Annotated in this window: 54 protein-coding genes, 4 tRNA genes and 1 other annotated feature (1 of these 59 running past the window's edge); of the genes, 22 read left to right on the top strand and 36 right to left on the bottom strand. The window is 61.2% G+C overall.

The features are described 5' to 3' along the window. Positions 1-596: the 5' portion of a Tim44 domain-containing protein gene (locus CK910_RS23475; protein WP_042867014.1), read on the bottom strand. 259 nt of this gene lie to the left of the window's left edge; only the first 596 of its 855 coding nucleotides appear in the window; it begins with the start codon at positions 594-596; the stop codon falls past the left edge of the window. A gap of 442 nt (positions 597-1,038) precedes the next feature. Here CK910_RS23475 and dnaB point away from each other — a divergent pair, with 442 nt between their 5' ends. Next, positions 1,039-2,433 (top strand): replicative DNA helicase, encoded by a 1,395-nt coding sequence (gene dnaB / locus CK910_RS23465; RefSeq protein ID WP_042034999.1) that lies wholly within the window; start codon positions 1,039-1,041, stop codon positions 2,431-2,433. 173 nt (positions 2,434-2,606) lie between these two features. Beyond that, positions 2,607-3,680 (top strand): alanine racemase, encoded by a 1,074-nt coding sequence (gene alr, locus CK910_RS23460; protein ID WP_042867015.1) that lies wholly within the window; start codon positions 2,607-2,609, stop codon positions 3,678-3,680. Between the two features lie 178 nt (positions 3,681-3,858). Here alr and CK910_RS23450 read toward each other — a convergent pair whose 3' ends face one another. The 3 genes from CK910_RS23450 to CK910_RS23440 form a co-directional block, all read right to left on the bottom strand. Continuing rightward, on the bottom strand, positions 3,859-4,107 hold the full coding sequence (locus tag CK910_RS23450; RefSeq protein ID WP_021140912.1) for a YfhL family 4Fe-4S dicluster ferredoxin: 249 nt from the start codon (positions 4,105-4,107) through the stop codon (positions 3,859-3,861). A gap of 1 nt (position 4,108) precedes the next feature. Continuing rightward, a complete protein-coding gene (trhP, locus tag CK910_RS23445) occupies positions 4,109-5,470 on the bottom strand; it encodes a prephenate-dependent tRNA uridine(34) hydroxylase TrhP (protein WP_005311829.1) in 1,362 nt (453 codons plus the stop codon). A 238-nt stretch (positions 5,471-5,708) separates the two neighbouring features. Beyond that, positions 5,709-6,446 (bottom strand): EAL domain-containing protein, encoded by a 738-nt coding sequence (locus CK910_RS23440; protein WP_043554692.1) that lies wholly within the window; start codon positions 6,444-6,446, stop codon positions 5,709-5,711. Between the two features lie 238 nt (positions 6,447-6,684). On the opposite strand from CK910_RS23440, the gene CK910_RS23435 reads away from it, so the two are divergent. Then, entirely contained in the window at positions 6,685-7,176 is a 492-nt protein-coding gene (locus CK910_RS23435) for a hypothetical protein (protein WP_253852781.1), read from the top strand. Positions 7,177-7,388: 212 nt separating this feature from the next. On the opposite strand, the gene CK910_RS23430 is transcribed toward CK910_RS23435, so the two are convergent. The 4 genes from CK910_RS23430 to CK910_RS23415 all read right to left on the bottom strand — a co-directional run bounded on the left by CK910_RS23430 (position 7,389) and on the right by CK910_RS23415 (position 8,140). Beyond that, positions 7,389-7,664, bottom strand: coding sequence for a hypothetical protein (locus CK910_RS23430; protein ID WP_098984924.1), 276 nt, complete (start codon positions 7,662-7,664; stop codon positions 7,389-7,391). Between the two features lie 138 nt (positions 7,665-7,802). Continuing rightward, positions 7,803-7,887 (bottom strand) — tRNA-Tyr (locus CK910_RS23425). A gap of 44 nt (positions 7,888-7,931) precedes the next feature. Further along, positions 7,932-8,016 (bottom strand) — tRNA-Tyr (locus CK910_RS23420). Positions 8,017-8,055: 39 nt separating this feature from the next. Next, positions 8,056-8,140: transfer RNA gene (locus CK910_RS23415), tRNA-Tyr, on the bottom strand. A gap of 347 nt (positions 8,141-8,487) precedes the next feature. Here CK910_RS23415 and CK910_RS23410 point away from each other — a divergent pair. Further along, the gene (locus CK910_RS23410; RefSeq protein ID WP_098984923.1) at positions 8,488-9,720 is read left to right on the top strand and encodes a cysteine desulfurase-like protein; all 1,233 of its coding nucleotides are present in this window, start codon (positions 8,488-8,490) and stop codon (positions 9,718-9,720) included. A 53-nt stretch (positions 9,721-9,773) separates the two neighbouring features. On the opposite strand, the gene CK910_RS23405 is transcribed toward CK910_RS23410, so the two are convergent. The 11 genes from CK910_RS23405 to CK910_RS23355 form a co-directional block, all read right to left on the bottom strand. After that, positions 9,774-10,835 carry a protein-glutamate methylesterase/protein-glutamine glutaminase gene (locus CK910_RS23405; protein WP_098984922.1) on the bottom strand — a complete coding sequence of 354 codons (1,062 nt, stop codon included), beginning with the start codon at positions 10,833-10,835 and terminating at the stop codon, positions 9,774-9,776. Positions 10,836-10,847: 12 nt separating this feature from the next. Beyond that, a complete protein-coding gene (cheD, locus tag CK910_RS23400) occupies positions 10,848-11,318 on the bottom strand; it encodes a chemoreceptor glutamine deamidase CheD (RefSeq protein WP_043135062.1) in 471 nt (156 codons plus the stop codon). Between the two features lie 10 nt (positions 11,319-11,328). Next, positions 11,329-12,132, bottom strand: a complete 804-nt coding sequence (locus CK910_RS23395; protein WP_098984921.1) for a CheR family methyltransferase — start codon at positions 12,130-12,132, stop codon at positions 11,329-11,331. 61 nt (positions 12,133-12,193) lie between these two features. Beyond that, positions 12,194-14,365, bottom strand: a complete 2,172-nt coding sequence (locus CK910_RS23390) for a methyl-accepting chemotaxis protein (protein ID WP_098984920.1) — start codon at positions 14,363-14,365, stop codon at positions 12,194-12,196. Between the two features lie 72 nt (positions 14,366-14,437). Beyond that, a complete protein-coding gene (locus CK910_RS23385; RefSeq protein ID WP_042034988.1) occupies positions 14,438-15,010 on the bottom strand; it encodes a chemotaxis protein CheW in 573 nt (190 codons plus the stop codon). A gap of 12 nt (positions 15,011-15,022) precedes the next feature. Next, the gene (locus CK910_RS23380) at positions 15,023-16,945 is read right to left on the bottom strand and encodes a methyl-accepting chemotaxis protein (RefSeq protein ID WP_098984919.1); all 1,923 of its coding nucleotides are present in this window, start codon (positions 16,943-16,945) and stop codon (positions 15,023-15,025) included. 15 nt (positions 16,946-16,960) lie between these two features. Further along, positions 16,961-19,189 carry a chemotaxis protein CheA gene (locus tag CK910_RS23375; RefSeq protein ID WP_098984918.1) on the bottom strand — a complete coding sequence of 743 codons (2,229 nt, stop codon included), beginning with the start codon at positions 19,187-19,189 and terminating at the stop codon, positions 16,961-16,963. A 26-nt stretch (positions 19,190-19,215) separates the two neighbouring features. Beyond that, positions 19,216-19,542, bottom strand: coding sequence for an STAS domain-containing protein (locus CK910_RS23370; RefSeq protein ID WP_098984917.1), 327 nt, complete (start codon positions 19,540-19,542; stop codon positions 19,216-19,218). 14 nt (positions 19,543-19,556) lie between these two features. Then, positions 19,557-19,925, bottom strand: coding sequence for a response regulator (locus tag CK910_RS23365; protein ID WP_042867032.1), 369 nt, complete (start codon positions 19,923-19,925; stop codon positions 19,557-19,559). A 9-nt stretch (positions 19,926-19,934) separates the two neighbouring features. After that, positions 19,935-21,152 carry a methyl-accepting chemotaxis protein gene (locus tag CK910_RS23360; protein WP_098984916.1) on the bottom strand — a complete coding sequence of 406 codons (1,218 nt, stop codon included), beginning with the start codon at positions 21,150-21,152 and terminating at the stop codon, positions 19,935-19,937. 306 nt (positions 21,153-21,458) lie between these two features. After that, positions 21,459-22,547 carry a ketoacyl-ACP synthase III gene (locus tag CK910_RS23355; protein WP_043135054.1) on the bottom strand — a complete coding sequence of 363 codons (1,089 nt, stop codon included), beginning with the start codon at positions 22,545-22,547 and terminating at the stop codon, positions 21,459-21,461. 204 nt (positions 22,548-22,751) lie between these two features. Here CK910_RS23355 and CK910_RS23350 point away from each other — a divergent pair, with 204 nt between their 5' ends. The 5 genes from CK910_RS23350 (at position 22,752) to CK910_RS23330 (ending at position 27,242) form a co-directional block, all read left to right on the top strand. Further along, a complete protein-coding gene (locus CK910_RS23350; protein ID WP_098984915.1) occupies positions 22,752-23,693 on the top strand; it encodes a LysR family transcriptional regulator in 942 nt (313 codons plus the stop codon). A 129-nt stretch (positions 23,694-23,822) separates the two neighbouring features. Then, positions 23,823-24,431 carry a LysE family translocator gene (locus CK910_RS23345; RefSeq protein ID WP_098984914.1) on the top strand — a complete coding sequence of 203 codons (609 nt, stop codon included), beginning with the start codon at positions 23,823-23,825 and terminating at the stop codon, positions 24,429-24,431. 190 nt (positions 24,432-24,621) lie between these two features. After that, the gene (locus CK910_RS23340; RefSeq protein WP_098984913.1) at positions 24,622-26,478 is read left to right on the top strand and encodes a peptidase U32 family protein; all 1,857 of its coding nucleotides are present in this window, start codon (positions 24,622-24,624) and stop codon (positions 26,476-26,478) included. 149 nt (positions 26,479-26,627) lie between these two features. Beyond that, positions 26,628-26,957, top strand: coding sequence for a DHCW motif cupin fold protein (locus CK910_RS23335; RefSeq protein WP_098984912.1), 330 nt, complete (start codon positions 26,628-26,630; stop codon positions 26,955-26,957). Between the two features lie 39 nt (positions 26,958-26,996). Further along, positions 26,997-27,242, top strand: coding sequence for a DUF1272 domain-containing protein (locus CK910_RS23330; RefSeq protein WP_098984911.1), 246 nt, complete (start codon positions 26,997-26,999; stop codon positions 27,240-27,242). A 250-nt stretch (positions 27,243-27,492) separates the two neighbouring features. Here the strand turns inward: CK910_RS23330 and CK910_RS23325 are convergent, their stop codons facing one another. Then, positions 27,493-27,867: a cupin domain-containing protein gene (locus CK910_RS23325; protein WP_098985213.1), complete on the bottom strand. Its 375-nt coding sequence runs from the start codon at positions 27,865-27,867 to the stop codon at positions 27,493-27,495. On the opposite strand from CK910_RS23325, the gene CK910_RS24000 reads away from it, so the two are divergent. Beyond that, positions 27,866-28,120, top strand: a complete 255-nt coding sequence (locus CK910_RS24000; RefSeq protein WP_146047111.1) for a hypothetical protein — start codon at positions 27,866-27,868, stop codon at positions 28,118-28,120. The two genes, CK910_RS23325 and CK910_RS24000, sit on opposite strands and share 2 nt — an antisense overlap. A 127-nt stretch (positions 28,121-28,247) precedes the next feature. Here the strand turns inward: CK910_RS24000 and CK910_RS23320 are convergent, their stop codons facing one another. Further along, a complete protein-coding gene (locus CK910_RS23320) occupies positions 28,248-28,724 on the bottom strand; it encodes a methylated-DNA--[protein]-cysteine S-methyltransferase (RefSeq protein WP_098984910.1) in 477 nt (158 codons plus the stop codon). After that, on the bottom strand, positions 28,711-30,291 hold the full coding sequence (locus CK910_RS23315; protein ID WP_098984909.1) for an AlkA N-terminal domain-containing protein: 1,581 nt from the start codon (positions 30,289-30,291) through the stop codon (positions 28,711-28,713). The genes CK910_RS23320 and CK910_RS23315 overlap by 14 nt, the downstream gene beginning before the upstream one ends. Before the next feature lie 190 nt (positions 30,292-30,481). Here CK910_RS23315 and CK910_RS23310 point away from each other — a divergent pair, with 190 nt between their 5' ends. Continuing rightward, positions 30,482-30,883 carry a VOC family protein gene (locus CK910_RS23310; protein ID WP_098984908.1) on the top strand — a complete coding sequence of 134 codons (402 nt, stop codon included), beginning with the start codon at positions 30,482-30,484 and terminating at the stop codon, positions 30,881-30,883. A gap of 76 nt (positions 30,884-30,959) precedes the next feature. Here the strand turns inward: CK910_RS23310 and CK910_RS23305 are convergent, their stop codons facing one another. The 4 genes from CK910_RS23305 to CK910_RS23290 form a co-directional block, all read right to left on the bottom strand. After that, entirely contained in the window at positions 30,960-32,438 is a 1,479-nt protein-coding gene (locus CK910_RS23305) for a carboxypeptidase M32 (RefSeq protein ID WP_098984907.1), read from the bottom strand. Between the two features lie 131 nt (positions 32,439-32,569). Continuing rightward, the gene (gene smrA, locus CK910_RS23300) at positions 32,570-33,151 is read right to left on the bottom strand and encodes a DNA endonuclease SmrA (RefSeq protein WP_098984906.1); all 582 of its coding nucleotides are present in this window, start codon (positions 33,149-33,151) and stop codon (positions 32,570-32,572) included. 141 nt (positions 33,152-33,292) lie between these two features. Further along, a complete protein-coding gene (locus CK910_RS23295; RefSeq protein WP_098984905.1) occupies positions 33,293-33,478 on the bottom strand; it encodes a DUF3149 domain-containing protein in 186 nt (61 codons plus the stop codon). A 133-nt stretch (positions 33,479-33,611) separates the two neighbouring features. Further along, on the bottom strand, positions 33,612-34,502 hold the full coding sequence (locus tag CK910_RS23290; RefSeq protein ID WP_098984904.1) for a TraB/GumN family protein: 891 nt from the start codon (positions 34,500-34,502) through the stop codon (positions 33,612-33,614). Between the two features lie 87 nt (positions 34,503-34,589). Between CK910_RS23290 and CK910_RS23285 the strand changes: the two genes are divergently transcribed. After that, positions 34,590-34,922 carry a DUF1904 family protein gene (locus CK910_RS23285; RefSeq protein WP_043135038.1) on the top strand — a complete coding sequence of 111 codons (333 nt, stop codon included), beginning with the start codon at positions 34,590-34,592 and terminating at the stop codon, positions 34,920-34,922. Positions 34,923-35,011: 89 nt separating this feature from the next. Here CK910_RS23285 and CK910_RS23280 read toward each other — a convergent pair whose 3' ends face one another. From CK910_RS23280 to CK910_RS23250, 7 genes are all read right to left on the bottom strand, one after another. Further along, positions 35,012-35,842, bottom strand: a complete 831-nt coding sequence (locus CK910_RS23280) for an SDR family oxidoreductase (RefSeq protein WP_098984903.1) — start codon at positions 35,840-35,842, stop codon at positions 35,012-35,014. Positions 35,843-35,956: 114 nt separating this feature from the next. Continuing rightward, complete coding sequence (locus tag CK910_RS23275) at positions 35,957-37,402, bottom strand: OprD family outer membrane porin (protein ID WP_043554719.1); 1,446 nt, start codon at positions 37,400-37,402, stop codon at positions 35,957-35,959. Between the two features lie 508 nt (positions 37,403-37,910). Next, positions 37,911-39,848, bottom strand: coding sequence for a methyl-accepting chemotaxis protein (locus tag CK910_RS23270; protein ID WP_098984902.1), 1,938 nt, complete (start codon positions 39,846-39,848; stop codon positions 37,911-37,913). 95 nt (positions 39,849-39,943) lie between these two features. After that, the gene (locus tag CK910_RS23265; protein WP_098984901.1) at positions 39,944-40,846 is read right to left on the bottom strand and encodes a DMT family transporter; all 903 of its coding nucleotides are present in this window, start codon (positions 40,844-40,846) and stop codon (positions 39,944-39,946) included. A gap of 129 nt (positions 40,847-40,975) precedes the next feature. Then, positions 40,976-41,806 carry a rhamnulose-1-phosphate aldolase gene (gene rhaD / locus CK910_RS23260; RefSeq protein WP_205619597.1) on the bottom strand — a complete coding sequence of 277 codons (831 nt, stop codon included), beginning with the start codon at positions 41,804-41,806 and terminating at the stop codon, positions 40,976-40,978. 203 nt (positions 41,807-42,009) lie between these two features. Next, positions 42,010-43,161, bottom strand: coding sequence for an iron-containing alcohol dehydrogenase (locus CK910_RS23255; RefSeq protein WP_098984898.1), 1,152 nt, complete (start codon positions 43,159-43,161; stop codon positions 42,010-42,012). A gap of 108 nt (positions 43,162-43,269) precedes the next feature. Further along, positions 43,270-44,100, bottom strand: a complete 831-nt coding sequence (locus CK910_RS23250; RefSeq protein WP_216640170.1) for a helix-turn-helix domain-containing protein — start codon at positions 44,098-44,100, stop codon at positions 43,270-43,272. Between the two features lie 295 nt (positions 44,101-44,395). Here CK910_RS23250 and rhaB point away from each other — a divergent pair, with 295 nt between their 5' ends. The 4 genes from rhaB (at position 44,396) to rhaM (ending at position 48,624) form a co-directional block, all read left to right on the top strand. Next, complete coding sequence (gene rhaB / locus CK910_RS23245; protein WP_098984894.1) at positions 44,396-45,880, top strand: rhamnulokinase; 1,485 nt, start codon at positions 44,396-44,398, stop codon at positions 45,878-45,880. Beyond that, the gene (locus CK910_RS23240; RefSeq protein ID WP_098984893.1) at positions 45,877-47,136 is read left to right on the top strand and encodes an L-rhamnose isomerase; all 1,260 of its coding nucleotides are present in this window, start codon (positions 45,877-45,879) and stop codon (positions 47,134-47,136) included. The genes rhaB and CK910_RS23240 overlap by 4 nt, the downstream gene beginning before the upstream one ends. 133 nt (positions 47,137-47,269) lie before the next feature. Next, complete coding sequence (gene rhaT / locus CK910_RS23235) at positions 47,270-48,298, top strand: L-rhamnose/proton symporter RhaT (protein WP_043135025.1); 1,029 nt, start codon at positions 47,270-47,272, stop codon at positions 48,296-48,298. Between the two features lie 11 nt (positions 48,299-48,309). Further along, positions 48,310-48,624 (top strand): L-rhamnose mutarotase, encoded by a 315-nt coding sequence (rhaM, locus tag CK910_RS23230; protein ID WP_098984891.1) that lies wholly within the window; start codon positions 48,310-48,312, stop codon positions 48,622-48,624. A gap of 73 nt (positions 48,625-48,697) precedes the next feature. On the opposite strand, the gene CK910_RS23225 is transcribed toward rhaM, so the two are convergent. Both CK910_RS23225 and CK910_RS23220 read right to left on the bottom strand, forming a co-directional pair. Next, positions 48,698-48,774 (bottom strand) — tRNA-Arg (locus CK910_RS23225). A 50-nt stretch (positions 48,775-48,824) separates the two neighbouring features. After that, on the bottom strand, positions 48,825-49,979 hold the full coding sequence (locus tag CK910_RS23220; RefSeq protein WP_098984889.1) for a flagellar assembly protein FlgT: 1,155 nt from the start codon (positions 49,977-49,979) through the stop codon (positions 48,825-48,827). 192 nt (positions 49,980-50,171) lie between these two features. Between CK910_RS23220 and CK910_RS23215 the strand changes: the two genes are divergently transcribed. Continuing rightward, the gene (locus tag CK910_RS23215; RefSeq protein ID WP_043139910.1) at positions 50,172-50,792 is read left to right on the top strand and encodes a FlgO family outer membrane protein; all 621 of its coding nucleotides are present in this window, start codon (positions 50,172-50,174) and stop codon (positions 50,790-50,792) included. A gap of 15 nt (positions 50,793-50,807) precedes the next feature. Further along, positions 50,808-51,239, top strand: a complete 432-nt coding sequence (locus tag CK910_RS23210; protein ID WP_043139908.1) for an LPP20 family lipoprotein — start codon at positions 50,808-50,810, stop codon at positions 51,237-51,239. A 60-nt stretch (positions 51,240-51,299) separates the two neighbouring features. Here CK910_RS23210 and pheA read toward each other — a convergent pair whose 3' ends face one another. Further along, a complete protein-coding gene (pheA, locus tag CK910_RS23205; RefSeq protein ID WP_043139906.1) occupies positions 51,300-52,472 on the bottom strand; it encodes a prephenate dehydratase in 1,173 nt (390 codons plus the stop codon). A gap of 38 nt (positions 52,473-52,510) precedes the next feature. Continuing rightward, positions 52,511-52,633, bottom strand: a sequence feature (Phe leader region). A 169-nt stretch (positions 52,634-52,802) separates the two neighbouring features. Between pheA and CK910_RS23200 the strand changes: the two genes are divergently transcribed. From CK910_RS23200 to CK910_RS23185, 4 genes are all read left to right on the top strand, one after another. Continuing rightward, positions 52,803-53,399, top strand: coding sequence for an HAD family hydrolase (locus CK910_RS23200; RefSeq protein ID WP_098984885.1), 597 nt, complete (start codon positions 52,803-52,805; stop codon positions 53,397-53,399). 31 nt (positions 53,400-53,430) lie between these two features. Beyond that, the gene (locus tag CK910_RS23195) at positions 53,431-53,709 is read left to right on the top strand and encodes a DUF6482 family protein (protein WP_043134374.1); all 279 of its coding nucleotides are present in this window, start codon (positions 53,431-53,433) and stop codon (positions 53,707-53,709) included. 45 nt (positions 53,710-53,754) lie between these two features. After that, positions 53,755-54,627 carry a hypothetical protein gene (locus CK910_RS23190; protein WP_043554728.1) on the top strand — a complete coding sequence of 291 codons (873 nt, stop codon included), beginning with the start codon at positions 53,755-53,757 and terminating at the stop codon, positions 54,625-54,627. A 100-nt stretch (positions 54,628-54,727) separates the two neighbouring features. Continuing rightward, positions 54,728-55,276, top strand: a complete 549-nt coding sequence (locus CK910_RS23185; RefSeq protein ID WP_098984883.1) for a DUF3157 family protein — start codon at positions 54,728-54,730, stop codon at positions 55,274-55,276. The last annotated feature ends 101 nt before the right edge of the window (positions 55,277-55,377 follow it).

Below are 55,377 nucleotides of genomic sequence, written 5' to 3'. Positions count from 1 at the left end.
CTCACGTACTCGCGTACCTTTTCCAGATCGTTTTTATTCCAGGATTCTTGCAGGGTGCGGTAGTGATCACGGGCACCTGACAGGAAACCGTTCATGTCAAAACCTGGCGGCAGACGGAAGGGCACGTCGCTGTCGGCAAAGCCGGTCGCTTGCGGCGCACTGTTGCTCTGCTCGAACTGCTGGGGGGCGGCCGATGGCGGCTGATAGCCGGCGTAGGCTGCCTGTGGCTGGGGCGAGGCCGCCTTGCTCCTGCGCATGGCGCGGAACAGGAAGACGGCGCCCAGCGCCAGAGCGGCGATCAGCAGCATGTCCATGCCTTGCAGGCCTTCGAAGGCACCGCTACCCAGCAGGTAGGCGAACAGGCCACCGGCCAGCAGGCCGCCGAGCAGACCGCCCATCATGCCACCCTTCTTCGGTGCGGCCTGAGCCCCGACCGCCGGGTTCTTGGTGTCGACGGGCTTGGCCGCCGGTTGGGCCGGAGCCGTCTTGTAGCTCTTGCCAAAGGATTTACCGCCGCCAAACTTCTTGGCCTCGGCAATGGGTGCCCCCAGGCCAATGGCCAGGATCACGGCAAACAGGGTCAGCATCTTTTTCATTTTGACTCTTTTCACTCTCATCAGTGGGTGGGGCATGCTCTGCTTTGGCAAGCTCAGCGAGGCGCATGGCAGGCTGCCTGTCCCTCGTTGTATTGCAGCTTGCGACTATGATTAACATGGTTGGCATGAATTATTCATGAACAGATTGTCCCGATCGGGGGCATCAGAGGAGCAGCGCAATGAAAAGTCGACGACCGAGCCGCAAGGAGCGCAAGCTGCGCAACAAGACGAGAGCCAAGCCCCATGACCAGACCCTGGTCTGGCCCTTCCTCATGGTATGAGGCCGGGGTGATCCCCCGGCACAGTTCATCGGCAAGCGGTGCCTGCCACCATCAGGAGGAGGGTTGCACCAGCCAGAAGTGAATAGCGTGCATTAGCACTCGCGATGGCGGGGTTTCTTTTGTAAAATTCCCGTCCCCTTCCCGCTGCGGTTTTTATGTGTATGGCAGAGCAAGTGACGGCGAAAAAAGACGCCAAGACACAACAGCTGAAAGTCCCTCCCCACTCTTTTGAGGCCGAACAGTCCGTACTGGGCGGCCTGATGCTGGATAACGACGCCTGGGATCGGGTCGCCGAACGAGTGATCGACAAGGATTTCTACAGCCGTCCTCACCGGCTGATCTTCCAGGCCATGACCCGCCTCTCCAATGTGGGCAACCCCATAGATCTCATCACCCTGCAAGAGGAGCTGGAACGCTCGGAGCAGCTGGAAGAGTCCGGTGGCTTCGCCTATCTGGTGGAGATCGCCAAGAACACCCCGAGTGCCGCCAACATCAATGCCTACGCCGAAATCGTGCGTGAGCGGGCGGTGGTGCGGGAGATGATCTCGGTCGCCAACGAGATAGTCGAAGCAGGCTACGAGCCGCAGGGACGCACCTCGGGCGATCTGCTCGATCTGGCCGAGAGCAAGGTGTTCCAGATCGCCGAGCAGCGCACCAGCGCCAACGAGGGGCCCCAGCCCCTCAAGCTGATCCTCGAGCAGACGGTCGACAAGATTGAAGAGCTGTTCAAGACCCCCCACAACGGGGTGACCGGGGTCTCCAGCGGTTACGGGGATCTGGACAAGATGACCGCCGGTCTGCAGCGCTCGGATCTGATTATCGTGGCGGCCCGCCCCTCCATGGGCAAGACCACCTTTGCCATGAACTTGTGCGAGCACGCGGCGCTCACCGCCGAGAAACCGGTACTCATCTTCTCGCTGGAGATGCCCTCCGAGCAGATCATCATGCGTATGCTCGCCTCGGTCGGGCGCATCGACCAGACCAAGGTGCGGACCGGTCAGCTCGACGACGAAGATTGGGCGCGCCTCTCCTCCACCATGGGGCTGCTGCTCGAGAAGGGCAAGATGTACATAGATGACGCCTCCGGCCTCACCCCGACCGACGTGCGCTCCCGCGCGCGCCGCATCGCCCGTGAGCACGGCGGCCTCTCAATGATCATGATCGACTACCTGCAGCTGATGCGGGTGCCCGCGCTTTCAGACAACCGGACCCTGGAGATAGGTGAAATCTCCCGCTCCCTCAAGGCGCTGGCAAAAGAGTTGCAGTGCCCCGTGGTCGCGCTGTCCCAGCTCAACCGTAGCCTGGAACAGCGTGCGGACAAGCGCCCGGTCAACTCGGATCTGCGGGAATCCGGCTCCATAGAGCAGGACGCGGATTTGATCATGTTTATCTACCGTGATGAGGTGTATCACGATGACAGCCCTGACAAGGGGATTGCCGAGATCATCATAGGCAAGCAGCGTAACGGCCCCATAGGCCGGGTGCGCCTCACCTTCCAGGGCCAGTTCTCCCGGTTCGACAACTATGCCGGTCCGGCGTTTGATGACGATTACTAAGTAGGGGTCGGTCTGCGCACCCATATCGGTGCCTGGGTCCCCCCAGATCCAAGACACAGTTTTCCCGGTTCGACAATTATGCCGGTCCGGCCTTAGACGATGACAATTAAGGGCTGACACCACACGGTGCCTGGCGCATTCACGCGCCATCATGCCCTCGTAAGGGAAAACAGATGAAAGCGGCTATTGCCCAAATCAATACAGCGGCCCTGCGCCACAACCTCGCCGTGGTAAAACGGCATGCCCCCGATTGCAAGATCATTGCCGTGGTCAAGGCCAATGCCTATGGCCATGGCCTGCTGCCGGTCGCCCGCACCCTGGTGGATGCGGATGCCTACGCAGTGGCCCGTATCGAAGAGGCGCTGATGTTGCGCTCCTGCGCCGTGGTCAAACCGATCGTGCTGCTGGAGGGTTTCTTCTCCAGCGCTGATCTGCCGGTGCTGGCGGCCAATAATTTGCAAACTGCGGTGCACACCTGGGAGCAGCTCGAAGCGCTGGAGCAGGCCGAACTGCCGGCTCCCGTGGTGGCCTGGCTCAAGCTCGACACCGGCATGCACCGGCTCGGGGTGCGCAGCGACGAGATGCCCGCCTTTATCGCGCGTCTGGCCAGGTGCAAGAACGTGGTGCAGCCGTTCAACATCATGACCCACTTCAGCCGCTCCGATGAGCTCGAACAATCGACCACCCGCGAGCAGATCGACTTGTTCAGTCGCCTCACGGCGCCACTCCTGGGCGAGCGGGCCATGGCGAACTCGGCGGGGATCCTGGCCTGGCCCGATTCCCACTGCGACTGGGTGCGCCCCGGCGTCATCCTGTACGGCGTATCCCCCTTCCCCAATACGGTGGCGGCGGATTACGACCTGCAACCCGTGATGACCCTCAAGACCCAGCTGATCGCGGTGCGGGATCACAAGGCGGGTGAACCTGTGGGCTATGGCGCCAACTGGGTGTCGGACCGGGATACCCGGCTCGGCGTCATCGCCATAGGTTACGGTGATGGCTACCCGCGCATGGCGCCCAACGGCACCTCAGTGCTGGTCAATGGCCGCATAGTGCCGCTGGTGGGCCGCGTCTCCATGGACATGACCACTGTGGATCTGGGGCCGGGCGCCACCGACAAGGCCGGCGACGAAGCCGTGCTCTGGGGTGAGGGGCTGCCGGTGGAGCGGGTCGCCGACGAGATTGGCACCATCCCCTACGAGCTCATCACCAAGCTTACCTCCCGGGTCTTTATGGAATACGTCTAGCCACGGCCAGCACCAAACGCCAAAAAGCCCCGCATGCGGGGCTTTTTCTATGACGTTGTTGCGGCCTGCCGACCGTTTATGGTCGGTGCATCCTGACAAACTTCTCCAGCAACTGATCTTCGGTTTCCACGTGGGCGGGATCCCGGATGATGCAGTCTATGAGCCGCAGACGCTGATGCTACTGCCTGTGCATCCGCACAAACTTCTCCAGCAGCTGCTCCTCGGTCTCCACATGGGCGGGATCCCAGATGATGCAATCGATGGGGCAGACGCTGATGCAGGTCGGCTTCTCATAGTGACCGACGCACTCGGTGCAGCGACTGGGATCTATCTCGTAGATCTCCTCACCCAGGCTGATGGCCTGGTTCGGACACTCGGGATCACACATGTCGCAGTTGATGCACTTGTCGGTGATGAGCAGGGACATATCAGGCCGCCGAGTGCGGCTGACGGGTGTCCTGGCGATCGCCGAGGTTGCGCAGCAGTATGCCGTAGTTGATGTCGATCTCTTTGGGAACAGGCACATAGACCACGTGGCCGTTGCCCGGCGCCGTGTCGATGAGCTCGCCCTTGCGGTTCTGCATCTGCTCCAGATTGAAGCTGACGTTGCCCTGCGGCGTCATCAGCTCCAGGCTGTTGCCCACCAGGAACTTGTTTTTCACTTCCACTTCCACCATGTCGCCCTGGCGACCGGTGATCTCGCCGACGAACTGTTGGGTGTCGGAGACCGAGTAGCCGTAGTCGTAGTTCTGGTACTCGCTGTGGTTGTGACGGCGCAGGAAGCCCTCGGTGTAGCCACGGTGGGCCAGATTTTCGAGGGTGCCCATCAGGGTCGGATCGAACGGACGACCGGCGACTGCGTCGTCAATGGCCTTGCGATAGACCTGGGCGGTGCGGGCGCAGTAGTAGAAGGACTTGGTGCGGCCTTCAATTTTCAGCGAATGCACCCCCATCTTGGTCAGGCGCTCCACGTGCTCGACGGCACGCAGATCCTTGGAATTCATGATGTAGGTGCCGTGCTCGTCCTCGAACGCCGTCATGTATTCACCGGGACGGTTGGACTCTTCCAGCAGCACCAGCGCATCGCTTGGCTTGCCGAGCCCCAGGGTGTTGTCCGGGCGCACTGCGATGGGCTCCTGGCGGTGGACTATCTGGCCCACGTCATCTTCCTTGCCCTCGTGCACCTTGTACTCCCAGCGGCAGGAGTTGGTGCAGGTACCCTGGTTGGGGTCGCGCTTGTTGATGTAACCGGACAGCAGGCAGCGGCCTGAGTAGGCCATGCAGAGGGCGCCGTGGACGAACACTTCCAGCTCCATCTCCGGCACCTGCATGCGGATCTCTTCGATCTCGTCAAGTGACAGCTCGCGGGAGAGGATGGCGCGGGTCAGGCCCATCTGATGCCAGAACTTCACCGTCGCCCAGTTGACCGCGTTGGCCTGCACCGAGAGGTGAATGGGCATATCCGGGAAGGCTTCGCGCATCATCATGATGAGACCCGGGTCTGACATGATCAGCGCATCCGGCTTCATCTCCACCACGGGGCGCATGTCGCGGATGAAGGTCTTGAGCTTGGAGTTGTGGGGCTGGATGTTGGCTACCACATAGAACTGCTTGCCCAGCGCGTGGGCCTCGTTGATGCCGAGCTGCAGATTTTCGTGATCGAATTCGTTGTTGCGTACCCGCAGGCTGTAACGCGGCTGGCCCGCATAGACGGCGTCGGCGCCATAGGCATAGGCGTAACGCATATTCTTGAGGGTCCCGGCGGGGGAGAGCAATTCTGGTCTGAACATGTTGGACTCTTAGTATCTGATTGCAAATCAGGACGGCGCCACCTGATGGCGCCGGATTGGTTGAGCCGTGGTGCGAGACGGCGCTCGCGCCACAACTACCCGATGGCGTACATCATTATGCAGGATCACAGGGGATGCACCTGATATACGGGGTGCGAGATTGTACTCGCCCCCACGCCATCATGCAATTTGGCAGGCAATGGTTGCCGGCGCGAGCCGCGATGAATGTCCGGTCCGATCAGGCCCAGCGGGAGAGGGGGGAGGGCATGGCGTAGGCGTAGCCCTGCTGGTAGTCGCAGCCGAGCCGGTTGGCTATCTCGATATGTTGCAGTGTCTCGACCCCTTCACACACCACCTTCATGCCGAGCCGCTGCAGGTATTCCACCAGACCGGTCAGCATCTTGAAGGCATGGGGTGTACGCGCCGCCTGCAGCAGCAGGGAGCGATCCAGCTTGATGATCTCGTAGGGCAGTGCCATCACCCGCTGGAAGTTGCACTCCTGGGTGCCGAAGTCATCACAGGCGATGTGGGCGCCATGAGCGCGCAGTACCTCGATCAGCGCCCTGTGCTTGCTGTGCAGCGGGGCGTGCTCCAGCACCTCGAACCAGATCTCCATGCCCACCTTGTGAGCCTGGATCAGCACCAGCAGCAAGAGGTTCTGATAGGTCGGGCTGCACAGCGTCGGGTTGAGATTGATGGAGAGCAGATAGGGGCCAGCCTTCGCCAGGGTCGGCAGATCGCGCATGATGGCCCTGAGCATGACGATGTCCAGATGCAGGGATTCATCCTGGCTGAGGGAGAGAAAGTCGATGCCCTGATAACTCTGCTGCGCCGGCTCCCAGCGCCGGGCCAGTACCTCATAGCCTTTGACCTGACGGTCGCGGCCTATGATCGGCTGGTAAAAGGGCACGGCCACCTCGGCCACCGCCACGGTTGCCATGTCACTCATCGGATACTCTTCTTTGAACGCAAACATGGCACTCACCTGATAGACGGATATGGCTGCGCATCATACAGGAGGGACAGGGGGATGCTCTGTAGGAATCCTCTGATAATTCGGCTGAATTTGCCAAGTCAATATAGGACTATTCTGATTAACTTCCCCCCTGGTGCTAAATAGACTGGCTCCAATGATATGCAGCCAGTTTGTCTGTTGTTAATCAATCATCGTAACAAGACAAACATCTGCATGTAAAAACCAGTCTGGAATCGTCATGAATAAAATATATTTTATCCTGTCGCTGATATTCAGCGGCAACGCGCTGGCATCGGCCGAAATCAGCATAGGCACACTTTATGACTATATGTCTGGTCAGCAGAGCACTTATTTGAAGCGTATTCGTAATCAGGGTGATGCGACCGCCTTCGTCAAGGTTGCCATTCATGAGATCAGCTACGACGCGGCGGGCCAGCCGCAGGAGTCGGCCGAGCTGACCGAGAGACGCCGGGCGCTTGATTGCCAACCCGTCCCGCATGATTATTCCGGCCAACGGGGTGCAGGCGACCCGGCTGCTGTTTATGGGAGAGGGGGACAAGGAGCGCTATTTCAGGGTCCGCTTTATTCCGGTATTGCCAAAGCAGGAGGATGGGTTCGATCTGGATGCCAATACGGTACAGGAGAGTCAGTCGCAAGTCTCGGCCGGGGTAAATATATTGACCGACTTTGGCGCCATTATTTTTGTGATGCCAAAAGAGAGCCGGTTTGATACCCGTTTGATAAAGACAGACACCATGACGACTGTCGTGAATAAAGGTAATGAAACGATAATGTTTGACTGTTTATTTTTATATTTACTCCATATCAAGGTATCCACTGCAGTTCATGATGTTTATAAATGAAAACTTGATATTGAATGACATAATATGACCCTTAACCTTCTATGTTTCGGATCCATCTGATTATTATTCTGGCTGGTGTTTAGCGGAAGAGAGCATCAAGTGGTGACAACCTGGGTTGCCGGTGAGGTTCTGGCTGCACGGCTTGCGCCAGCCAGGCCCAGTCGAGCAGGGGTTTATCCGCCTTGAAGCGCTGGTAAGCCAGTCCCTGATCGACGGTCAGGAACAGAGTCGTCGGCAGGCCGATGCGATTGGTGTAGCGCACCATGACCTCGCCTCGATAGCTGGCCAGCCGCTGCCGCAACTGTGGTAGCGTCAAGCCGTTTGCCTGTCCCGTCTCATCCCAAATCTCAAACATGGCGATCCATGACTCCGAACTGTGTGAGCACTACTGTTTCCAAAAAGAGTAGCTGATGCAATTGTCAGATCTGACAGTGTCAAATGGAGTCATTTTTACAAAGCAAAAACCCGGCACTGGGCCGGGTCTTTTAAATGATGGTGGAGGGAGAAGGATTCGAACCTTCGAAGGCAGAGCCGTCAGATTTACAGTCTGATCCCTTTGGCCGCTCGGGAACCCCTCCACAGGGGCAAAGCATAGGTTATTCAGCCATTGCAATCGGGAAAATGGTGGAGGGAGAAGGATTCGAACCTTCGAAGGCAGAGCCGTCAGATTTACAGTCTGATCCCTTTGGCCGCTCGGGAACCCCTCCACGGGGTATTTCCTGATTGTCACTACTTTTGCACTTGAATGGTGGAGGGAGAAGGATTCGAACCTTCGAAGGCAGAGCCGTCAGATTTACAGTCTGATCCCTTTGGCCGCTCGGGAACCCCTCCCCAAGTGCGAGGCGCATACTATCAGATCCGGCAGCTTTGTGAACCCCTTCTGGTGATATCTGGCGACAAAAAAGTGCGAGTCGGTCATTTTTTGATATCTTTCGCTCATTTTTCATCCTTATCAACGACTTCTATGTCGATTCCCGGCATGAATACGACGAGAGACCCGTGCCGGCAGGCACTGATGGGGCGGGCGGGGCCGTGTGTGACTCCTTAGCATTTTCTACTGAAAATATGGCCTCATCTTGTAACTGTGATGGTTGACCGGTTCACGGATGGACATTGCTGCTGCACCATTTTACTCTCACCATGTTATTCAACTGTTAACATGGACTGTGGACTCTTCTATGCAGGCTCTCGATATCGCCGTGTTGCGCGGCCAGTTTCCCGCCCTCAATCAACTGGTTGATGGCAAGACCCCCATCTTCTTCGACGGCCCGGGCGGCGCTCAGGTGCCTCGCCCCGTGCTCACGGCCATGACCGACTATCTCGGCCACTTCAACGCCAACCTGGGTGGTCCCTTCTTCTCGGCCCGCGCCACGGAGCAGCAGGCGCAGCGAGCAAGGCAGGCCGTGGCGACCCTGCTGGGGGCGGATCGGGCTGAAGAGATCGTCTTTGGTGCCAACTTCACCACTCTGACGTTTGCGGTCAGCCGTGCCCTGTCTCGGGAGTGGCAGGCGGGGGACGAGATCATCGTCAGCGCGCTGGATCACTACTCCAACGTGTCGAGCTGGCAGCAGGCGGCGGCCGATCGCGGCGTTGTGGTGCATCAGGTGCGGGTGGATGTGGCGAGCGGCGGGCTCGACTATGCGCATCTGCTGACGCTGCTGGGCCCCAAGACCCGGCTGGTGGCGGTCACAGCGGCATCCAATACCACGGGCACCCTGGTTGATATTCCCCGCATCGCCGATGCCGTGCACGGAGTCGGGGCTCTGCTGTATGTGGATGCGGTCCACTTTGCGCCCCACGAGCGCATCGACGTGCAGGCCTGGGATTGTGATTTCCTCGGCTGCTCCGCCTACAAGTTCTTCGGCCCGCACCTCGGCATCCTGTATGGCAAGCACCGTCATCTGGAGCGCTTCACACCCTACAAAGTCGAACCGGCCAAGAATGTGGCGCCCTACAAGTGGGAGACTGGCACCCAGAACTGGGAAGCCCTGGCCGGGGTGGAGGCGACGGTCGAATATCTGGCTTCGCTGTCCGGGCTGGACGCCGCCGAACATGATCTTGAGGCGCGTCTCGATCTGGCATTTGCTCGCAGCCGGGCCCATGAGCAGCAGCTCGGCGCCCATCTGCTGGCCAGGCTGGCCGAACGGCCCTGGTTCACCCTGCACGGCATCAACGACAGCCTGGGGCGTTCCCCGACCTTTGCCATCACCTCGAGCCGCCATACGCCGACCGAGATGGCCGAGTATCTCGGCCAGCATCAGGTATGCAGCTGGGCCGGCCACTTCTATGCGCTGGCGCTGGTGGAACAGTTGGGGGTGAGTGAGGGAGTGTTGCGGGTGGGCTGCATGCACTACAACACGCAGGCCGAGATCGATCGGCTGTTCGCGCTGCTCGATGACATGCCGTATTAAAACAGCAAAGCCCGGTGATGCCGGGCCGTGTCGCCTCATATGGCTGCTGCCTGCTAGCGACCCACTATGGCGTGGTGAATATCCTGCAGTGGCAGTATGTGGCGGGCGGCCCCGAGCTTGATGGCCTCCTTGGGCATGCCGAACACCACGCAGGAGGCCTCATCCTGGGCGAAGGTGTTGGCGCCTGCCTCCAGCATCTCTCTTAGCCCGCGCGCACCATCATCTCCCATCCCCGTCATTATGATGCCGGTGGCATTGCCGCCGGCAAACTTGGCCACTGAGCGAAACAGCACGTCCACCGAGGGGCGATGACGGTTGATGAGGGGGCCGTCCATCACATCGACGTGATAGTAGGCGCCGCTGCGCTTGAGCAGCATGTGCTTGCCCCCCGGCGCTATGAGCGCCAGGCCCGGAATGACCCTGTCATTGCTCTTCGCCTCCCTGACTTCGATCTGGCATATATTGTTGAGCCGCTCGGCGAAGGAAGCGGTGAACTTCTCCGGCATGTGTTGCACTATGACGATGCCGGGACAGACGCGAGGCAGGGTCGTCAGCACGGCTTCCAGCGCCTGGGTGCCGCCGGTGGAGGTGCCGATCGCCACGATCCGCTCCGTGGTCTGGGCCATGGCATGCTGGCTGGCTGCGGGCATGATGGCGTCGGCGTTGAGTTTGGCGGCGACTGTGGCCACAGGCGCCTTGCCCAGTTGTTTGACATTGGCCTGGGCAGCGGCGCGCACCGCCATGGCCAGCGCTTGCGCCGACTCCTGCAGAAAGCTTTTGAGGCCGACAGTGGGCTTGGTGATGATGTCCACTGCGCCGGCGGCCATGGCCTGCAGCGTGGTTTCCGCCCCCTTCTCGGTGAGGGAAGAGCAGATCACCACTGGGGTGGGGTGTTCGGCCATGATCTTGGTGAGGAAGGTGATGCCATCCATGCGCGGCATCTCTACATCCAGCACTATCACGTCGGGCCACTCTTTTTTCAGCTTCTCCAGTGCAAACAGCGGGTCAGACGCGGTGGCAATCACCTTGATATCAGGCTCCTGTTCCAGAATGGCCTGCAATACCTGCCTGACCACGGCGGAGTCATCCACCAGCATGACCTTGATCTTTTTCATAGCCCAGTTCCCTTAACGATGCGGCAGCCGGTGATGGCGTACCCAGACATTGCCGTTGGCCAGTTCAAAAATCAGGCTTCTGTGTCCTGCATGTCCGAGATGATGAGCCTTGATCGACAACCCCAGGTGCTGCGTCAGTTGCCAGGCCGCCTTGATGTTTTTAATGGCCACATTCATGGTGTTGAGTGTCTGCTGTTCGATAAACATGTTGCCGCCGCCGAACAACTTGACCTCGTATTCGTGAATGGGGGCGGGGTACTTGCTTATTTCATTGATAAACAACTGGATTGCCTCATCCGCATAGCGGCCATCCAGCCCGTCATCGTTGTGGCCACGGCTGGGCAGCATGTAGTGGCACATGCCACCCCGTTTCTGCTCAGGGTGCCACATGGTAATGGCCACGCAGGAGCCCAGGTGGGTGCGGATGATGGTATCGTCCTGACCAAAAAAGAACTCTCCTGGTTGCAGCACTATCTCTTTCATCTTGAAACCCTCAGGGTTTCAGGTAGATGGAGGGCGACACCAGTTGCAAACCGTGGGGCAGACCGTTCAGGCTCTCCGCATGGCTGACGATGAGGTAGCCTCCCTTCTTCAAGCGTGGCACCAGGCGCTGCAGCACCTGCCCCTTGGTTTCCCGATTGAAATAGATCATCACATTGCGGATCAGAATGATGTCGAACATGCCGATGTCGGGCAGTTCCTGATTCAGGTTGATGTGATGAAATTGCACCTTGTCCCTGAGTTTGCGATCGATGATGAAGGTCCCCTCCTGAAAGCCGACGCCCTTCAGGCAGTACTTCATCAGGAAGGAGAGCGGAATATTATGGGCCCGCTCGATGGGGTATTGCCCCGACCTGGCCTGCTCCAGCACCCGGGTCGAGATATCCGAGGCAATAACCTCCCAATTGCCCTGGCTCAGCGTGTCGGCCAGCGTCATGGCCAGACTGTAAGGCTCTTCGCCGGACGAGCTGGCCGCGCTCCAGATGCGCACCGCCCGCTCTTTTGGCAGCCGTGCCAGCACCTTCTCGCTGAGAAATTCGAAGTGCTTTGGCTCCCGGAAAAAGTAGGTCTCGTTGGTGGTGAGCAGATCCAGCGCGATCTGCAGCTCTGGCCCCCGGTTATTCATGATCAGGCTGAAATAGTCGCCATAGCTCTCCAGTTCGTAGTGACAGAGCCGTTTTGATAGCCGGCTGGCAACCAGCGCCTTCTTCGCCGGTGACAGATCTATGCCCGCCGTTTGGTGGATCCAGCGTTGAAACTGCGTAAATTCATCATCATGCAACTGGGTCTGATACACGGACGGACTCCCTGTGGTGATAGGGGCGTACCGGGTGAGCATGACTCACCCGGTACCTTGCTTAGAACCGGACAAAATCAGCGTCGTTGTGGGGGCGAGGGGATCCATTGAAGCCATCTTGTCCATTGCCGTCGGTGATGAAACGCCCTCGGGTCGCGGTCCGGGGGGCAGTAGTCTTCTGACCCGTGCCGCCCTTGTGTTGCTCCAGGGTAAAGAACTCCATGGCCAGTTGCAGTTGCTCGGCCTGGCTGCTCATCTCCTCTGCCGTGGCCGCCAGCTCCTCGCTGCAGGAGGCATTCTGCTGGGTCACCTGGCTCAGCTGATTCATGGCGATGTTGATCTGGCTGACGCCGGTGGATTGCTCGGCGGAGGCGGCGCTGATCTCCTGCACCAGATCCGAGGTCTTGTTGATGGAGGGCACCATCTGATCGAGCAGACGACCCGCTTTTTCCGCCATGTCAACGCTGCTGGAGGCCAGCTCGCCTATCTCCTGGGCCGCTACCTGGCTGCGCTCCGCCAGTTTACGAACCTCGGCGGCGACCACTGCAAAGCCCTTGCCGTGATCCCCCGCGCGGGCGGCTTCGATGGCGGCGTTGAGGGCCAGCAGATTGGTCTGGTAGGCGATGTCATCTATGATGCCGATCCGTTTGGCAATCTGCTTCATGGCATCGACCGTGAGCTTGACCGCCTCGCCGCCTTCCACCGCCTCCTTGGCCGCCTTGCTGGCCATGCCGTCCGTGACCTGGGCGTTGTCTGTGTTCTGGTTGATGCTGGCACTCATCTGCTCGATGGAGGCGCTGGTCTCCTCCATGCTGGATGCCTGCTCACTGCTCGACTGGCTGATTGATTGGGCGGTGGCGCTGACTTGTTCCGAGGCGCTGGAGAGGTTGTCGGACGCGCTCCTTACCTCGGTCACTATGTTGGTCAGTGAGATGATGGTTTGATTGAGGGAGTCCTTGGTGGTGCCAAATACCCCGGGGTAGTCGGCCACGATCGTCTGGGTCAGGTCTCCCCGCGCCAGGCATTGCACCACCCGGATCACGTCGTTGAGACTGGTGTCTATCACCTCTGCGATGCGGTTGATGCCTTCTCCCAGAGTCTGGAAGAAGCCACTCTTGCCCACCAGATCCATGCGTCTGTGCAGCTCCCCGTTGATCACCGCCTGCACTATTTCCGACATCTCCCGCTCGATCGCGACCTCCTTGGTGCGATCAGACCACTCGACCACAGAGCCCAGTCGCTCGCCATCGTCGCTGAACACCGGGTTGGCAATGAGCGAGAAGGTGCGTCCACCGAGCAGGATCTGGGTCTTGTAGGTGTTGTTCAGCTTGGCCAGCATGCTGCGCTGATGGCCGGGATTCTTGTGGAAGCTGTCGATGTTGGCCCCCATCAGGTTGGACGAATTGAAGCTGAATAGCTCCTTCCTGATGTCGGACTCAGCCAGGCTCAGCATCTCTTTGACCGACTCGTTCATGTAGATGATGTTCAAATCTGTGTCGGCAATCATTACGTTGGTAGTGGCGCCATCCAGCGCCCTCTTGACTCGCAGGCTCTCGGCGGCGGCGAGTTTGGCCGCGGCGTTGGCCGCTTTCACCTCATTCTCGATGGCGATCTCCTTGGTGCGATCGGCCCACTCCACCACTGAACCAAGCCGCTCCCCGCTGTCGTTGAAGACAGGGTTGGCGATCAGGGAGAAGATGCGGCCACCGACCGAGATCTGCGCGCGGTAGGTTTTGTCCAGCTTGGCCAGCATGCTGCGCTGGTGGGACGGATCCTTGTGAAAGGTATCTATGTTCTTGCCCATCAGATGTCTGGTGTCGAAGTTGGGCAGATCCTTGCGGATGTCGGATTCCGCCTGCCCCAGCATGGCGAGCACGGCTTCATTCATGTAGACGATGTCGAGGTTGGTATCGGCGATCATCACATTGGTCGAGGCGCCATCCAGAGCCTTGCGCACCCGCAGGTTCTCGTCATACAGGGCCTGGTTTGCGCTGATGGCCGCCAGCCCGCTGCTGAGCCGCTGGCCCAGCAGCGTGATGACCTGGTTGAACTCCTGACAGAGTTCCCGCAGCGGGCCGTCCAGTATGCCCAGTTCCAGCAGGGTCGGCTGTTCACCCTGCGCGATCCCCTGCGAAATGGTGCGAGTGGCGCCGATCAACTGGGTCAGTTGTGCTTGTTGCAAGGTATGAGCGCTACCGTTGCCGAAGAGATTGCCAAAGAATGATTGAGTCATGGGCCTTATCCTTGTGCGACATGTCATTGCTGTGTGGTGTGAGCGACACTCTCGTTGTTGTTGACGCCGGGGTTATGGCGTTGGCTGTTTCTGTTCAAGCAGCCGTTCCTGCTGCTGTGTCAGTTCACTGAGTTGTGTCATCTCGTCGATGGAGAGCACCTTCTCGGTATTGATGAGGATGACGAATTTGCCGTTCACCTTGCCCATGCCGCTGATGAAGTCGGCCCGGATACGGGCGCCAAAACTGGGTGGCGGCTCTATCTCGTTGCAGGGAATGGTCAGCACTTCCGAGACCGAATCCACCACGACCCCTATGTCCTGATTGCCGTGCTCGGGATCATCCGGGTGCATTCCTTCGATGATGACGATGCAACTGCGACGGGTGATGCTGGAGGGGGCATTGCCAAAGCGGGCGTTGAGATCCACCACCGAGACCACGGCACCCCTGAGGTTGATCACGCCGCGGATGAAGCTCGGCATCATGGGGATGGGGGTGATGTTGCCGTATTCGATGATCTCCTTGACCCCGAGAATGTTGATGGCAAACATCTCACCCTTGATCAGGAAGGTCAGGTACTGGGCATCGCCCTGATTGTCATGAGCCAGCGTGACTGGCTGTGGGACCACTTCGGTTGACATGCTCATGAGTCTCTCCGGTTAAAAGCGGACAAAATCGGCTTCGTCAACCTGGGGTTGCGGTGCCGTGTTGCCATGCAGCGGGTGTTGGGCAGGCATGACAAACTTGCCTCTGGGGGGGGCGCCCCTGTGCGTGCCCTCGCTGAATTTTGAGGGCCTGACCAGGTTCTCCAGCGAGAAGAAGTCCATGGTCTGCTGCAGCTCGTTGGCCTGGGAGCTCATCTCCTCGGCGGTGGCGGCCAGCTCCTCGCTGCTGGCCGCGTTCTGCTGGGTCACCTGATTGAGCTGGTTCATGGCCATGCTGATCTGGTTCGCCGCACTGGCCTGCTCGCCGGACGCCGCGTTGATCTCCTGAACCAGGTCGGATGTCTTGCGAATGGAAGGCACTATCTTGTCGAGCAGGCTGCCCGCTTTCTCTGCGGTATCGACGCTGCTGGAGGAGAGTTCCCCTATCTCCTGGGCCGCAATCTGGCTGCGTTCGGCCAGTTTGCGCACCTCGGCGGCCACCACCGCAAAGCCCTTGCCGTGTTCACCGGCGCGGGCCGCCTCTATGGCGGCATTGAGCGCCAGCAGGTTGGTCTGGTAGGCGATGTCATCGATGATGCTGACTTTGCGGGCTATCTGTTGCATCGCCGCCACGGTTTGCTGTACCGAGCGGCCCCCTTCGGTCGCTTCGAGGACGGCGCTGCTCGCCATGTTGTCGGTCACCTTGGCGTTGTCCGTGTTCTGGTTGATGCTGGCACTCATCTGCTCGATGGAGGCGCTGGTCTCTTCCACGCTTGCGGCCTGCTCGCTGGTGGCCTGACTCAGGGACTGGGCCGTGGTGCTGACCTGGCTGGAGGCATTGGTGAGGTTGTCGGCGGCGTTGCGCACCTCTTCAATGATGGCCGTCAGGGCGTCTATGGTGCTGTTGAGACCATCCTTGGTCTGACCAAAAATCCCCGGGTAGGGCTGGTCTATCTTCTGGGTGAGATCCCCCCGTGACAGGGCGGTGGCGATGCGCATGACATCCTTGAGGCTGGTATCTGTGACGTTGGACAAGCGGTTCAGCAGCTCTGACAGGCGCTTGATATAACCCTGCCGATCGTCCAGCGCTATCTTGTAGCTGAAATCCCCTTGCTCGACGGCGGCCGTGACCAGGGTTTCGATGTCGTTGATGAGGGCCGTCAGCTTGTTGACCATGTTCTGCATGGCCATCAAGAGTTGGCCCGCTTCATCGTTGGCCCCTATGGTGATGGTGACGTCGAGGTTGCCCTCCGCCAGATGGTTGGCCACCTGCAGCGCCTGATTGATGGGGGCTATGATGCTGCGGATGAGCACTATGCCAAACCAGGCTGCCGCCACTATGCCCGCTGTGACCACCACCATCATGGTGAGCAGCATGGCGTCGTACCAGGATTGGGCCTGTTCATATTCGGCTTTGGCCACATCGAGTTGCAGACTGACCAGCTCGGTTATCTTGTTGCCGATGGGATCGATGGAACCGTAAAGCTTGCCGTCAAAATCATTGAGGCTGCCGGCGATGACGCCACGCTGGGCCGCGAGAAACTGCTCCAGCCGGGTGATGTCGCGATCCGCTGCACTGAACAGGGAGCCCGCCTCGGCCGACAGTTTCTGCTCGGCTGCGGTCAGCTTGGTGGACTGATAACGCTGCCACTCCTGCTTGATCTGCTGCTGGGCCCGCTGGATCTGTTGCAACGCCTCTTCGGCGCTGATGAGGCCTGCATTGGCCTTGTTGACGTTGTCGATGACGGCGACGGCGTAGTTGTCTGAGATGGTTTTCAGCTGTTTGAGCGGCACCACGCGGTCGTTATAAACCCGTTGCAGGCCCTGGTTGCTGCTCTGCATGTTGTAAAGTCCCAGCCCGCCGACGCCCAGCAGCAGCACGCATAGCAGGCAGAGCAGTATGGTGAGTCGCATTTTAATGGTGGAGTTTCTGAACATGACGGGCTCCTGGCGTTAATTGACTCTGGGTTGAGTTTGCTGGCGAGGAAGGGCGTACTGGCTCAGCTGGCTCAGTTCCTGATCGATGGCATGTTGAATGAGGGAGGGAATATCCAGGATGAGGGCAACCTCGCCGCCGCCCAGAATGGTGGAGCCGCTGATCCCTTGCAGGCGTTGAAACAGCTTGCCGAGCGGCTTGATGACGGTCTGAAATTCCCCCAGCAATTCATCGACCACCAGCCCGGACTTCTTGCCGCCGTGACTGACGACCACTATGTTTTCCCTGCGTCCTCTCGCCCCTTCGACATCGAAGTAGTGCTGGAGCCGGACGAACGGCAGCACCTCGCCGCGCAGGTTGAGGTAATTGCGCCCCTGAGTATCGGCCAGGGCACTCTGGGTCAGCTCCACACACTCGATCACCATGTCGAGGGGGATGACGTAATGGGTGGTGCTGACCCGGACCAGAAAGCCGTCGATGATGGCCAGGGTCAATGGCAGCCGGATCTGCACCCAGGTGCCTTGTCCGGGCTTGCTGTCCAGCTCGACGCTGCCGCGCAGGGCCTGGATATTGCGTTTGACCACGTCCATGCCGACTCCTCTACCCGAGAGGTTGGTGATTGTCTCTGCGGTGGAGAAACCGGGCTCGAAGATGAGCTGGTAGATCTCCTGATCCGTCAACACCGCATTGGCGGCGACCAGGCCCCGCTCTTGCGCCTTTTGCAGAATTTTTGCCTGGTTGAGGCCGGCGCCATCGTCCTTGATCTCGATGACGATACTGCCGGAGTCATGATAGGCATTGAGGGTCAAGGTACCCCTCGCCGGTTTGCCGGCGGCGAGGCGCTGCCCCGCCGATTCGATACCGTGATCCATGGAATTGCGAACCAGATGCATCAGGGGATCGCCTATTTTTTCCACCACGGACTTGTCGAGTTCGGTGTCACCGCCTGTGATGACCAGTGCAATGTCCTTGTTCAGCTCGTGGCTGACGTCGCGCACGACGCGCTGGAAGCGGTTGAAGGTGTCCCCGATGGGCACCATGCGCAGGCGCAGGGCGCCATCCCGGATCTCCTCGACCAGCATGGCGATGGTGGAGTTTGCCTCCTGCAGCTGGCTGTCCCGTGAGCGCTGGGCCAGCAGGCTGGCGCCCGAGCTGGCGACCACCAGCTCGCCGACCAGATTGATCAGATCATCCAGCTTGTCGGCATGCACCCGGACGTAGCGCCCCTCCTTGGTTTTATTCTCCTTGTTCTGGTGTTGTTTCTTGAGCGCCGCATCTACGACCACCTCGTTGACTGCGCCCTGGGCAATCAGGATCTCCCCCAGCTTGCTGCTGTCAGTCTGCGGGCTGTCATGCTGGGTTTGCAGGCCTAGCGTCAGCTCGCTGGCGGTCAGCGCCCCGGTTTTGACCAGCAGTTGCCCCAGCATGTCGTTGTCTTCTGGCAGGTCATGGATGAGCGCTATGTACTCGGCCAGCTTGCTGTGAGGGGGCAGTATGGTGATGCGGCAGTCATCGCGAACGAATTCGAATACATCGCTCAGGGCACCCTTGTCGGCCTGGGTGTCGACATCGAGCTCATAACCTAGGGGGGGGGGGGCTAGGTAGCAGCTCTCGGGATCGAAATGTTCCCAGTCGGGCAGGGCGTCGTGAAGGGTTTCGATGGCGCAGAGGGTGCCCATGGTGCCGAGGTAGCGCAGAAACGAGGCGGGATCCATGCCATTGCGCAGCACATCCTGGCCAAAGCGCAGGGATATGTGCCACAGCGAGGTGGCGCTGACATGACCCTCTTCCTTGCTGACCGGCTCTGGGCCTGCGGATGGGGTACATTCCGGCAACCCGGTCTGGCGTGTCGTCTGATGGCGCGCCAGATTGAGCCGCAACTGGGAGTCCTGTGCCTGTTCGTCATCCCCCAGTGATGCGCCCTGCTCTGCGACCAGACGGACCAACCGCTCGATGTGATCCCGGCTCTCCAGCAGATCCTTGATAAGCGTCGTGGTGATCGCCAGTTGTTGATTGCGCACCTGATCGAGCAAGTCTTCGACTATATGGGTGAAGCTGACGATGGGCTGCAAGCCAAACAGGCCGGCGGAGCCCTTGATGGTGTGTGCCGCCCGGAAGATGGCGCCTATCAGCTCGCTGTTGTCCGGGTCGTTTTCCAGCGTCAGCAGGGCGGATTCCATCTCTTCCAGCAGTTCGCGTGCCTCGGCTATGTAGGTTTGCAGGGCCTGATCAAGATTGATGCTCACGAATGACTCCTTGTCACTGGGACTGCCTAGGCGTGATCAGCGTGGGGCATGAGGGTGGGATCGCCAAAGAAGGCCGTCAGCTGGCACAGCTCCAGCGCGTCCAGCACTGCATGGCTGTGCATGATCAGGTGCAGCGGATAACCGCTCTGTTGCGCCGTTTTCTTGGCTGCCAGCAACAGCTGCAAGCCAGCGCTGTCCATCTCGGACACCTGGGACAGATCCAGCTCCAGCGCTTGCTGGCGGTAGAGCAGGGGGGTGAGTGCCAGCTTGAGTTCGGCGGCTGTGTAGATGGTCATCTCCCCCGATACCTTGACCAGCGTCTTGTGTTCACCCGTCTCTATGTGCAGCGGCATGGGTGGCTCCAGACTCAGGGCATGATGAGCTTGGCGACGGCCGCCAGCATCTGATCGGGCTGAAATGGCTTGACCACCCAGGCTTTGGCCCCTGCCGCCTGTCCCTCCTGTTTCTTGCTGTCCTGGGATTCCGTGGTCAGCATGATGACGGGGGTGAACTTGTAGCTGGCCAGTTTCTTGGCCTCCTTGACGAAGCTGATGCCATCCATGTTCGGCATGTTGACGTCGCTGATAATGAGATTGATCTTCTTGCCGTCGAGTTTCCTGAGGGCATCCTTGCCATCGCAGGCTTCCATCACCTCGTAACCGGCTCCCTTGAGCGTCATGCCAACGACTTGGCGAATGGTTGCCGAGTCATCCACGATCAGGACTGTTTTGGCCATATCTGTCTCCTAGAAAAAAGTAACGTCTGCACTGCTGGAGGAATTCATCATGGGTTGCTGGCGGCGGCCATGATGAATGTTGCGTTGTTCATCAGTGGCATAGGAGAGTTCCATGTCTGCCAGCCAGCTCTCCGCATCTATCTGGATGGGGCCGGACTGGTGTGTTCTGTTGCGTGATGAAATCAGGTGGTCATTGAGGCTGTCCATGTTCTGGCGTACATGGTTGAGGATTTGACTGACCCTATCCTGGAACTGTAACGAAACGATGACATCGGAGATCTCGCGGTGGATCCCCGAGCTTTCGCTCTGCAGCAGGGCGGCCGACTCCGCCAGGCTGGTGGTGGCCATGCGAAAGCGCTCCAGCACCTGCTCGATGGCGTGCTCCGAGTCACTGACGGCGGCTTGATCCCGTGCGGCTGCACTTTCTGCTATCTGGAAGGCGCGGCCAATGCCGGTGTTGATGGTGTCGACCTTGTCCGTCATCTTCTGGGCCGTTTCGCTGGAGAGGCGCGACAGGGTGCGTACCTCATCGGCCACCACGGCGAAGCCGCGACCTGCCTCACCAGCCCGAGCCGCTTCTATGGCGGCATTGAGCGCCAGCAAGTTGGTCTGGGAGGCAATCTTGGCCACGTCGAGCGCCATGGTATTGAGCTCTATGGTGTAGGCGGTAAGCGTCTTGATCTCCGCCAGCATGGCATCGCGATTGGCTTGCGCAGAGTGCATGATGGCGAGCACCTGGTTGAGCTGGGCCTGGCTCTCGGCCAGTACGGCGGCCATGCCCGCGGATTTTGTCCCTCCCAGATCGCCAGCGGCATCGTGAGAGGCGGCTACCGCCTCTTCCAGCTTGGTGGTGAGCCCGGCGAAGCGCTGGGTCAGATCGATCATGGCCCCTTCGGTCTGCTGACGGGAGTTCTCAATCTGCTGCGACCAGATGGGGACGGCTTTCTCGCACACTTGTTCGAGCCCGATGATGGAGTGGCTGAGCTGGGCGGCAGACCAGGTATGGGCAGCCTCCTCGTCGTGATGGCTGGCCACCGGCTTGCTGTGATAGTGATGGGAGCACCAGAGGGCTGCGCCCAGTGCCAGCACGCCGTTGGCCAGCAGATAAGGCAGCGGGCTGCCTGCGAGTGTTAGCAGCAGGGTGCTGAGCAGGCCTGTGCCCAGGCAGCATGCCCAACTCACGGGGTCCCAGAATGCAATGGTCTCTGCCGTCTTGTGATCTGTCATACGCAAACTCATCCCTGCACGTGAGTCGGGGCGGGAACAAGCTGCTATCCCACTGGTGACAGAGAGGATGATCCACGCCCGAACCCGTTAGTTACAAATGGCTCAGTAAGGTTAGCGCAAAAAAATAACTTGGTTACAAATCGGTCCTGTTCGGGGGGACCTACTGATAAAACTGGAATATGGAGGCAGCAGACGGGGCTCTGGCTAGACGAGAGCGCGGTGAAGTGGCGGATAACGAAGCGTGGGGATAGCGCGGAGGCAAGCGCAGATAAAAAGGAGCCTGATGACCCAGGCTCCTGATGCGGATTAGGCCTCGTTGGCGTGGGCCTTCTGGCACCCTTCGACCGCATGGGCAATCAGCTCAAGCGCGCTCTTGTCGCACGGGGGCAGCTCGGCATCGCATGAGTTGATGGGGGTGACGCGATCGCCCCACTTGATGATGGCGGCGCCCCAGGTCAGACCGGCACCGAATGCGGCGGTCAGCAGATAGGAGTTCGGCTTGACGCGGCCCTGCTCCAGCGCCTCGCACAGGGCGATGGGCACGGTAGCGGCGGAGGTGTTGCCGTAGTTCTCGATGTTGACCATCACCTTCTCCATGGGCGCGTTCATGCGCTTGGCCAGGGTTTCGATGATGCGGATGTTGGCCTGGTGCGGCACTATGAGATCGACCTGCTCCGGGGTGATGCCGGCCTGGCTCAGCACTGTGCCGGTGGCTTCACCCATGCCGCGCACGGCGCGCTTGAAGATCTCCGGGCCTTCGAAGTTGAAGGTGAAGAGCCCATCCACATCGGCAAAACGCACTCGATCGGTACCAAAGTTCGGGACGTGCAGTATCTCCCGCGCTTCGCTGTCACAGCCGAGCTTGTTGGCAATCAGCCCGCACTCCTGCTCGCTCGCCTCTATTACCACGGCCCCGGCGCCATCGCCAAACAGCACTGCGGTATCACGGCGCGCCCAGTCCAGCAGATAGGTCAGGCGCTCGGCACCTATCACCAGCACCTTCTTCATCATGCCGGTCTGCACCAGGGAGGTGGCGACGGAGAGGGAGTAGACAAACCCGGTACAGGCGGCGTTGAGGTCGAACACGGCGGCGTTGACGGCACCGAGCTTCTTCTGCACCGCAGAGGCGGCATTGGGCAGCAGGTTATCCGGAGTCGCGGTTGCCAGTATGATGCCATCGAGATCGCTCGCTTCCAGGCCTGCACAGGCCAGGGCGCGGCGACCGGCCAGGGTGGCGAGATCCGAGGTGCTGACGTGGGAGATCCGGCGGGCCTTGATACCGGTACGTGGATAGATCCATTCATCCGACGTATCCATGATGGTGCTGAGGTCATCGTTGGTCAGCACTGAGGGGGGCAGACATTTGCCCCAACCGGTGATATTGGCGTATTTCATCTTGTTACCGCTTCTCAAAGTGGATCGCCCGCAGGCGGAAAATCGCGCAATTATGCCGCACGGAGCAACCACTGTCATCTTGTGGTCATGGTTATCTGGCAGGGAAGAGGCGTAAAACCGCCGAAAATAGCGGGAAATTTTGCTTAAAATCGAGGACTCGCCTGCCCTAAGATAGGGCTTTCCACCATCCTACGGGGCCGCCCCTTGCACAAAGTCAACCTCAACTTGCTGCCGACCCTCAAGGTGCTGCTGGAGACCCGCAACATCAGCCGGGCGGCTGAGCTGCTGCACCTGAGCCAGCCCTCCATCAGCAAGCAGCTAAGCCAGCTGCGCAGCGAGTTTGGCGACGACTTGCTGGTGCGGGAGGGGCAGCGCTGGCTGCTGACGCCACGGGCCGAGACGCTGGCGGCGGCCTTGGCGGATTCCCTCGGTGCGCTGGATCGGCTCTACGAGGCACCGGGTTTCGACCCCGGTCGCTGCGAGCGGGTGTTTCGGCTTGCCTCGTCCGATTACGTGGCCCAGCACATCCTGCCCGATATCTGCGCCGCGCTGGCCAGGGAGGCGCCGCTTGCGGCGCTGGAGTACAGCCTGTGGGACAAGCGCCAGCTGCCCCAGCTGTGGCAATCCGAGCTGGATCTGGTTTCCACCATCACGGATCTGGTGCCGGAGCAGATCCGTGGCCTGCATCAGGGGGAGGACAGGCTGGTGGTGCTGATGGGCCGTCATCACCCCTTGGCGGGCAAGCCACTCAGTCTGGATGACTACCTCGCCTGGCCCCATCTGCAGGTGAGCGGCGGCGGTGACAAGGACAGCCCGGTGGAGCAGGTGCTGGCGCCGCAGGGGCTTAACCGGCGCTGGTTTGCCAGGGTGCCCTTCTTTCAGGCCGCAGTGGAGGTGTTGCTGCGCACCGACTGTTTGATGACCACCCCGGCCCATATCGCCTGGCAGCTCTCCCGCGAGCAGGATCTCGCCTTTTGTGATCTGCCGTTTGCCACCCGCACCCAGCAGTATCATCTGCTGTGGCACCAGCGCCATCATCAGGATCCGGCTCACAAATGGTTTCGCGAGCTGGCCTATCCCTTCTTGCGCGAACACCTGCAACGCACGGTCGCCGAGAGCCGCAAGCTGTTGGCTGGCGTCCGCTAGCCGCAGTCGGTTGTGCCAGCCTATAGCCGTTGGCTATGGGATCTATTCATAACTTTCACTTCTGGCATAACTGGTCGCCCCTTACCCTGAGATCCGCTGCTGATCTTCGGCTTACAGGTAGGGAAAGATATGGAATTGACGAGTTGGCTGGCACTGGCCGCAATCTGCGTGATGGGGGCCATCAGCCCGGGGCCGAGTCTGGCGCTGATCATCCGCAATACGGTGCAGGGGGGGCAGGGTCACGGGGTGGCAACCGCGCTGGGTCACGGCCTTGGCGTTGGCATCTATGCGCTCATTACCGCGCTGGGGCTCTCCGTGCTGATCACCCAGACACCGCTGCTGTTTGATCTGATCCGTTATGGCGGCGCCGCGTTTCTCGCCTGGCTCGGCATCAAGGCGCTGCTTGCCAGGCCCGCCAGCGAGTCGGCCGAGGAGGTGGTCCACCAGTTGCGTGGTCGTCAGGGGGCCTTTGAAGGCTTTATGGTCGCCTTTCTCAATCCCCAGCTTGCCATCTTCTTTATCGCCCTGTTCAGCCAGTTCGTGCGGGCCGACACCGGCTGGAACGAAGGGGGTATCATGATGCTCACCGCAGGTGGCATAGATGCGCTCTGGTATGTGCTGGTGGCGCTGGTGCTCTCCCGCGGCCCAGTACTTGTGTGGCTCAAAGCCAAATCCTTTGTGATCGACAAGGTGAGCGGTCTGGTGCTGCTGGGGCTGGCGCTCAAGGTGGTGCTCTGAGGTTCGCTTGTCAGCGGCTCGCGCCATGAGGGCAGGGCCGCTGAACACATACCCGGCTCCACGGGCGGGACTGCGATCTCCGGACTTTTAATCCTGTATCTTGCGGTGATCTTAAGCGGGATCAAGGCAAGCAAAGGGCGACTGACCTAGAGTGACGGGCATTTTCTGTCTGCCGATAGACTCAGAGACCATGCACCCACAGACCCATAGCCACGCACTGAACCGCCTCGAACTGCTGGCGCCAGCCAAGAACCTCGCCTACGGCATCGAAGCCATCAACCATGGCGCCGATGCCGTCTACATGGGTGGCCCCGCCTTTGGTGCCCGCAGTGCGGCGGGCAACTCCCTCGACGATATCGAAGCGCTGGCGCGCCACGCCCACCGTTTCGGTGCCCAGGTCTTCGTTGCCTTCAACACCTTGCTGCACGACAGCGAGCTGGAGCAGGCCCGGCGCCTGACCCACCAGATTTACGAAGCGGGGGCCGATGCGCTCATAGTGCAGGACATGGGGCTGCTGGCACTGGACTTGCCCCCCATAGCGCTGCACGCCAGTACCCAGACCGACAACCGCACGCCAGAGAAGGTGAAGTTTCTGCAGGATGTGGGCTTCTCCCAGGTGGTGCTGGCGCGCGAGCTCTCCTTGGCACAGATCCGCGAAATAAGCGCGGCGACCAAGGTGCAGCTGGAGTTCTTTATCCACGGCGCGCTCTGCGTATCCTACAGCGGTCAGTGCAACATCAGCCATGCCCGCACCGGCCGCAGCGCCAATCGCGGCGAGTGTGCCCAGCTCTGCCGCTTGCCCTGCTCGCTGCAAAAGCCGGACGGTGAAGTGCTGGTGGAGGGCAGTCACCTGCTCTCCTTGAAAGACATGGATCAGACCGACAATCTGGAGGCGCTGATCGCGGCGGGCATTCGCTCGTTCAAGATAGAGGGGCGCCTCAAAGGGCTCGATTACGTCAAGAACGTCACCGCCTGGTATCGCCAGAAGCTCGACGCCATTCTGGAGTGCCGCTCCGATCTGGTGGCCGCCTCGGCGGGGCGTTGCAGCTACAGCTTCGAGCCGGATCCGAAAAAGAGCTTCAACCGTGGCTCAACCGACTACTTCCTCAATGGCCGTCAGCAGGGGATCGACTCCACCCTAAGCCCGAAATACGTGGGTGAGCCGCTGGGTCGCGTCACCAGGGTGACTCGCGATGGCATAGAAATCGACGGCAAGCCCGTCACCCTCAACAACGGCGACGGCCTCGGCTTTTTCAAGCCTAACAAGGAGCTGGTGGGGATGCGCCTCAACAAGGTCGAAGGCAAGCAGTTACTCCTGTCGGAGCGCATGCCGGGCTTGACGGTGGGCACAGAAATCTACCGCAACCACGATCAGGCATTCAGCAAGATGCTGGAAAAGGCCAGCGCGGATCGCCGCATCCGGGTCGATATGCAGCTCTGTGAGTGCGATGAGGGATTGCGCCTCATGCTCACCGATGAGCAGGGCATCAGCGCCGCGGTGACGCTCCCTTGCGACAAGCAGCCTGCCGACAATCCGGAGCGGGCGCTGCAACAGGCGCGCGACCAGCTCGGCAAACTCGGCAATACCCTGTTTGTGGCCCGCAAGATTGAGTTGGCAGTAACGAGGCCGCTATTCATTGCGGCATCACAGCTCAACGGGCTGCGCCGGGATGGCATAGCCGCGCTGGAGGCCGCGCGCGTGGCCAGCTACCAGCGCCCCGAGCGACGCATAGCCCTGCGCGATGTCAGCTATCCGCAGCACCGCCTCTCCTACCTTGGCAACGTGCTGAACTCGGCCGCCGAGCAGTTCTTCCGCGAGCACGGGGTGGAGCGCATCGCCCCCGCCTATGAGGCGAACAAGGAGGAGGGGGAAGTGGTGCTGATGATCACCAAACACTGTATCCGCTACAGCCAGAACCTCTGCCCGAAAGAGGTGCCCGGTCTCAAGGCCGAGCCGCTGGAGCTCAAGATGGGCAAGGACACCTTCCGGCTGCGCTTTGATTGCAACCGCTGCGAAATGCAGGTGATGGGGAGCCTCAAGCGTTAATGACCTCTGCGGCCCCTTTCCGGGCATAGGGCGGCCGCGGATTCGATGGCAGTATAGGAAGGATAGAGAGGGAGCTTGCCCGAGCACGTATATCCCGCCGGGATAAGCGAATGCCCTCGGGATCTCCGTGAGTAGACAAAGGAACTGTCATGAAAATCAATGCATTGCCGTTTTGCACGACCCGCTGGGCCGATATAGCGCCGACCGAGCACAAGGGGGAAACCGGCATCGCCCGCTGGCGTACCCAGACCTTTGGCGAGCTGCGGGTGCGGATGGTGGAGTACTCTCCTGGCTATCTGGCGGATCACTGGTGCAGCAAGGGGCATGTCCTGTTGTGCATCGAGGGGGAGCTGCACACCGAGTTGCAGGATGGCCGCGTCTTCACCCTGACGGCGGGCATGAGCTATCAGGTGGCCGACAACGCCGAGCCCCATAGATCCTTCACCGAGCAGGGCGCCAGGCTCTTTATCGTCGATTGAGCCATTCACCTTCTTTTGCTGCCACCGAGGCCAACCACCATGCTCGAACTCAGACCCAACTGTGAATGCTGTGACCAGGATCTGCCCGCCGACACGGGTCTTGCCTATATCTGCTCCTTCGAGTGCACCTTCTGCGCCGATTGCAGCGAGCACTATCTGCAACTGATTTGCCCCAATTGTGGCGGCGAATTGGTCAGGCGTCCCCGCCGCCCCACGGCCAAGTTGGCGGCCAATCCCGCCTCCATCAAGCGTGTCTTCAATCCGGCCCTGAAAAACCGGCCTTAAGAAACAGGAGTGGCAGTTCGAGCATCCGGTGCTGACGGTCGCGGCTGCATGCCCGGGCCTTGTGCTTGTCTCTTCTTCCCGCATGGGAGAAGGGGGGGGAGGGTCAATACGAAGGGAGCGGCTGGGTGTCTGCAATGTCTCTTTACGAACGCCTGATGAGGCTTGGCTAATCAAGCCTGCCTTGCTGTGCCGGTGGGCGAGTGCCCACCGGTAGATTCGGTTGCAACCATGGTAAGTTGCCAACGACACACTATGGCTTGGCGAATTGATCGGCGCTGAGCACCTCGATGCCAACGAAGGGTTGCTCGCCCTCGACCCAGGCATCGTGCCCCGGCGGTATGGTGTAGGACTCGCCGGCGTTGATTGTCTTGAGGGTGCCGTCCGTCAGGCGGACAGTGAGTGACCCCGAGACGGCGTAACCCACGTGCGAGAGCTGGCATTGCTCCGTCTTGACGACAGGTCTGATGCAGTCAGACCAACGCCAGCCGGGGGCAAAGTTGAACCGCCCTATGGTGTAGCCATTGAGTTTAACGACCTCGACCCGGGTCTTGTCGGGAGTGCGCACCTCGTCGGGGGCGCCGTGGGACCTCACCTGGAATTGAGTGACTGTGACTGGAGTGGACATGTTTTCTCCTCGTTTCAAACGGATTGCAGCCGATGGCTGCGATCGGATCGCCAGGAAACACGCCGTGATCTCGATAGTCAGCAAGCTGCCAACGCGCAGCGTCATCCCGGTCTTCGAAGTATTCGCCCAAACTCCCGTCGGCGCTCTGGTTTGCTGCCGTTATGGGCAAGTTTTCACCCCATGTCAGGCGCGCTCTGCACTGGAACGGCCAGCCTTGCCGGGTCTATCGAAAAACATGGTTGTTCTTCAATAGCTTGGCTGATGAGGGCGAGATGAGCTGGCATTGGGTTACGTCTGGCGCCGAGTGCGGCCAGGGCCTTCCTGGCAGGGCCAACGGCAAGGGCCGGGCGGCCCCTGGCGTGGCGGCAGGAATCCTGGGCTCAGAGCGCGATCCCCTCGAGGCGCAGCAGCTCCTGCTTGATGGGCAATCCCCCCGCATAGCCGGTCAGGCTGCCGTTTTGGCCTATCACGCGATGGCACGGCACTATGATCGACAGCGGATTGCGGCCGTTCGCGGCGCCGACCGCACGGCTCGCACTCGGTTTGCCGATGGTGCGGGCAATCTCGCCGTAGCTGCGGGTCTCGCCATAGGGGATATCGCACAGCGCCTGCCAAACCGCTTGCTGAAAAGCCGTGCCACGGGCGGCGAGCGGCAGCGTGAAGCGCTGCAGGCGCCCGGCGAAATAGGCGTCAAACTCGGCAAGATAGGGGGCGAGCGCCTCACCGTCTTGCTGCCAGCCGCTCATGTCGGGCAGCGCCCGCAGGCCTGCCACAAAGTCCACGTGTACCAGGCCGTGCGCGTTGATGGCGACCAGCAGTTCGCCGCAGCTCGTTGGCAGCATGTCATAGCGGATCATGGGTCATCTCCTCGTCATGGCTTTGGGGCGCCTTGCTCCCCGTGGTGGGTGACACCGGGTTTGCGATGGCACTCGCTGTGGTGGTCAATGGCAGCTTGATCAGCAGGGCCGGTTGTTCGCTCATGGCGTGCCACAGCCAGCTCGCGGCATAGCCGCGCCACGGTTGCCATGCCGCGCTTTGCGCCAGCACCTCCTTTACCGGCAGCTTGTCGCCGCCCCCCAGCGCCTTTTGCAGCACGAGATCGGAGGCGGGGAAGGCGTCGGGATCCTGCCCGCAGCGCAGCCGCCAGTAAGCGACCGTCCAGGGACCTATGCCCGGCAAGGCCAGCAGTTGTTCGTCGCTGGCCGTGGTCAGGGAAAGCGCACCGCTTGCGAGCGCGGCGGCGAGCCCCTGCAGCGTGCGAATGCGGCTGCCGGGCATGCCGATGCCGTCGAGATCCAGTGTGCACAGCTGCGCCGGGGTAGGCAGCTGAGCCACCCCGAACTGCGCCTCGGTACGCGCCACCAGTCGCCCCATGATGGTGATGGCGCCCTTGACCGACACCTGCTGGCCAACGATGGCGCGCAGCATCACCTCGTACTCATCCCAGCCGGCGGGCAAGCGCACCCCGGGCCAGCGCGTCTGCAGGCGCGCCAGCAGCGGATCCTGCCCAAGCCGCTCACCGATGCGCTGCATGTCGGCGTCGAGATCCCACATGCGGCGCACGCGATACAAGAGATCAGGCAGCGCCGCGGGCGGCAGATCATGCACTGTGAGCCTGATGCTATGGCCCTTGCCCTGCTCGATGCGGATCCGGCCCGCGTGATCGCCGACGCTATGGTGCCGCTCATATGCATCGCCATCGACCCGTTCCAGCCCGGGGATGGCCCGCAGCCGGTAAAACGCCAGCATGGCCGCCACGTCATAAGGCGGGCGATAGGACAGCTGCAGCGTGAGCGCCGCGCCGCTCTCGGTGACGTCGGCCCTTCCTTCACGCTGGCGCAGCGCCCGGGGCGCCAGGCCATACGCCTGGCTCCAGGCATCGTTGAAGCGGCGAATGCTCGCAAAGCCCGCCGCAAACGCTATGTCCGTGATGGGCAGTGCGGTTTCGGTCAGCAGCCGTTTCGCGAGCAGCAGCCGGCGCGTCTGCTCCACCTGTTTCGGTGACGCACCTAGGTGCTGCTCGAACTGGCGGCGCAGCGTGCGCTCGCTTATTCCGGCCTCTGCCGCCAGTGCGGCGAGCGAGCCGTCCGCCAGCTCGCCGCGATCGATCCGCGCCAGCAAACGGGCGAGTTCGGGCGGCAGATCGCCGCGTGCGGCGGGGGCCAGCTCGGGGCGACAGCGCAGACACGGGCGCAGGCCATGTTGCTCGGCCGCGGCAGCGCTTTGGAAGTAGCGCACGTTGTGCTCGTGTGGCGGCCGCGCGGGGCAGACGGGGCGGCAGTAGATGCCGGTGGAGAGCACGCCGGTAAAGAAGCGGCCATCGAAACGCGCATCGCGGGCTAGCCGGGCGGCGTGGCATTGCTCGCGGTTGAGGCTCGGGATCCCCTCATCCTGATGGTGGTCACTGGCTGGTGGCGAGTTCATGGTCCTGGCGCTCCGTTCTGGGTGCATGGATGAGAGAGTAAGGGGGAGGGAAGGCGGTGACTAGCCAGAAACGGACAGCAATTGAAATAAAAACGTCGCCGGGAGAGCCGCTGTGGCGAGATTGAAACCGGTCGAACCGGGCGGGCAAGTGTGAGAATCTGGGGTGACAACATCCAAGGAGGATAGCACCATGCCAGGACCCGCCCGCGCCGGCGCCCTGATCTACGCCAGGGATCTCGGCCTGCTGACCCACTTCTACCGCACCCTGCTGCAGATGGACATTCGCAGTCAGGATGCCGCTTTTGTCGTGATGGAGAACGACGACATCCAGCTGCTGATCCATGCCATCCCCGAGTCGATTGCCTGCGATATTGATATCCAGGTGCCACCGCAGCTGCGCGAACAGGGGGCGATAAAATTGTTCTTTACCGTACCAAGCCTCGCCTGGGCCGAGGCCAGGGCGGCCGATCTCGGTGGCGGCCTGCTGCCGCAGCAGTGGCCGGGGCCTGGCTTCGTGCTGCGCAATGCGTTTGATCCGGAAGGCAATATCCTGCAATTGCGCGAGTGTTTGAGTGCCCCGGATCCCCTCTGAATCCGGTTGTTTGCCAATGCAAAACGGGGCAGTCAAGCTGCCCCGTTCCCCTCTTCACTCGCGGGCGCAGCAGCCGTTATTTCAGGTAGCGCTGCTCCAGATGCTGGCGCAGCCAGCGCGGGTTCAGCGCCTCGCCGGTCGCGCGGCGAATGAGCTCGTCCGTGCTGTGCTGGCTGCCCTGTGACCAGATGTGGCGACCAAGCCACGCGAGTATCTCCGGCAGGCGGCCCGCCTCGATCACGCTGCTCATGTTGCCCAGTTCCCGCTCCAGCGCGAAGCGCAATTGCGCCGCATACATGGCGCCGAGCGTGTAGCTCGGGAAGTAGCCGAACGAGCCATCCGTCCAGTGAATGTCCTGCATGCAGCCGTTCTGGTAGTTGCCCTTGGTGGAGAGGCCGAGCCACTGCTGCATCTTGGTATCCCACAGCTCGGGCAGATCGGCCACCTCGATGTGCCCTTCGATGAGGTCGCGCTCCAGCTCGTAGCGCAGGATCACGTGCGCCGGGTACGTCACCTCGTCCGCCTCGACGCGGATAAAGCCGGGCTCGACCCGGTTGTAGAGCTTCGCCAGGTTCGCCGGCGCAAACGCCGCCTGCTCGCCAAAGTGTGCGCGGATGCGCGGCACCAGCAGCGCCAGGAAGGCAGGATCGTGGCCGAGCTGCATTTCGCAGAACAGGCTCTGGCTCTCGTGAATGCCCATGGAGCGCGCCTCGCCCACCGGCTGGCTCATCAGCTGGCGCGGCAGCCCCTGTTCGTAGCGCGCGTGACCCGTCTCGTGCACGATTCCCATCAGGCTGGAGACGAACTCCCGCTCGTTGTAGCGCGTGGTGATGCGCACGTCGGTCGGCACGCCGCCGCAGAACGGGTGGCTGCTCACATCGAGCCGGCCGTGGGCGAAATCAAAGCCGAGCACGCCCATCACCTCCTGGCCGAGCGCCTGCTGGCTCGCGATGGGGAAGGGCCCCTGCGGGATCAAGATGGCGTCATGCTTCTGCTGTTCACTCACCTGCTGGATGAGGGACGGCAGCCAGCCGGTGAGATCGCCGAAGATCTGATCGAGCCGCGTACTCGTCATGCCGGGTTCGTACAGCGCCAGCATGGCGTCGTAGGGGCGCACACCGAGTGCCTCGGCGCGAAGGCGCGCCACTTCCCGCGACAGCGTCACCACGTCCTTGAGATTCGGGGCGAAGCCTGCCCAGTCGTTGTTTTTACGCTGGCCGCGCCAGGCGTGCTCGCACTTGCTGCCGGCCAGCGACAGCGCCTCGACCAGATCGCTTGGCAGCAGGCTCGCATCCTGCCAGTGGCGCTTTATCTCGGCGAGGTTCGCGTGCTGGATCTCATCCAGTGGTTCGCTCTCGGCCTTGGCGATCCAGTCGCCGAGCTCGGGGGCGGTACGCTTTTGATGGATCAGCACGCCGAGTTCGGCCATGGCCTCGGCGCGTGCCTCGTTGCCGCCCTCCGGCATCATGGCTGCCCGATCCCAGCCGCAGATGGCGCTGAGGTGGGAGAGCCGGTGCAGCTGTTGCTGATGTTGTTCAAGTTTTTGATATGACATGGGATTGTCCTTGTTATCGTCCCTGATGGTATGCCCCGTACCTGGCATGATCGGGGCCGATCGATGCTAACACTGCCCTCGTGCGTTTTACCACCCTGGCCTGGGATGACTGACCAGATGACGGGGGCTGGCTAGCCGAGCCGCTTCTGGTGTCGCTCGCGGTTCTCCGCCTTCTTGCGTTCGCTTTTTCGCAGCAACACATAGAGGGCGCCACTGCCGCCGTGGCGGCGCTCGGCGCTGTGCATGGCCATCACGGCCGGCAGTTGCGGCAACCAGGTGCTGACATGGCTTTTCAGCTGGGCGCGCGGTGTGCTGCGCTCCCCCTTGCCGTGCAGGATCAGCAGGCAGCGGATGTCCCGCACCTCGCAATCCGCAATGAACTGCACCAGGCTCTGGCGCGCCTCGTTGAGCGTCTTCTGGTGCAAGTCCAGGCTCGCCTGCAGCTCGTATTTGCCGAGCCGCAGCTTCTTGTAGACCCCCTCCTGTACACCGTCGCGCTTGAAGCCGACGATGGCGTGGGGATCGAGCAGCTCGACCGCCTCCATGCTGAGGTGATCCAGGGTCAGTTGCTCGGCGGTCGCGGCCTGGCGACGGGCCAGTTGCGCCTCGGTCGGGGCGGATGTGCCCGTGAGGGAGGGGGTGTTGTCGCTGCGAATGGGCCGCACGTCGGCCACTTCCTGCAGAAACAGTGAGAGTTCGTCGTCATGAGACACGGCAGGCTCCCCGCATTGGAATGAGCGGGCATTATAGCGGGGATGTCGGGGTCAGAAAATGGGGGTAGCCAGTCAGACGGCCCTGTCAGTCGGGCCGGGCAGGCGACAACAGGCGATCGGGGGATCGCCTGACGAGATGTGTTACTGCTCCTCTTTCGGCGGCTTGGCGTTCATCACCTTGTAGATGAAATAGGCCGCGTAGGAACTGATCAGCAGGAAGGTACCGATAATCACCAACATGGACATGAGCCCCACGCTGTTGCCGAACATCAGGTTCATCCAAAATTCCATCTCATGCACTCCTGTCATCCCATTGATGACAGGCATGATAGATACCTCTTTGGGAGTGACGAGATGATCTCGATCAAGTCCCGTGGTGGTTATTTAACCGGCAGCCGGATCTGTGAGCGGCCTCGCACTCGGCCAAGCCGCCGGGCAGATCAGGCGCACGGATGGGGCATCACTTGGCGGCCGTGCCTGGGCCAGGCGTTGTGAGCGGTGTGATGCGCCACCCCTGCTGCTCCAGCAGGGCGATCAACCCCTGGTCGCCATAAAGGTGCAGAGCGCCTACCACGATAAAGCTCTCGTTCGGCAGGGTCGGCCACTTCTTCAGCCAGTTGCGGTTGCGCTCCGCCAGCAGGGTCTGCTCCAGCCAGGCTTGCAGCTTGGGCGGCGCCATCTCGGCTTTGAGCAGGTTGACCAGGGCGGCCTGATCCCCCTCCTGCCACGCCTTCATCACGTCGCGAAAGCCGGTTTCAAGCTGGGGCAGCTCATCCAGGGTGCTCTCCAGCATCAGGGTCTGGTTGTCACCGACGCTGGCGAGGTAGCCGAGCTGTTCGAGCAGGGTCTCGAAGCCGATGATGGGCTTGCCGCTCTCGGTGGCGCGCTTGGCGAAGTGTTGATCCACCCCTAGCGCGCTGCTGAAACCGGTGCGTTCCAGCGCCGCCTGGGTCAGGGTGATGGCCGCAAACCAGGGGCGCAGCGGGGCCAGCATGTTCTCGGTCAGGCCATTCTGGCCGGCGGCTATGATGGTGCGCCGATACAGATCGAGCGGCACGTGATCCTTGAGGGTCTTGCCATCCACCAGCCGGGTGATGGCGCCCATCTCCTGCCACTGCGTCTGGCTGATGTGGGTCAGGTCGGCCTCCATCACCAGGGCGCGGCTCTGTTGCCAGGCGCGCTCGACGGGATCGGGCAGCGGATAGAGCGAGGGTTTGCCCGCATGAATGGAGCCCAGCAGCCAGTGCTGCTGGTCACCCTTGTTCACCCGATAGAAGGCGGGGTCGGCAAAGGCGGTCAGCGGCAGCAGCAGGCAGAGCAGGAAGGAAATCAGCGTGCGATGAAATCTCATGAGGCACCTTATGTTGGCGGGATGGCTTCTCTTCATAACAATAAGCCCTATGATAAGTCCTCATTCGTCACAGCCAAGAGGTTTCCCATGCCCCATCTTCGTTTTCGGGCCGTCTCCGTCGATACCCTGCAGCAGATAAGCACGCCCCTGCTGGCGGATCTGTGCGCCCTGACCGGTGGCAAACCGGAGTTCGTCACCATGGAGTGCATCGACAGCCACTGGGTACGCGGCGGGGTGATCGAAGCCGGTTTTCCGTTTGTCGAGCTGGTCTGGTTCGAGCGACCGCAGGAGCTGCAAGATGCCGCCGCGGCGCTCATCACCCGCCACCTGAAGGCGGCGCTGGGGGAGCAGACCTATGTGGTGGTGCAGGTGCTGCCCATCGTCAAAAGCCACTACTACAGCGACGGTCAGCACTATTGAGGTGAGGGTAAACAGGGATGATGCGTCGGGTTACGCCGTTACGCGGCCAACCCGACCTGGGTTGCTGATGCCCATCGCCTCCAACGGGATCAGGCCGATTTGGCTAGGATCCTGTCGAGCCAGCGGCTTGGCAGCAGGCGGCGCAATACCGCAAACAGCCGGGTCGGAAAGGTGACAGGGTAGCGATGCTTTGGCCGCTTGCTCTGCAGCGCATGCAGCAGCGGCGGTATGCAGGCTTCGCTTGGCAGCGTGAAACCGCTGGTGGCTCCCTCTTTTTCCAGCCGGGTCAGGGTCTGGCGATAGGCGCCCTGATGGCGGCTCTGGGCCGGATCTATATGGCGCACGAAGGCGGCGCGGGCATTGGCGCGAAAGCGGGTATCGATGGGGCCCGGCTCGATCAGGCTGATGTGCACGCCGCTGCCTTCGAGTTCCAGGCGCAGTGTGTCTGTATAGCCTTCCAGCGCAAACTTGCTGGCGTTGTAGGCGCCGCGATACTTCATGGCCACCAGCCCCAGCACAGAGCTGTTCTGCACTATCCGTCCCTCTCCTGCCGCCAGCATGGCCGGCAGTATCTGGCGGATCAGGTGGTGCCAGCCAAACAGGTTGGTGTCGAACTGGGCACGCAGTGCTTCCGTGGGCAAGTCCTCCAGCGCGCCGGGTTGGCCATAGGCGCCGTTGTTGAACAGGCCATAGAGACGGCCCCCCGCCAGCGCCAGCGCCTCTGCCGCCCCCCGCTCTATGCTGGCGGTGTCCGCGAGATCCAGTTGAACTGCCTGCAGACCCTGCTGTTGCAGCTGTGCCACATCGTCGGCCTTGCGGGCGGAGGCGATCACTGTGAAGCCGTGAACCCCGAGCGCCTTGGCGGCGGCGAGGCCGATGCCGCTGGAGCAGCCGGTGATGAGCACGAAGGGGTGGGGCATAAAGGTCATCCTTGTTGGCGACCAGAGCCTGGCCGAAGCGGGCATGGTAGCCCGAGCGCGACAAAAAAGAAAACCGGGCCATGTGGCCCGGTTTGCTGAGGTTCTACCACCTGCTTACAGTATGGTGAACGGCATTATGATGTGGAACTTGACGTCATGCTCGGAGGCGAAGATGTTCGGGTATTCGGTCCAACCGCCGCCCTGGCTGATGTCGTTGTTGTAATCTGTGTAGTGCAGTTTGAACAGTGTGCCTTTCAGCTTGCCATCCTGCACCGTGTACATGACGTCGAAGTTGGCTGCCCATTCGGTATCTTCACCGTTGGTGGCCTTGGTGCCGTCGCCTTTCTGGATATCCCAGCCGTAGGCGCCGGAGACACCGACGGACCAGCCTGGTGCACCCACCAGATCATCCAGGGAACGGGTCACGCCGAAGAACAGTGCTTTCTCGTTGTTCGCGTTCCAGTCGGAGCGGGAATCCCACCAGATTTCGTTCGCGCCCTGGGAGTTGCCGTAGCCACGGGTCAGACGGGGCAGGTAGTTGCCTTCGTTACCCTCGGCCTTGGTCCACAGACCTTCCAGACGGAAGCCGTACGGGCCTGTGCCCCAGGCGGCGGTCAGCGCTTGTTGCCATGCCATGCCGTCATAAGTCTCGATGTCGGCACCACCCTTCTGATAGGTGTCGGTTTCGGAGCCGTAGAACTGATAGCTGGTGGAGAGGCCGTTCAGCACGTCGAATTTATGGGCCAGCTTGAAGTGGTAGCTGTCCATGTATTTTTCGGAGTTACCGTAGGAGCCGGTGATGGCGGTGCCATTTTCGAAGGTATAACGTGCGGCTACACCCTGGATGTAGTCGATGACGTTTTCATCGGCGAACGGATCCATCCATGCCTTGGCGCGGGAGAACTTCTGGGTTTCCTTGTACCAGGGGGACTTGTACTCGTCGGCGATGGCGTAGGTCAGGTAGAGGCCACCGAAGTTACCCTCGATCTGGCCACCACGGTAGGTACCCGGCTGATAGGACCAGTTCACACCGATCACGCCCGGTACGTAGAGCTGGGTCAGGCCGCCCTTGGCGGTGATGGCACCGTCCAGTGCTTTCAGTTTCAGCGAGGCGTTGGCCAGGCTGAAGCCACCCTCGGGGGAGCCATCCTTGTAGTTTTCGCCCCACTTGTTGCCGGCGAAGGAGAATTCGTTCTCCTGGTTGACCGCATGGTTCTCGGTCACGGCCAGGTCATAGGCACCGAAGCCCCCCACGTCGATACCGACGATGTCCCAGGCATAACCCGAGTTGAAGTTAAGGGAGGCCTGGGTAGTGGCATGGCTCAGGTTGGACTGGTATTTGCCTTCTTTCTTGGCGGCAGTCGGGTCGCCATCGATACGCTGACGATCACGCTGGAAGTAGAAGAGGCCACCGTTGAGTTTGCCTTCTTCATAGAATTTGCTGGCGGCGGCAGCATAGGCAGGACCGGCTTCGTCGGCAGCGAATGCCATACCGGGGGCGACCAAGGCGGCAACAACGGCTGCGCTCAATGCGGCACGCTTGAAGATCACTTTTTCCATTTTGTATTGCTCCTGATTTTATGGACTTAGCTTTTTTGTCCGGCAGTCAGGCGATGGCCCGCCGCTCGGTATTGGCATTGCAATCAAAACCCCGTAGGGCAAAAAATTTCTGGTAGCTCGTCTGCGGCCGCGACGTCTTGGCACATCTGCGGTGGGCAGTTCTGTTCATCACATCATTTTATTTTTTGTGTTCCGATTCTTGGCTATCGGACAATTCCAAGAGTACGTTCGCGGTGCGAAATATCAATGAAAAGTTCCCACCAAGTTTCAAAAATATGACCGAGTGCAAATAATCATGGATCTTGTTGTGGACACTCCCAGCCCGCTCATATCGGCGCTGATAGCGTTTTCAGGTGAAATTGACCAGCAACGCGGGCGGATCTCTCACAAGGGGCATAACTTTTTTCGTTAACCTGTATGCAACAGATAATTTTGTGGCACAAAAAAAGATATGCCCCCGCGTTGGGGGCGGGGGCAGTGGACTCGGAAGGAGATCTGGACGGGAGATTCAGGCCTGATGGCCGAGGATGCGCGGGATCTGGCTGGCCTGGTGATGGATGTGCTTCGACACCTGCACCGAGAGGCGGCTGCCCTGGCGGGCGTGCTGGCTGATGCGCGCGATGAGATCGGCGAAGCTGGCCAGCTTGTGTTCCTGGCTCTTGGCGTTGTCGGCCCCCTGCAGCGCTATGACGGCTGTGCTGCGCGCCATCTCCCGCACCGCCTGGGTGGTCTGGCGCAACTGCTCCGCCTGCTGGCGCTGGGCGGCAGCCTCCGAGGTGATCCGCGCCAGCACAGTGCCGAGCAGATCTCCCGCCTGGGTGAGCCGCGTCAGGATCTCGGTGATCTGGCCAAGGGATCGCTGGGTGTCGGCGGAGAGGTGGCGCACCTCGTCGGCCACCACCGCAAACCCGCGCCCCTGCTCCCCCGCCCGGGCAGCCTCTATAGCTGCATTGAGCGCCAGCAGGTTGGTCTGCTGGGCTATGTGACCTATCACGTCGACGATGGCGGTGACATCGTCCACCGAACGCTTGAGCTGGGTCAGGGCGCCACTGCTCTCGTCGATGGCAAGCCCGGTCTGGGCCGTGGCCTGCAACATGCCCCCCACCAGTTGCTCGCTCTGGCTCATGGAGTGCTCGTTGTGCTGGGCGTGCTGCGCTATCTCTGCGGCCACCTGATGCACCTCGCCAGCCAGCTGGTTCAGCTCGTTCATCATCAGATCGCCCTCGTCCACCGCCTGTTCCGTGGTGCGCGTGCTGTGGTGGATCTCTTCGACCTGATTGACCATGCCCTGCAGGCTCAGTGAGACCGCCGACAGCTGCCCCTCCTTCTGCTGTTGATCCTGTTGCAGGCGCATGATGAGGCGGTTGTAACTGGCGACTATGTCGCCGAGCTCGTTGCGCTCGCGCCCCTGGGGCAGGGTCTCGGCCTGACCCGTCTCGTCGAGTTGCAGGAAGGCGGCGCGCAGGCGCAGCAGCGGCGTGACCAGCCAGCGGCGCTGCACCAGGGCAAACAGCAGCGCGACCAGCACCAGACAGAGCGCCAGGCTGCCGAGTATGGCAGCCAGCCGCTGGTTGACCGCCTGCCGCTCGGCGGCAAGCTCGGCCCCCATCTGGCCGGTGGCTTGCAGCATCTGGCTGATGTCCTGCTGCACCGCCTGGCGGGCAGTCTGCTGCTGTTGCAGCGCCTTGCGGCTGTTTTCCAGCTCTTGCGGGTAGCGCGTGAGCAGGGAGAGCAGTTCGGCTTTGGGCAGATCGCCCAGCTCCTTGTGCTCTGGCTCACCCAGGGTGAACTCGTCGGCAGGCGGCGCAGCAAACAGGCCGAGCAGCGGCAGGGCGGCCAGTTGCTGCGCCTGCTTTTGCATGGCAGCCAGCTCGAACGTCAGTCCCTCCAGCAGCTTGGGGCTGGCCTGTTCCATGTAGTTCTGGCGCAGGTGGCCGAGTCCGGGCAGGGCCGCCAGTATGTCGGTGGCACCCTGGCGGTATCGATCCGCGCTGGCCGGATCTGCGCCCGTCGCCCCCTGCTGGCCATAACGCAGCAGCGCCCTGGCCTGGGCGGTCAGCTCGTTTTCGGCGTTTTGCAGCAGCCACTGGCTGTTGCCGGAGAGCTTGCCCGCCGCCAGATAGTCGCCGTCGATGCGAGTGCCCATCCGTTCGAGCAGGGCGCGCAGCGGGGCGGTGAGCGCAGCATCCTGCTGCGCCAGCTGGGCGAGCGCCTGCTTGCGTAGCGCCTGGGCCTCAGTCAGGCGCAGGGGATCGCCGCTGGCGAGGTAGTCGCGCAGGGTGCCCTGCAGTGTGCCGGTCAGCCGCTGTTGCAGCCGTTCGTGTTGATGCTGGGCCTGTTCGGCCCGGTTCAACTGCTGCCAGCCATGAAACAGGGCGCCGGCTTGCACGACGGCGACCAGCAGCAGTACCAGGGAAGAGAGGGAGGCGTAATGGGCTATTTTCACGTCAGGATTCCTGCTTGAGCCACTGGAATGGAAGTCGGCGTGAGCTTAAGCAGGAGATATGGCGTTTTTATGACAGCCGCTGCATGGCGGCGAGGTCATGACAACGAAGGCGCGGCGGGCTCCTTCTGCTTGCCGGCGGCAGGCGACTTGCCCAGCATGCCGAGCAGGGCGCCTCCCATGATGAAGGCCCCGGCCAGCAGGTGACGGGGCGTCAGCTGTTCGCCATTGAGCAGCACCAGCAACAGGGTGCTCAGCAGCGGGGTCAGGTAAGCCAGCGCCCCGATGCGACGGGGATCTCCGTCTCGCAGCGCCAGATACCAGGTGACGAAGGCCGCCCCCATGGGCCCGAGCGCCAGCCCCAGGATCAGCCACCAGTCGCCGGCGGGGATCTGTTCGAGGGGCAGCGGCCCTTCCAGCCAGAGTGCCAGCAGCAGTGCCAGCAATCCGGCGGGCAGGCAGGCCGCCGCCGTCACCACTGCCGGGGCGGGGGGCAGCCGGCGGGAGAGCACAGAGTAGGCACCCCAGATGATGGCGGCGCCGAGCGCCAGCAGGTAGCCGGGCAGATAGGCCTGCTGCAGCTGCAACTCGCCGTTGACCATCACCAGCACGGAACCCGCCAGCCCGAGCGCGCCGGCCAGCAGGTGGCGGGCATGGAGCGGATGGCCCGGCAGCAGCAGGGGAGTGAACAGTATGATGCACAGGGGCCAGAGATAATTGATGAGGTTCGCCTCCAGCACGGGGGCGTGGCGAAAGCTCATGAACAGCAGCAGATGGTAGAACAGCAGCGCCGCCACCGTGACCAGCCAGGTGATGGGGCGAGCCCGCCACTGGCGCCAGAACGGCAGGGCACCGGCGCCGCAGAAGAAGAGCACCAGCCCCACCAGCACCAGAGGCGACACGCTGGTGATCCGGGAGGTGAGCGCCGCCAGCGAGGCCCACAGCAGTATGGTCAGCAGCGCAAAACCGGTGGACCTGTCCCACCAGGAAGAAGCAGACATCCAACACTCCTTTGCAGATGAATGAACAAAAAGAGGGCCAGTCTAGCAGACCGGCCCTCCCTGAGGTGCAGTGGTTTTGAGCGCGGCATCGCCATAAGCCCCGCTGGCAGGGCCTATACCGGCCGCTTGCTACAGACCGAAGGTTTCCTGCAGCGCCTGCATGTCCTGTGGGCTGACCCCTTCCGGCTCGAAACCGCTGGCGAGACACATCAGGTGCAGCTTGGCCCCCTTGTTCGCCACATCGACGAAGTCAAAGGCCATCAGTGCATCCGTCCCTGTGGCCACGGCACCATGTTTTTCCCAGATGGCCACATCGTGCTGGCGCAGGGCGGCCGTGGTGCCATCCGCCATGGTCTGGCTGCCGGGCATGCAGTAGGGCACCACACCTATGCCGCGTGGCACGAAGGCCCGCACCTCGGGCAACATCTTCCAGCAGGCGTGGGTGTAAGCGGCGCTGTCACGGGCATAACGGGGATGGTGAGAGAGCGCAATCAGCTCGAGCGGATGTGTGTGTACCACGCAGCGATCGGCTGCGCCCCGGCGCTGCTTGTCCATGACGATCTCTACGTGGGAGATGAATTCGCTGGTGGGCTGGTAGTCGTGCAAGCCACGGCCTCCCCACAGGATATGGTAACCCCGGGCCTCGTCATCGATCCGCAGGACGCAGCCCGCGAGCTCCGGGCTGCGCAGCTCGCGTATGCGTTCCCCCGTGCCCTTGACGAAGAAGACATGACCGGCGCTGTCGGCCGGGAAGGCGCCTTCCCCCCCTACCATGGACAGGGGGCAGTGGGGATACTGGCTCAGGTCGGCGGGCGCCTGCCCAAAGATGTCGGTGAGATCGACGGAGATGTTGCCGCCGTTGCGTTCGGCCCACTCTCGTTGCCACAAATAGGCGGATACCTCGACGACCTTCTCGATTTCAGCCCGCACGGCTGCGTTGAATTCAATCTGCTGCATCATTCCCTCTACCTTGCGTTGAAGAGCCATTGTGAGTGGGGCCACTGTAACCAGTGGCGCGGCGTCGAGCCTCAACGGGGGCGCCAAGCCAGGAGCGGAGTTGGCCGGATTTTCAAGAAGTGCACAAAGGGGCGGAGGGCTGGATGCAGGCTGTTGAAAACAGAGAGGCCGCCAGGGGGCGGCCGCTTGTCGTGTCGGGTTCGGGGTCAGAACGCGGCTTGATAGAGGGCCAGCAGCTCTGTCTTGCTGGCCACCCGGGGGGCACAGCCGGAACAGGGATCGGCGGCGGCGGCATCGACCCAGCCGGCGAGATCCCCAGGCTGTATACCGAGTTCATGCAGGCCACCGGGAATACCCACCCGGGCGGAGAGTGCGCGAATGGCCTGGATGGCGGCAACGGCGGCACCAGCCTTGCTCATGGCACTGGTATCTACCCCCATGGCGGCGGCTATGTCGGCGAAGCGATCCTCCCTGACGGCCAGATTGAACTCGCAGACCACCGGCAGCAGGATGGCGTTGCACACGCCGTGCGGCAGGTTGTGGGTGGCGCCGGGCTGATGAGCGAGAGAGTGCACGTAGCCAAGCCCTGCGCTGTTGAACGCCATGCCGGCCAGGAACTGGCCGTGGGCCATCATCTCGCGAGCGGTCAGATCCTGGCCGTTCGCCACCGCTTGCGGCAGATATTCGGCAATCACCCGGATGGCGGCGAGGGCCGAGTGATCGGTCAGCACATGGGCACCGATGGAGACATAGGCCTCAATGGCATGGGTCAGGGCATCCATGCCGGTGGCGGCGGTAACGGCCGGGGGCAGTCCCACCATCAGGGTGGGATCGTTGACTGCCACTGTCGGTATCAGTGCAGCGTCTATGATGACCATTTTGACCTTGCGCCGGGTGTCGGTGATCACCGCATTGCTGGTCACTTCGGCGGCCGTGCCCGAGGTGGTGCTGATGCAGGCCATGAAGGGGCCCGTGTGGACGACCTTGCCGATGCCTTCGAAGTCATGGACCTGTTTGCCCGGGTTGGCAACCAGGGCGCGCACCGCCTTGGCGGTATCCATGGCGCTGCCACCGCCAAAGCCGATGAGTGCATCGCACTGCCCGGCCTGCCAGGTTGCCAGCGCCGCGCTGGCAACCTTATCGGTCGGGTTGGGCTCTACGCCGTCATAAACCTGGGGGGTGAAGCCATGATCACGCAGTGCGCCGAGCAGACCGTCCAGCAGACCAAGCGAGATCAGGGCTCGCTCGGTCACGATCAGCGGACGACGGGCGGGCTGGTTGCACATCAATTGCACCAGATCGTGGATGGCTCCACTGCCGGACAGGCTGATCTGGGGTAGACACAATGCAAAAGCCATCAGATATCCCTCTTCTTTGGATGAAATTAAGGGGATATTAAGCTTGTTGTGGCGGACGGCCTTTAACCTTTGGCCCGTGAGGGAAATATAGTGGCCAAGAATTGAAGTTTATTTATAGCGTTTTCTGTATTGCAGTGGCGTCAGCTCAAAGGCATGGTGAAATTTGCTCGAAAAATAATTGCCATCATTGAATCCACTCTCAAATGCGATATCTGTAACCGATTTATTGGTATGGCTGAGCAACCAGGATGCATGGCAGAGTCGCACTCGTCCGAGATAATTGTTGGGGGTCAAGCCAGTATATTCCTGTATTTTTCGGTTCAGGGTGCGCAGCGGAATGGAAAAACGTTCAGACAGTTGGCTCCAGTCGATCTCTTCCTGATAGTTTTCATCGAGATAATTAATGAGGGCCAACAGCCTTTCCTGATCCCCTTCCCCCTTGCCGCCCGCTTCCCCTCCTTGCTGACGGGTACGCCAGAGCAGCACGGCCAACTGGGAAAACAGTGCTTCGATCATCACCGGAGAACAGGCATCTCGCCGGCTGTTTTCTGCCGCTATCTGGTTCAGCAGCAGCTCGCTCTGCGGTTGCAGGGAAGGGGGGAGTCGCAGTCCGCCACTGGCCGGATGGCAGCTGGTTTGCAGCAGGGTTTGCAACCCGTCTGCGAAGTGGAATCCCTCCGGCCTGAACAGCACGTTGGTCAGGCAGAGATCCTTCATCTGATCGAACATATGGGCATCGTCTTCGCGCAGGTAGAAGACACTGCCGCGGCGGATATGCACGGCGCTGCCGTCCGTGATGTGGATGGCACAGCCAGATTTGATCAGCACGAGTTCATGAAACGAATGACAGTGCTCCGGAAAGGGTTCCTGCGGAGCGCGTGGCAATACGCTGATGACCTTGTTGTGGTCAAAAAAATCGGTCTGTTGCAGGCGAAACATGGTCGCTCTCTTCATGAGGTGATGAGCAGTGAATATGCGCAGGCGCCGGCTCCGGTCAATCAAATAGCACGGGTTTCGTGAGGGTTTTCACAGTTACCTCGCATTTATTTATCAACGAGTCTCGATTGCTTCCTTTTATGCCGTGGCGTTATTTGACCTCACTCACACAATTGTCATTCAGTCTCTATTTCTCGATTTTTATGCCAGCTGAGCATATTTATTTGGCCGCAACAGAAAGGTTGCCAACCATCAGGGAACCTAGAGTGACGACATCGAAATTTATGGAGTCGGTTCGATGTCAGTCAATATTGCGGCAGTGGATTTAGGCGCCTCCAGCGGGCGGGTAATATGGGCCAGCTATGATCCGGTCAATGACAATATCACCATGCAGGAGATGCATCGCTTTACCAATGGCATGGTGCATAGCAATGGGCATGATTGCTGGGAACCGGAACGGCTCTTTTCCAATATCTTGCTCGGGCTGGAAAAAATTGATGCCGCGGGCATTGCGCTCGATGCGGTGGGTATCGACTCCTGGGGGGTCGATTTTGTACTGCTGGATGCGGCGGGCCAGATGCTCGGTGACGCTGTGGCTTATCGCGATGCCCGTACCGACGGTGTGCCGGAGCGGGTCTGGCAGCAGTTGTCCCGCGATGAGATCTATCGTCGCAGCGGTATCCAGTTCCTCAAGTTCAACAGCCTCTATCAGATCCGGGCCCTGCTCGATGAAAAACCGGCCTGGCTGGACAAGGTCACACGTCTGCTGCTGATCCCCGATTACCTGCACTATCGGCTGACCGGCCAGTTCAGCTGTGAATTTACCAATGCCTCCACCAGTCAGCTGGTGAATGCCCGCAGCAGGGATTGGGATCCCGAACTGATTGCGTTGATCGGCGAAGGGGGCAAGTGGCTGCAGCCGATCGCCGCCCCCGGCACCCGGCTGGGTCACTGGATCAGCCCCTCCGGCCGTCAGGTCAGCGTCATCCTGCCTGCCACTCACGATACCGGCTCGGCCATAGTCGCCACCCCGCTGAGCGGACGCGGCGCTGCCTATATCAGCTCGGGCACCTGGTCGCTGGTCGGGGTCGAGCGCAAGGCTCCGCTGACCGATGCTGCCGCACTGGCTGCCAACCTCACCAATGAAGGGGGAGTGGAGGGAACCTGGCGTCTGCTCAAGAACGTCATGGGGTTGTGGCTGGTGCAGGGGCTGCAGGCGCTGTGGCCGCAGCTGGGCTTCGCAGAGTTGGTGGCGCAGGCGGAACAGGCCGAGCCCTTTGCTTACCTCATTCACCCCAACGACGAACGTTTTCTCAATCCCGCCTGCATGCGCAGCGCCATCCAGCATTTCTGTCAGGAGACGGGACAGGGCACGCCGCAGAACCCGGGCGAGCTGGTGCGCTGCGTGCTGGACAGCCTGGCGCTGTGCTACGACCAGGTGCTCAGGGAGCTGGAGAGCGTCACCGGCGAGCCCATCACCAGGTTGCACATCGTAGGCGGCGGCTCCCAGAACCGGTTGCTCAACCAGCTTTGCGCCGACATCTGCCAATGCACAGTGCTCACCGGGCCTGTGGAGGCCTCGGCGCTCGGCAACATCGGCTGGCAGCTCAAGGGGCTGGGCCTTTTACAGGATCTGGCGGACGTGCGCCGCCTGATCCGCCACAACACCCGCATCGACACCCTGCATCCGCATGAGGTCCCGCAGCTGGACCATTACCGGACGCGCTTTGCCGCGCTCTGCGCGCACACCCATTCAGACACGTTAATAGAGGAAGTTGTATGAACCCGAATATTGAAACCGCCTTTGCCCTGGCCAAACAGCAATATGCCGCCCTCGGCGTCGATGTGGATCAGGCGTTGACTACCCTGGCCACCATTCCCGTCTCCATGCACTGCTGGCAAGGGGACGATGTCGGTGGCTTCGAAGCGGATGCCGGCGCCCTGACCGGCGGCATTCAGGCGACCGGCAACTATCCGGGCAAGGCGCGCGATGCCATCGAGCTGCGTCGCGATCTGGATCTGGCGATGTCACTGATCCCGGGGGCCAAGCGGCTCAACCTGCACGCCATCTATCTGGAGGCGGAGAGCCCGGTTGCGCGGGACAAGATTGAACCCAAACACTTCGCCAACTGGGTGAGCTGGGCCAAGGAGAGAGGCGTGGGTCTGGACTTCAACCCCAGCTGTTTCTCCCATCCGCTGAGCGCCGATGGCATGACGCTGTCACATCCGGATCCCGAAATCCGCCGCTTCTGGATCGATCACTGCAAGGCGAGCCGTCGTATCTCGGCCTCCTTTGGTCAGGCGCTGGGTACGCCGTCCGTGATGAACATCTGGATCCCGGACGGCATGAAGGATCTGCCCGCCGACCGGCTCGGGCCGCGTCAGCGGCTGATGGCGGCACTGGATGAGGTGCTGGCCGAGCGGATCGACGAGGCGCACCACATAGATGCCGTGGAGAGCAAGTTGTTCGGCATAGGAGCCGAGTCCTACACGGTCGGGTCAAACGAGTTCTACCTGGGTTATGCCAGCTCCCGTGACATAGCCCTGTGTCTGGATGCCGGCCATTTTCACCCCACCGAGGTCATCAGCGACAAGATCAGCGCGGCCTCCCTGTTTGTCCGGCACCTGCTGCTGCACGTCAGCCGCCCGGTGCGCTGGGACAGCGACCACGTGGTGCTGCTGGATGACGAAACCCAGGCCATCGCCAATGAAATCATCCGCAATGAGTTGCTGGCGCGGGTGCATATCGGCCTCGACTTCTTCGATGCCTCCATCAACCGCATCGCGGCCTGGGTTATCGGTACCCGCAACATGAAGAAGGCGCTGTTGCGTGCTCTGCTCGAGCCCATTGAGATGCTGCGTCAGGCCGAATGCAAGGGGGATTACTCGACCCGGCTGGCCCTGATGGAGGAGACCCGCAGCCTGCCGTGGCAAGCCGTCTGGGACTACGCCTGCGCCCGTGAAGGGGTAGCGGTGGGCGTCGACTGGCTCGATGCCGTCAAGGAGTACGAGGTGCAGGAGCTGCTCACTCGTCGCTGAGTTCACCCTCTGCTGACGCCCGCCATGTGTGGCGGGCGTCAGAAAAACAACAAAAACAGCGCGGTTGTCATCAAGGACGCTTCCCTCCATCGGGAAGCAAAAACACAATCAAACCTCAAGCAAGGAACATCTCATGTCTGCAATCGTATCGGGAATCGGTTGGCATCTGGTTGGCGCCGCCTCGGCGGCCTCCTTCTATGCGCCCCTCAGCAAGGTCCGGCGCTGGTCGTGGGAAACCACCTGGGCCTTCGCCGGCCTGTTTTCATGGATCCTGTTGCCCTGGCTGGTCACCTCCACGCTGATCGATGACTTCGGCGCCTTCTACAGCGTGGTGGACAGCAAGGCATTCTGGGGCATGTTTCTGTTCGGTGCCATGTGGGGGATAGGCAATGTCAACTATGGCTTGACCATGCGCTATCTGGGCATGTCTCTGGGCATAGGGATCGCCATCGGCGTGACCCTGGTGGTGGGCACCCTGATGCCACCCATATTGCGTGGAGAATTTGGTCAGCTGCTCACCACGGCCAGTGGCCAAATCACCCTGCTCGGTGTCTTTGTCGCATTGATCGGCATAGGCATAGTCACCTGGGCTGGGCATCAGAAAGAGATTGCCCTGGGCACGACTACCCGGGAGTTCAACCTGAAGAAGGGGCTGCTGCTGGCGGTGATGTGCGGCATCTTCTCCTCGGGATTTGCCTTCGGGCTGGAAGCCGCGGCCCCCATCCGGCAGGCATCGCTGGCACTTGGCATCAACCCGCTCTACGCCGTGTTGCCGAGCTACGGCATCATCATGGGCGGTGGGGCCATCGTCAACATGGCCTACTGCTTCATCCGGCTGGCAACTCGCCCCGAACTGTCACTGCGCAATGATCTGGCCCAGCCAGCGCGGAGTTTGCTGCTCAATGGCTTGCTGGCCGCGGCCGGTGGCATCATGTGGTATCTGCAGTTCTTCTTTTATGCCTGGGGCGAAGCCAGCATCCCCGAACACCTCTCCTTCGTGAACTGGATGCTGCACATGAGCGGTTATGTGTTGTGTGGCGGTATCGTGGGGCTGTTGATGGCGGAATGGAAAGGGGTCGGCACTCGTCCGGTGCGGATCCTCTGCATCGGCATGCTGGTGATAGTCGGTGCCGCCAATCTGGTCGGCATGGGCATGGCATAAGGAGCGACAAGATGATCCGCAAGGCGTTCCTGATGTCGGTGCACCCTGGCTGCGAGGTGGAATACCGTCGCCGTCACGATGAACTCTGGCCCGAGCTGGCCGCAACCCTGAAGGCGCACGGGGCAAGCAACTACAGCATCTTTCTCCACCCGGAGAGCTGTCAGCTGTTTGGTTACGTCGAGATTGAAGATGAGGGGCGCTGGCGCGAGGTGGCCAGCACGGCCATCTGCCAGCAGTGGTGGGCTTATATGCAAGAGATAATGCCATCGCACCCCGACAACAGCCCGATCAGCATGGAGCTCTCCTCACTCTTCCATCTGGCCTGATAGCGGGTGTGTCATCCGGCCCAAAAACGACCAAGGGGTTGGCACCATAACGATGCCAACCCCTTGTTTTATATGGTGCTCCCGACTGGAGTCGAACCAGTGGCCTGTCCCTTAGGAGGGGACCGCTCTATCCTACTGAGCTACGGGAGCCTTGTGGCGGGCATTATACAAGAAGCCGCTCCCTTTTAAACCCTTGATTCTTATTCCAATACTGCCAAATCCCCGATCTGGATGTTAAACGGCGAATATTTGTTCTGACTGCTGATGATGGCGCCGTCCTCGAATACCTGTACCACTTCGAACAGGCCGTCGGCCGGGTTGCGCATCATGCGTGACTTGCCATAGGGGTCGATGAAGTCGGCGCTGTGCTGGATGCGGAACTGATCCCCCAGTCTGACGCCGTTGCGCCGGCCCAGGTTGATGTGGGGGCCGCGTTCGTTCTGGCCTATCACCCGGGCGGTGACCGGGGCGCAGTTGAGCTGGGCTACCAGATCCTGCACCGCCTCCTGCAACTGATAGTTCACCTCCTGGCCATAGCTGGACTGCCAGAACTGGCCGCTGCTGCTGCCTATCTGATCCCGCTTGCCGAAGGTCCAGTTAGCGCGGCCCTGATACTCCTTGCGGCTGAGCAGGCTGCCGTTGATGCCGTCGAACAGGTAGAGCTGCATGCGAAAGTTGCGGATGGGATCTTCGTACCAGCTGGTCAGCTGGTTGCCCTGGGGCTCGATGGAGAGGTCATCTATGCTGCCGAGCACCAGATACTGGCTGTCGGTGCGCAGGCTGAGGGCCTTGATCTCCTCGAGGGCGCTGCGATCCCCCTGTTGCAGGTGGAGCGGGTCTATGCGCAGGTTTTCGTCCAGCCACTGGCGCACGGCCACCCCTTGCGGCGCGTTGGCCAGGGTCTCGAACATGCGACGGGACAGGTTGGCGGGCATGTCGTCGAGGGCGCCGTAGCTCGCCTGATCCGGGTAGCGCAGTCGCAGCCTTACCAGCGTCAAATCCTTGGCGTAATGCTGGGTCTGGCAGATCTGGCGTTCGGCCTGGATATCGGCCTGTACCGTGATGTACATGCGGCCGTTGCGCACCTCTTCCCGCTTGAGCCGGTACTGGCGGATGTCGCCGCCGGAGCGGATCTGGATCTGCTCGGAGCGCAGGCTGCCGTTTTCCAGACGCTGGATGCTGGAGACGGCGGCGCCGCTCGCCAGCAGGGCCTGGCGCAGGGCGTCGCGGGTCGCCTGCTCGCGGGCATAGACCTCGTCGCCCCCCAGGATGGCGGCACTGCCCTGGGCTTCGATAAGCTCTGCCCGGACCGACAGGCTGGCCAGCAGCAGGGTTAACAGCAGCGGTAATTTCATGACAAACACCTTGAATATGCGGGTCGGCCCTCTCACCCCTGTTGAAGTGATGGCACCGGCCGATACAGACCACAGAACCGTGCGTTGCACAGCACACCGCAAATAATTAGCAAGATCCATGCCTCATTCCCGACTCAAGCTTTGGCCAGCCGAACCGATAACGAATCAGGTGCAGATACAGGAAAGGTATCCATGAACAAACTCTTCACGGCGTTGGCCCTCGCGCTGGCTCTGACCAGCTGTGGTTCCGACCCCATCAACCGGGAACAGGGTGATCCTCGCCAGGCCGCTGCTGGCATGGAGCTCAACTGGCTGGTGGCGCGCATGACCGATCAGCTGATGGAGCGCAAGTCGCTCACCACCCTGACCGAGCCCATCGCCGTCTCCTCCTTTGTCGATCTCGATACCCTGCAGGACACCAACTGGATGGGGCAGCAGATCGAGGAGAGCTTTATCTACGAGCTGAACCGGCGCGGGGAAGTTGTGGTGGATTTCAAGATGACCGGCAGCATCAAGGTGACCCCGCAGGGTGATTTCGTGATGAGCCGCAACTACCGGGATCTCTCCCCCCGGCTGCCCATCTCCCGCATCCTGACCGGTACCTTCAGCCGCAATGGCAAGGGGATCCTGGTCAATGCCCGCATCATAGATCTGCGGACCAAGATGGTGGAGACCACGGCCCAGAGCCTGATCCCGCAACAATATCTGTTCGGCGCCAACAACTCGTTTGGCCGGGCATCCATCAATCGTGGTTACCTGATGCGCGACAGCCAGGCTCGTCCCGGCGGCCATCTGGTCAATCTGACCCCCTGACAAGGAGTGAGCGCAATGAAGATCCTGTTCGGATGCCTGCTGGTCCTGCTGCTGACCGCGTGCAGCGGTGGCAATCGGGTGGTCAACTACGGCGGCGGCAACAACAAGCCCGATGACTTTCCGGTGCTCAAGGCAGTGGGTTACGCGGTGATCGACATACAGCCGGGGCCGTCCCAGTCCGAGAAGATGTTGCAGGCCATTCGCGCCTCCAAGATGGATGCCTACCGCGAACTGGCGGAGCAGCTCAATGGCCAGCAGGTGCGGGGCCAGAGCAGCTACAAGGATTTGACCCAGACCTCCAACTCGCTGGACGTGTCCGTGGCTGGCATGGTGCGTGGCGCCCGGGTGGTGGCCTCCTATCCCCGTGGTAATACCTATGCCACCGAGATGGAGCTCGATACCCGCGCCCTCTACAACATCAACCAGTTGATGGCCGGTCAGTTCTGACGGCGAGGCAGAAAAACAAAAGGCGAACATGATGTTCGCCTTTTTTGTTGGCAAAAACGGTCAGTTGCCCATCAGTACCGGCGGCACTGTGGTCGGCTTGACGTCTTCGCTCGGGTAGCAGCCCAGCACCTTGATGTAGCGGGTGATCTTGGTCAGCTCCATCAGCGCGGCCTGCATGGCCGGGGTCTGCAGGTTGGCGGACACATCCAGATAGAACATCTCTTCCCAGGGGTTGCCCTGCACCGGCCGGGATTCCAGCTTGGTCATGTTGATCTCGTTGTTGCGCAGCACCAGCAGCGCCTCCACCAGGGAGCCGGGCTTCTGGGAGGTGGACATGATGAGGGTGGTCTTGGCCGGAATTTGCGGCGCCACGTCGATGGGCTTGCGCGCCACTACGATGAAGCGGCTGTAGTTCTCCTTTTGGTTGGCGAGCTGCTCGGCCAGCACGTCCAGTCCGTACAGCTCACCGCCAGCCGCGCTGCCGATCGCCGCCGCCTCCGGGCTTGCCAGCTCCTTGACCTTCATCATGGCGCTGGAGGAGGAGTCGCAGATCTCGTGGCGCGCCCCTTCCAGCTTGCTCAGGTAGTGGGAGCACTGCTGGAACACCTGGGGGTGGGCATAGAAGGTCTTGATGCGGCCCAGCTCGGTCGGCACTGCGGTCAGGATGCAGTGCTCTATGGGGTAGGTCAGCTCACCGACGATAGAGAGGCTGGTGTGCTGCATCACGTCATACACCTCGTTGATGGAGCCCGAGCTGGTGTTCTCTATGGGCAGCACGCCGAAGGCGGCACGGCCCGATTCCACCGCATCCAGCACCTCGCGAAAGTTCTGGCAGTTCACCTCTATCACCTGATCCTTGTAGCGGGCCAGATACTTGCGAGCCGCCAGGCTGGAGTAGGAACCACGCGGGCCCAGATAGGCGACGCTGGTCATGGGCTCCTGCTGCTCCGGGTTGAGCAGGCTCTGCAGATAGGCCTGCTGGGAGAGCACGGAATCTTCGATGATGGTGTGATAGATGCGGGTGATGTACTGGGCATCCAGCCCCAGCACTCGCCCTTTCTGGATCAGGGCGACCAGCAGATCCTGCTCGCGCTGGGTGTCGCGGATGGGACGGGGATTGGCCTGCTTGGCACGGGCGACCTCTATGCTGAGGGTCTTGCGCTTGGCCAGCAGGGCAAGCAGCTCCTGATCCAAGCGGGTGATGTCTTGTCTGATCTCGTCGAGCGTAGCCATGGTGGTTCCCTATCCAAATAATCGAGTGTGGTAGCTGCAAAAAAAAGCCTCCGCTAGGGGAGGCTCGATTCGTCTTTACTTTCTGTTCATGCGACGACAGGGCCTTCCCTCATGTGGGCCGGATAAACGAGAAAGCAAAGAGGAATGGTGCGTGCATGGGTCTGGTCCTGAAAATATCGTCATAACCATTAAGGGATTTGGGCGCTGGATGCAAGTAAAACTTGCCCGTGGGAGGCGAACGGGGCAGGGTATTGGCGTGTGCAGACGGGCTGTTCAAGCGCCATGTGGCGGCGATTGGCCCGGAGGCAGAGGCATCAGGAGGAGGTCACAATGGCGATTATTTTCGATCTGGGACGGGTGGTGGTGAGCTGGGATCCGGTGGCCATAGTGCGCTCGGTGCTAGGGCCTGACGACGCCGAGGCGCTGGCGGAGCGGCTGTTCAACCACCCGGACTGGCTGGAGGTGGACCGCGGCACCCTGTCGCTGCACACCATGGCCCGCCAGGCGCAGGGGCGCACCGGCCTGCCTGCGGCCCAGAATCTCGCCATTTTGCAGGCGGTGCCCGCATCGCTCCTGCCGGATCCCGCTATGCTGACCCTGATAGAGACGCTGCACGGGGCGGGCCACCGCCTCTATGCGCTCTCCAACATGGGTCATGCCAGCATCGACTGGCTGGAGCAGCACGCATTCTGGCGCTTCTTCAGCGGCAAGGTGGTGTCGGCGCGGGTACGTATGATGAAGCCGGAGCCGGATATTTATCGCTATCTGCTGGTGTCGTTCGACCTGAAGGCCGACGAGTGCCTGTTCATCGATGACAGCCCCGCCAACGTGGCTGCCGCGCAGGCGCTGGGGATCGGGGGGCTGGTGTTTACCGATGTGCCCAGCTGTCGTCAGCAGCTGCTGTCGCTGGGCTATCTGCCCGGTTGAGCCGACAGTCTGGAGTGCTCAAGGAGACGTTATGGAGCATGGCCGGTTTCGCAATTGGTTGAGTCACTATCCGGATGCCGGCCTGCTGATCGCCTGCCTGGATGGCAGCGGTTACCAGCTCTGTGTCGAGGTCGACGGCGAGATGCAGTGCCTCACCGACAGCGAGGAGGGCAGGCTGACGTTCGGCTCCCTCGAGCAGGCGGAGGGTTTTTTGCGGGCCCATCAGGTGCATCAGGCGAAACTGCGGATTTATGATGCGCAACAGGATGAAAATGAGGGTAATTGGCAGGAGATGATCATTAAATTCTGATTTATCCCTCTCCTTTAAGGGTTTATTCAGGATTGTTGCGGCACAATGGCGACCAATTCATCATCCGGTGTTGTCGTTATGGATGCCAATATAGTTGTGCTGAATCGAGGATACGATCAGACCTTTCAGGCCAGGGAGCAGCAGCTTGTCGAGACCCTGGCCAGCTACGGCGAACTGGTGGTCTCCTTCTCCGGCCGACTGGAATCCTGCTACAGCATGGATTTGTGCCGCGCCAGCGGGGTCAGGATCCGGGCCCTCACCCTGGACAGCCCGACTCGCAGCCGCAAGGAGGTGGCGCGGGCCAAACGCTACTGCCAGCGCTACGGCATAGAGCAGAGAGTCATCAAGACCGACGAGATGATCTTCTGCGATCACCTGCGTCACCTCAACGAGGTGATAGACCCGGTACGCTACATCTGCCATCTCACCGCGCTCGAAACCGACTGGAGCCATCTGCCCATGCTGCTGCCCGCCCCGGTCGAGGAGTTGCAGGAGTATTTGCGCCGCTTCGGCAGCCTGCCGGCCAACACCCTCTGGCTGTTTGCCAAGCAGGGCATGACCCACAGGGACTTTCGTTACGGCTTCAACAAACGGCAGCTGGGGCGCTGGGGCAAGAGCGCCCATGGCTGCCTGAGCCGTCGCTTCTCCGATCCCGAGCTGGTGGACAAGCGCCATCTGCGCATGGTGGACATGGCAGAGCAGATGCTGGCCGACATGGGGCTGGAGGAGGCGCAGGTGTTCTTTCATACCCTTTCGGATCAGGCGACCACACTGGCACGGGTGCGCGTACCGCTGCGGCTGCGTGCCCAGGCATTCGACCTGCAACCGGACATTCTCAATGCCCTCAAGAGCACAGAGTTCGATCTGGTGACGCTGGACATGGTGCAGGAGGAGGATCGGCAGGAGCTGGCTTGCTGATGGCGGCGGCAGAGGGCAAGAACGTGAGTCGGGTCATAGGCAAGTCGGGGCCGACTCTTTATACTGACGCCCTTTTCCATCGACGCCGAGCCATCACCCTATGAAACCCTTGTCCCGCCTGCTGGTTGCCCTCTGTCTGTCGCCCTTGCTGGCACAGGCTGCGCCCCTGACCCAGGTCACCCTGCCGGATGGCCGCCAGGTGCAGCTCAACGATGACTTCACCTGGGAATACCTGCTGATCAAGCCGACGGCGAGCGGTGAGGTGGTCACGGGCGCGGTGGCCGTCCCCGTGCTGACCGAGCAGGCGATGACCAATCCGGATCTGCTGGCCCAGGCGGTCAAGGACGGGATAAGCGTCAAGCTCGACAAGATTGAGGGCTCGGATCCCCTGTCGCTGCAATTCATGGTGAGCAACACGGGCAGCCGCAGCGTGGTGCGGGTGCGCGGCAGCGTCACCCTGTTCAGCGAGCAGGGTGCCCAGCTGGTCAAGCAGGAGGCCCGTTTCTGGGTGGGCGAGAACCGCCTGCCGGAGTCCTACCTGCGCAAGGGCCAGCAGCGTCCCTCCCTGGTGCTGGAGATGCCGCGCCCGGCCGGTCTGACCGGCAAGCCCCTGGTGCGGGTCGAGATTGAGGAAGTGGAGTTCCGCTAACCCCTCGCCACACAGACACCAGCTGCCAAACAGGCTCCATCACCGAGCCTGTTTGGGTTCAATTGTTAATCCGGTAACCGCCAGCAACAGTTGCTTACATC

The organism is Aeromonas sp. CA23 (assembly GCF_002587065.1).
GTDB lineage: Bacteria > Pseudomonadota > Gammaproteobacteria > Enterobacterales > Aeromonadaceae > Aeromonas > Aeromonas bestiarum.
This window is presented reverse-complemented; position numbering and strand designations above follow the sequence as displayed.

What these genes read in the sequence shown, in the direction of transcription:
- dnaB (WP_042034999.1), top strand. Translation starts at nt 1,039, where the DNA reads ATGGCAGAGCAAGTGACGGCGAAAAAAGACGCCAAGACACAACAGCTG.
- alr (WP_042867015.1), top strand. Translation starts at nt 2,607, where the DNA reads ATGAAAGCGGCTATTGCCCAAATCAATACAGCGGCCCTGCGCCACAAC.
- CK910_RS23450 (WP_021140912.1), bottom strand. Translation starts at nt 4,107, where the DNA reads ATGTCCCTGCTCATCACCGACAAGTGCATCAACTGCGACATGTGTGAT.
- trhP (WP_005311829.1), bottom strand. Translation starts at nt 5,470, where the DNA reads ATGTTCAGACCAGAATTGCTCTCCCCCGCCGGGACCCTCAAGAATATG.
- CK910_RS23440 (WP_043554692.1), bottom strand. Translation starts at nt 6,446, where the DNA reads ATGTTTGCGTTCAAAGAAGAGTATCCGATGAGTGACATGGCAACCGTG.
- CK910_RS23435 (WP_253852781.1), top strand. Translation starts at nt 6,685, where the DNA reads ATGAATAAAATATATTTTATCCTGTCGCTGATATTCAGCGGCAACGCG.
- CK910_RS23430 (WP_098984924.1), bottom strand. Translation starts at nt 7,664, where the DNA reads ATGTTTGAGATTTGGGATGAGACGGGACAGGCAAACGGCTTGACGCTA.
- CK910_RS23410 (WP_098984923.1), top strand. Translation starts at nt 8,488, where the DNA reads ATGCAGGCTCTCGATATCGCCGTGTTGCGCGGCCAGTTTCCCGCCCTC.
- CK910_RS23405 (WP_098984922.1), bottom strand. Translation starts at nt 10,835, where the DNA reads ATGAAAAAGATCAAGGTCATGCTGGTGGATGACTCCGCCGTGGTCAGG.
- cheD (WP_043135062.1), bottom strand. Translation starts at nt 11,318, where the DNA reads ATGAAAGAGATAGTGCTGCAACCAGGAGAGTTCTTTTTTGGTCAGGAC.
- CK910_RS23390 (WP_098984920.1), bottom strand. Translation starts at nt 14,365, where the DNA reads ATGACTCAATCATTCTTTGGCAATCTCTTCGGCAACGGTAGCGCTCAT.
- CK910_RS23385 (WP_042034988.1), bottom strand. Translation starts at nt 15,010, where the DNA reads ATGAGCATGTCAACCGAAGTGGTCCCACAGCCAGTCACGCTGGCTCAT.
- CK910_RS23380 (WP_098984919.1), bottom strand. Translation starts at nt 16,945, where the DNA reads ATGTTCAGAAACTCCACCATTAAAATGCGACTCACCATACTGCTCTGC.
- CK910_RS23370 (WP_098984917.1), bottom strand. Translation starts at nt 19,542, where the DNA reads ATGCCGCTGCACATAGAGACGGGTGAACACAAGACGCTGGTCAAGGTA.
- CK910_RS23365 (WP_042867032.1), bottom strand. Translation starts at nt 19,925, where the DNA reads ATGGCCAAAACAGTCCTGATCGTGGATGACTCGGCAACCATTCGCCAA.
- CK910_RS23360 (WP_098984916.1), bottom strand. Translation starts at nt 21,152, where the DNA reads ATGACAGATCACAAGACGGCAGAGACCATTGCATTCTGGGACCCCGTG.
- CK910_RS23355 (WP_043135054.1), bottom strand. Translation starts at nt 22,547, where the DNA reads ATGAAATACGCCAATATCACCGGTTGGGGCAAATGTCTGCCCCCCTCA.
- CK910_RS23345 (WP_098984914.1), top strand. Translation starts at nt 23,823, where the DNA reads ATGGAATTGACGAGTTGGCTGGCACTGGCCGCAATCTGCGTGATGGGG.
- CK910_RS23340 (WP_098984913.1), top strand. Translation starts at nt 24,622, where the DNA reads ATGCACCCACAGACCCATAGCCACGCACTGAACCGCCTCGAACTGCTG.
- CK910_RS23335 (WP_098984912.1), top strand. Translation starts at nt 26,628, where the DNA reads ATGAAAATCAATGCATTGCCGTTTTGCACGACCCGCTGGGCCGATATA.
- CK910_RS23330 (WP_098984911.1), top strand. Translation starts at nt 26,997, where the DNA reads ATGCTCGAACTCAGACCCAACTGTGAATGCTGTGACCAGGATCTGCCC.
- CK910_RS24000 (WP_146047111.1), top strand. Translation starts at nt 27,866, where the DNA reads ATGTTTTCTCCTCGTTTCAAACGGATTGCAGCCGATGGCTGCGATCGG.
- CK910_RS23325 (WP_098985213.1), bottom strand. Translation starts at nt 27,867, where the DNA reads ATGTCCACTCCAGTCACAGTCACTCAATTCCAGGTGAGGTCCCACGGC.
- CK910_RS23320 (WP_098984910.1), bottom strand. Translation starts at nt 28,724, where the DNA reads ATGATCCGCTATGACATGCTGCCAACGAGCTGCGGCGAACTGCTGGTC.
- CK910_RS23315 (WP_098984909.1), bottom strand. Translation starts at nt 30,291, where the DNA reads ATGAACTCGCCACCAGCCAGTGACCACCATCAGGATGAGGGGATCCCG.
- CK910_RS23310 (WP_098984908.1), top strand. Translation starts at nt 30,482, where the DNA reads ATGCCAGGACCCGCCCGCGCCGGCGCCCTGATCTACGCCAGGGATCTC.
- CK910_RS23305 (WP_098984907.1), bottom strand. Translation starts at nt 32,438, where the DNA reads ATGTCATATCAAAAACTTGAACAACATCAGCAACAGCTGCACCGGCTC.
- CK910_RS23295 (WP_098984905.1), bottom strand. Translation starts at nt 33,478, where the DNA reads ATGCCTGTCATCAATGGGATGACAGGAGTGCATGAGATGGAATTTTGG.
- CK910_RS23290 (WP_098984904.1), bottom strand. Translation starts at nt 34,502, where the DNA reads ATGAGATTTCATCGCACGCTGATTTCCTTCCTGCTCTGCCTGCTGCTG.
- CK910_RS23285 (WP_043135038.1), top strand. Translation starts at nt 34,590, where the DNA reads ATGCCCCATCTTCGTTTTCGGGCCGTCTCCGTCGATACCCTGCAGCAG.
- CK910_RS23280 (WP_098984903.1), bottom strand. Translation starts at nt 35,842, where the DNA reads ATGCCCCACCCCTTCGTGCTCATCACCGGCTGCTCCAGCGGCATCGGC.
- CK910_RS23275 (WP_043554719.1), bottom strand. Translation starts at nt 37,402, where the DNA reads ATGGAAAAAGTGATCTTCAAGCGTGCCGCATTGAGCGCAGCCGTTGTT.
- CK910_RS23265 (WP_098984901.1), bottom strand. Translation starts at nt 40,846, where the DNA reads ATGTCTGCTTCTTCCTGGTGGGACAGGTCCACCGGTTTTGCGCTGCTG.
- rhaD (WP_205619597.1), bottom strand. Translation starts at nt 41,806, where the DNA reads ATGATGCAGCAGATTGAATTCAACGCAGCCGTGCGGGCTGAAATCGAG.
- CK910_RS23255 (WP_098984898.1), bottom strand. Translation starts at nt 43,161, where the DNA reads ATGGCTTTTGCATTGTGTCTACCCCAGATCAGCCTGTCCGGCAGTGGA.
- CK910_RS23250 (WP_216640170.1), bottom strand. Translation starts at nt 44,100, where the DNA reads ATGTTTCGCCTGCAACAGACCGATTTTTTTGACCACAACAAGGTCATC.
- rhaB (WP_098984894.1), top strand. Translation starts at nt 44,396, where the DNA reads ATGTCAGTCAATATTGCGGCAGTGGATTTAGGCGCCTCCAGCGGGCGG.
- CK910_RS23240 (WP_098984893.1), top strand. Translation starts at nt 45,877, where the DNA reads ATGAACCCGAATATTGAAACCGCCTTTGCCCTGGCCAAACAGCAATAT.
- rhaT (WP_043135025.1), top strand. Translation starts at nt 47,270, where the DNA reads ATGTCTGCAATCGTATCGGGAATCGGTTGGCATCTGGTTGGCGCCGCC.
- rhaM (WP_098984891.1), top strand. Translation starts at nt 48,310, where the DNA reads ATGATCCGCAAGGCGTTCCTGATGTCGGTGCACCCTGGCTGCGAGGTG.
- CK910_RS23220 (WP_098984889.1), bottom strand. Translation starts at nt 49,979, where the DNA reads ATGAAATTACCGCTGCTGTTAACCCTGCTGCTGGCCAGCCTGTCGGTC.
- CK910_RS23215 (WP_043139910.1), top strand. Translation starts at nt 50,172, where the DNA reads ATGAACAAACTCTTCACGGCGTTGGCCCTCGCGCTGGCTCTGACCAGC.
- CK910_RS23210 (WP_043139908.1), top strand. Translation starts at nt 50,808, where the DNA reads ATGAAGATCCTGTTCGGATGCCTGCTGGTCCTGCTGCTGACCGCGTGC.
- pheA (WP_043139906.1), bottom strand. Translation starts at nt 52,472, where the DNA reads ATGGCTACGCTCGACGAGATCAGACAAGACATCACCCGCTTGGATCAG.
- CK910_RS23200 (WP_098984885.1), top strand. Translation starts at nt 52,803, where the DNA reads ATGGCGATTATTTTCGATCTGGGACGGGTGGTGGTGAGCTGGGATCCG.
- CK910_RS23195 (WP_043134374.1), top strand. Translation starts at nt 53,431, where the DNA reads ATGGAGCATGGCCGGTTTCGCAATTGGTTGAGTCACTATCCGGATGCC.
- CK910_RS23190 (WP_043554728.1), top strand. Translation starts at nt 53,755, where the DNA reads ATGGCGACCAATTCATCATCCGGTGTTGTCGTTATGGATGCCAATATA.
- CK910_RS23185 (WP_098984883.1), top strand. Translation starts at nt 54,728, where the DNA reads ATGAAACCCTTGTCCCGCCTGCTGGTTGCCCTCTGTCTGTCGCCCTTG.